Consider the following 57,671-nt stretch of genomic DNA (forward strand, 5'->3'; position numbering starts at 1 on the left):
TGGAGCACTTTGATTTCGCATCGATCTTCAAATCTTAAGTGTTGTCCTCTTTCGCGAGGTAGGGTATTAATGGTATTATTTAGGTAGTCCATAGTGATTGCCTCCGGTTAATTTTGTGTCGTGACTTAATTTTACCATTGATGCAATCCTATGGATCTTTTTATTTAGTTTTAGTGTTCAATTTCATTCTACAATTTACGGACACACTCCCACTGCGAATTTGTGCAGAGCACAAAGAGCCACGTCTGTGTCCATAGCTCTAACACACGAATACCCTGAGAGCCGCAGTAACCTCCCATTCCTAGCATCTATCTTTAATTGCACGTTCACAACCGTAGTCCATAGAGCAGTATGAGCGAGCCCACCTCCACACATCCCGTAGAACGTGCCCATTCCGGCCCGCTCTACCCACGTTGCGGAAATCTCATCAACCAACCTACAGAGTACCCCAAGCGGTACAATACACCCGCGTTTCCCCGCCAGTGCCACAAAATTCCTCAAAACCTATGCATACAAAAATTTCCTCTGTATCTTATTTCAATGCGACATTACGCCGAAGGCGTTTAGGAGCGAGAAAAAGATATAGAGAAAATTTTGCCATTGCATTAAATTTGAGAATTTACTATAAATGACCTTTTGCAGTCAATTGATCCACATTAATTTTGATGACAGCCGTTGATTTGTGCGCACTATTAATGTATTTCATGCCTGGCTCCATAAAGTCAGCAGAATATTTATCTAAAAATAGTTTTAGTGCATAGCCCCATTCCTCAGCATCACTAGGAATGATTTCGGCAGTACCTGTGATTATAACACTTTTATATTTCGTACTAAATTTATCTGGCAATGTTTCCACATCAGTGACCACGCTAAATGATACATTTGGATTTGCCATGATGTTATCGATTTTTTGACCCGTTGTGGTGCCATGTACATACACAGCTTTGCCATCATATACATAGCTAATTGGCAAAGAATACGGAACGCCGTCCTTATTTACAGTAGCTAATGTGCCAAATAACGCTTGTTCCATCACCTCTGGGATTAATTCAACAGGTAATTCTCTATCTTTTCTACGCATCATTTCACCTAATAATTTATTACTACTCAAATTTTCTACAGCTAGTACATCCAATTACTAATTGTCATCCTCTATTTATTTTCTAAGAACCCAAATAATTCCATGCGATTCACCAATGCTTTGTAATACTCCTCAGCCATAGCCTCATAGTTTTTCGGATTACCACTGCCATCACCGAATGCAGTTGCAATGATCTCCTTCTTCAACTCCGTCTTGGTTTTTGATTCTTTCAACAATGTCATAAAACTAAGGTCCTCCTCGGTTACATCACCGATGGCCTCGTTGTATGGCGTGCCCGGATACATAAACCCTTTAGCCGCTCCGTTCACCACGGATTTCACGAACGTAACAAAACGCTCAGGCACATAGGATTTGTTATCCACGTATTTCGGTTTTTCCACCTTGGTGAAAGCAAATCGAATGCCCCCACGAATCATATGGTCTAGCACCATTTGATACAAATTCTCCTCATGCATAGCCTCTACCGTTTGGCTTTTGGATTTCATGTCAGCTTTCAAAAGGGCCATAGCCTCCGCCATGGTGAAAGTTTGGTGCCCTTGCATCAACGCATGGAATACAGATTTCACAACTTGATCCTCGAAGGAACCAAGGAATTCTTCCTCAAAGAGGATGTCGTAATAGAACTCATCCATGACAGCTTTCACAAGGTCATTATCCGTTGGAGTAACAGTACTACTAGTCTCATCATCAATGGATATACCATTAAATGTATCGCTAATCGCATAATTAACGCTTTCTACAGCGCTATTTTTACAAATAATGGATTTTCTAAATTGCGTATCCAGAACGAAGTCCACATATTGCTCTAATACCACTTGATTGGCCACACCATCCGCACCGATTTGGCAGACTGAGCCGTTCATCAATTCGCCCGCAACAGGATTCAAGGATACTAATTTTTCAGCTAGCACAATGTCCAAGCGTTTTACCATGGACAATGTTAAATCCGCATCGCACACATAGCTCAAGCCGTGTTCCGCTAAATGGTCAACAAATTGATGGAAATACACAGGGTCATTATTGGGTTCCAAATGATCATGACCTACATAGTAATCATGTTTCTGCACAGTTTGGCGAAGGGCATTTAAGAATTTAGCATTTTTCTTTTGCAAATCATCATAATTGAGAATTTGAGCACCTACCACACTGGCCACGTATTTGCCACGTTTCACCTTATCACCATGGCTGAGCTCAGGGCGAGATTTATTGGCGAACAACATGAGCTGACGCACTTCCTCCATCGTATGCCACCCAGGATACGTATTATAGGATACATAGGCGATGCCATTATCTACTAGATTTTCTGAAATCACGCGGAGCATGGCATCTTTCACATCGTCGTTTACCCAGGAATACGTACCATGAGCGATGATGTAATCAAATTGTCCAAAATCTGCGTCAATATCAAGAATATCCTTTTGCACGAGTTGTACATTATTTAGTCCCATTTCAGCAATGATAGCTTGCCCTTGTTCCACTTGACTCGTAGACAATTCCACGCCTGTGAAAGTCGCCTCAGGATGATACACCGCTTGAGAGATAATATTCCCACCAAAGGTAGACCCTAGCTCCAATACGCGAGCCGTTTTAGCAGGTGGTGGTGTTAATCCCAACAAACGAGCATGGGCTTCTAAATAAGTTGGCGTAGTATAGGGAAACGGTTGGGAGGTGTATCCCAATTCACGGTAAATCTCTTGTTGTTGATCATCTTTGCTCATTATGTCCTCAATTTCTATATTATATCAGGGGTATATCATTCTACTTACTTCAAGTAGTGTCAGGAATATTGCAGAGTTAATTCAAATAGCTTTGCAAGGTCTGTTCAGTTATTTCAAATAGGCTTGGAAATCTCGTTCCAATCGTTCCAAACTAGATTTGATCTGTTCCGTACGTTTTGCAGTTGTTTGTTCTTGTTTCGCCACTTGTGCTTTGCTTTCACGAATCATGCGATCCACCTCAGCTGGTTGTGGACCACCTTTGGTAGCACGGCGTTCTACAATGCGGCGTGGGTTGAGGACCTCTCTAAATTGGCTTTCACTAAGAGGGAAAGTACGAGGAGCCTCAGAAATATCTGCATGGGCAATATCCTCAGCGTAAATTCGTTGAATTTCAGCATATGGGAAATCTGTTGGATGGTAATCGTTGGCACGCGCCACCGTTACCATATCGGAGGCCACGTGATGACCAACGCGGAATGGAATATCGTAATCACGCATCAATGTATCTGCTAATTCTTGAGAGGCTGTCCAATCTAGGTTCAGTTCTTGTTCTGCCCGAACTGGATCGATTTGTAAAGCCTGTAGTACATCATCAAATTGATCTAGCAATTTTGCTGTATCGCGGACCATTTCCACGGTTAATGGACTGCGGGAGTCAATAAGTCCAGGAGTCGTATTATGGGTACAAATAATAGCACCTTGTGCATCACCTACAATAGTAGATGCATCCATACGCGTATTATTCAAAATACCAGGATTACGTTTTTGTGGCATCGCACTGGATACATAGGTATTCTTGCCCCCTTCTTGTAAGAGAATCCGTGGATGTGGTTGCGCATATTGAGTCATCAAATCCTCAATAAAATTGCCCACACGAATAGCAATCGGTGTTACCACACCAGCCGCCTCTACAGGGTATTCTAATGTATACAGTTGCGTTGCATCATAGGAGTTGTCAAAAACACTATCAAATCCTAAGTAACTCGCCATGCGTTCACGATTGAGTGACCAACCTGTACCATTTAATACCATGGATCCCATAGGGCTGCGATTAATATGGTCATACATATGATCAATGCGTTCATAATCACGTTCAAATCCTGTCGCAAAGGCCTGTAAATAAATTACCATTATGAATAACTGTTTGCAACGCCTTCGCAAAATCAGCACTATATTTCTTGTCTAATAAACCTTCATCAGTGTTGATAATGATAGATGCCTTATTGATTTGTCCTAACCAATAGAAATTATCGTGCTTCTTGGAGAGATCTTTCTTTGTGTCTTCACTCATTCTTTGTACCCCCTGTTGGATCGTTGATTTAGTAACTTGAGATGTTGTTGCTACCACTGCATCAGCTGCGAAACTCCGTGGCGCCCCTGCAAATGAAGTTGTTACGAGTAATGTTATAAGACCTAACAAATATTTACGTTTCATAAACCTCTCCTACTCTATATACACATCCTAAATCATACATTCTAAGCATTATACGTTTATTATACCAAAAAAGGTGCCCTCTTTCGAGGACACCTTTTCTATTAGAACGTATCTAATTCGTAGATATCACTAGAGAGTTGTTGCCAACTCACCTAGCCTATATTTAGTTGAATTATTTTACGTCTTCAAAACCTTTTTGTAAGCGTACATAGCTTAAGCGACGTTCTTTAGCATCTTGTTCTGTTTTAGCGAACAATTCTTCAGCAACATCTGGAGCTGCTTTAGTTAAGGATGCGTAACGTACTTCGCCTTTCAAGAAGTCTTGGAAGGATTCAGTTGGTTCTTTGGAATCCAAGGAGAATGGATTTTTACCTTGTTCTTTAAGAGCAGGGTTGTATCTGTAAAGATCCCAGTAACCAGCTGCAACTGCTTTGCGTTGTTCTTCTTGAGCTTTACCCATACCAGCTTTAATACCATGGTTGATACATGGGCTGTAAGCGATGATCAAGGAAGGACCTGGATAAGCTTCTGCTTCTGTGATAGCTTTCATCATTTGGTTTTTATCTGCACCCATAGCGATTTGAGCTACGTATACATAACCATAGGACATTGCCATCATGCCAAGGTCTTTTTTCTTAGTACGTTTACCAGAAGCTGCGAATTGAGCAACTGCTGCTACGTTTGTAGATTTAGACGCTTGACCACCAGTGTTGGAGTATACTTCAGTATCGAATACGAAAATGTTAACGTCTTCGCCAGAAGCTAATACATGGTCAACACCGCCGAAGCCGATATCGTATGCCCAACCGTCACCACCGAAGATCCAGTGGGAACGTTTAACCAAGTATTGTTTTTTAGCAACGATTTCTTGAAGTTCAGGAGTTGTAGCACCTTCAGCTTCGATTGCTGCTAACAAACGATTTACACGGTCACGAGAACCAGCACCTTGTTGAGCTTTTTCTGCCCAATCTTCAAGAGCTGCTTTCAATTCGCCAGTTGCAGTAGCTGCAGCTGCTACAGCAGTTGCCACTAATTGCTCACGAACTTTTTTAGTACCGATGTACATACCATAGCCGTATTCAGCATTATCTTCGAACAAGGAGTTTGCCCAAGAAGGACCTTGACCTTGTTGGTTAGTTGTGTATGGAGAAGCTGGCATGGAAGCACCCCAGATAGAGGAACAACCAGTAGCATTCGCAATCATCATACGATCGCCGAACAATTGAGTAATCAATTTAGCGTAAGGAGTTTCACCACAACCTGCGCAAGCGCCGGAGAATTCGAATAATGGTTTTTCAAATTGGGAACCTTTAACTGTGTCTTTTTTCATTGGGTTAGCTTTTGTAGGAAGAGCTACACCATATGCCCATGCTTCTGCTTGTTCGATTTCGCTGTCGATGGAAGTCATTACGATAGCTTTACCTTTAGGGGATGGACAAATGTCAACACAGTTACCGCAACCTAAGCAGTCCAATGGGGATACTGCGATGCGGAATTTAAGATCTTTAGCACCAAGTGCATCGATAGTGTCGAAGTGTGCAGGAGCTGCTGCTACTTCTTCTTCTGTCGCTAAGATAGGACGAATTGTAGCATGTGGACACACGATGGAACATTGGTTACATTGGATACAGTTTTCAGGCAACCATTTTGGAACGAATAATGCAGCACCGCGTTTTTCGTAAGCTGCAGTACCTGCAGGTAATGTACCATCTTCGTAACCTTCAAATGTGGATACAGGTAAATCATAACCAGCTTGTGCATTGATTGGTTGTGCAATATTTTGTACGAAAGATGGGCAAGTTTCGCAACCAGGTTTAGTTGCTTTAGTACCTTCTTCTACAGCATTTTTCCAGTCTGCAGGAACGTCAACTTTTACAAGTGCATCAACACCAGCGTCGATAGCAGCATTGTTCATGTCAACGATATTTTGACCTTTTTTACCATAAGAAGTTACTACGGAATCTTTCAAGTATTTGATTGCTTCATCAACAGGGATGATTTCAGTCAATTTGAAGAATGCAGCTTGAGTTACCATGTTGATACGACCGCCCAAACCGATTTCGGAAGCGATTTTCGCAGCATTGATGATGTAGAAATTCAATTCTTTTTCAGCAATTTCGCGACGTAATTTAGCAGGTAAATGTTCTGTCAATTCTTCTGGAGTCCAAGTACAGTTCAATAAGAATGTACCACCTTTTCTGATACCACGAATCAAATCGTAGTCATGTACATAGGATTGACGATGACATGCAACGAATTGAGGTTCAGTAATCAAGTAAGGTAAGTTGATTGGGTTTTTACCAAAACGAAGGTGAGACATTGTTACGCCACCAGATTTTTTGGAGTCATAATCGAAGTATGCTTGTGCATACAAATCAGTGTGGTCACCGATGATTTTGATAGCAGATTTGTTCGCACCAACAGTACCGTCAGAACCGAAGCCCCAGAATTTACATTCGGATAGGCCTTCAGTATTAACGTCTACACCTTGAGCGCGTTCCAAGGATAAGAATGTAACATCATCATTGATACCCAATGTGAAGAATTTTTTACCGCTTTCAGAAGCCAAGTTATCAAATACTGCAACAACATCTGCAGGGATGATATCTTTGGAGGACAAGCCATAACGACCAGCGATAACTTTTACATTCAAACCACCGTCAACAACTGCTGCTTGAACGTCTAAGAACAATGGTTCAGCTAATGCGCCTGGTTCTTTTGTACGGTCAAGAACTGCAATGCGTTCAACAGTTTTAGGAAGTGCTTTTAACAAACGATCAGTAGCAAATGGGCGGAACAAATGAACGTTGATGAAACCAACTTTGCGACCCAATTTGTTTAAGTAATCAACAGTAGATTCTACTACTTGTGCGGAAGAACCCATAGTTACGATTACGTCAGTAGCATCAGGAGCACCGATGTAATTGAACAATTGGTAGTTAGTACCAGCCAATTTGTTAACTTCGCCCATGTAATGTTCTACAACGTCTGGAAGAGCTAAGTAGAATTTGTTGGATGCTTCACGATGTTGGAAGTAAACGTCAGGGTTTTCTGCAGTACCACGAGTTACAGGAGCATCTGGATTCAATGCACGTTCACGGAACGCTTGAACTGCTTCCATATCTACTAATGGTTTTAAATCTTCATAATCCCAAATTTGAATTTTTTGAATTTCGTGGGAAGTACGGAAACCGTCGAAGAAGTTGATGAAAGGTACACGAGTTTTGATAGCTGTTAAATGTGCTACTGCGCTCAAGTCCATAACTTCTTGTACGGAAGATTCAGCTAACATAGCACAGCCAGTTGCACGAGCAGCCATAACGTCTTGGTGGTCACCGAAGATCGCCAAAGCATGTGCAGCTAATGCACGAGCAGCAACTTGGAATACACCTGGAAGTAATTCACCAGCTACTTTGTACAAGTTAGGAATCATCAATAACAGACCTTGGGAAGATGTGAAAGTAGTTGTTAAAGCGCCTGCTTGTAAGGAACCGTGAACTGCGGCAGCAGCAGCAGCTTCAGATTGCATTTCTACAACTTGAACTGTGTTACCGAAGATGTTTTTACGACCAGATGCAGACCATTCGTCAACGTGTTCTGGCATTGGAGAAGATGGAGTGATTGGGTAAATCGCTGCCACTTCTGTAAAACCATAAGATACGTGAGCAGCCGCTTGGTTGCCGTCCATAGTTTTAAATTTACGACTCATGTGATTATTGCCTCCTTAAACATAAAGCAAAATAAAGTACACTTGCTTAACCTATTATAATGTATAGGAATAATAACCATTACAAACTTGCGCACATCGCAAAATAATGCAATAATATATATGTTATATATTATTAGCATTATATTGTTTTGTGCTAGTTTAATGGAGCACAACCTATAATTCCTAATATCATAACTTGATACAGCCTTGTACCTTAATTATAAACTTTCAAGGCCTGTAGTTGCAATACAAACAAGGGTCGAAGCCTTGCCAATTCCGCGACTTATGATTTACATTTAATCATGGTTAATTGCAATTAAGTAATGCTAAGTAATATTGGTTCTCATTTATGCGTTCAGATTACTTATAACCCGTAGTTATGTTTCAGGGGGTGTCCTATGGATTTTCACCATTTAAAATATTTTGTTGAAGTTGCTGACCAAAAGAGTTTCAGTAAAGCCGCTCGCAACTTACACATTTCACAATCAGCCATCAGCCGTACTATTAAAGCCTTAGAAGACGAACTAGGGGTAGTGCTCTTTATGCGTAATGCTAAATCTGTGGAATTGACTGATGGTGGTACCATTTTCCTTACTCATGCTAAACGTGTAGTATTCATGTTCGAACACTTAAAAACTGATTTTGAAAATGAATTTAGATTAGAGCAAGGTTCTATCAGAATTGGTATTCCTCCAATCACTGATGCACCAATTTTTGCGCAGCTATTAGGTGAGTTCAAAAAGGTATATCCTCAAATTGAATTAGAATTATACGAGCAAGGCTCCAAGAAGGTTGAAATTAGTGTCCAAGAAGGTTTGATTGATATTGGTATCATTTGTACAAGACCAAATCCAAAAGAATTCGAATTTTTCTATCTTACTAGCGATCCTTTAGCTGTAATCTTGCCAAAGAGTAGTTCTCTAGCAAAAGAAAAAGAATTAAGACTAGAACAACTTTCAGAAGAAGCCTTTGTATTACACAAGGATGATTTCAATTTACATGATGAAATCATTAAGGCTTGCAAACATGCTGGGTTCCAACCTCATATCGTATTTGAGACGAGCCAACGCGATTTGATGTTACAAACTGTATCTGCTGATTTGGCTATCGCTATGTTACCAAGTCGTCTCTGTCCTACTGAAGGAGAGAATACTGAAGTAGGTTCCAAAGTTGTAGTACGTCCACTCGTTCCAGAAATTACACATACATTGTATGTTATCTGGAAAAAAGGTCACTACCTCTCCCACGCTTCTCGTTTATGGCTTGATTTTGTTAATTCTAAATTACCATTACCTGGTTTCCATCCTGAGGAACAAAACTAATGATTCAAAACAACGGGCTCGCATCAAAATTGCGGGCCCTTTTGAAAGCAAAAATGACACCGCTCTGGATTGCTATATTAATCCTTGCCGGCGTCGTCATATATCAACAAGTGATGATAGTGGCTTTGCTAGATCAACATGCGCTAGACCATGACACGAGTGATGTATACAGTTATGAAAGTCGCATTACCAATCTCGAAGGTCGTAGCAACATGCACGGTAGCATGATTGATGATATTAATAAACAAATCTTCTATCTTCGCTCGGACAGTGCCAAATTCGACTGGGAAATTAAACAACTGCAATGGCAATTCCCAGACCTTCAAGTCAAACCACCAGCCGCCAAGGTTAATCATGAGTTAGACTTTGATGCTAATCCGGGCAAAGTACCGGATGTAAAAAAACTCTAAAACTATAAAAGGGTATTAGCTTACGATGACATACATCTAAGGCTAACACCCTTTTTCTATTTTAATTTAAACGCTACCCAGATAGCAGCCACAATGAACAACAGACCTGATGCCCAGAACAATGTGGTAAACCCTAAAAGAGCCATCAGATTCGATCCACAAACAGCACCGATAAAATAGCCAAAGAATTGACATGACTGATTGTAGGCAAATACCTGGCCTGACAATGCTTTATCAATTTTTGATGCCAAAAACGTATTCAACGCCGGCAACATGCCGCCAAGGCCTAAACCTTGCAAGAATCGAACGGCTGCCAATTGATACACATCGGTTACATAAGCTTGAGGAATATTTAATACCCCCACATAAATCAAACTCGTGATTAAAACCTTTCGAGCCCCAATACGATCAACTAATCCGCCTATGGGAGAACTACTTACTAATTGCGCTAGGCCCATCATAGAAAAAACAGCCCCGGCAATAAATCCAAGGTTTTCCGTTTCTGGTGGTACAATGCCCTTAATATATACCGCAATAATTGGTTGCAGGGACATAATACAAATGGCATAAATAAAAGACGTAATACACAATGCCACTATGGCATCAAACTCTGGTAAGGCCACTTTCAACTGTTTAAAAGTTAATGTCACCTTATCCTTATTAGGAACATAGTTTTCATGTATAAATAAATATGACAAAATAAATGCAATGAGCATCAAACAGCCTACAAGAATAAAATCATTACGGATACCAATTTCATCCGCAATATAGCCCCCTATTAATGGACCTACCAAACTACCACTTAATTGGGCTGAAGCAAGCAATCCCAATGCCCATCCCGTATGATCCAATGGCGTTTCCGCAGCAATTAACGTAATACATGCTGTATAAAAGCCACTTACTAACCCTTGAATCAAACGCATAAATACAACACCTTCTGGGGTATGTTGAAAAGCAATGATAAAATTACATATAGCCATACCAAAGCTTGATCGAATCAACGTAATCTTTCGGCCATGCTTATCAGCCATCCGCCCCCAAAATGGAGCCGACAAACAAACCACCAAATAAGTAACACCCGTGGCCAAGCCAGCCCAACGAGCTAACTCCTCTGCAGACTCTACACCCATCTCATGAAAATATAATGGTAAGATTGGTGATAATTGACTCACCCCAAAGGATGTACAAAACGTACACAAGAAGGATATGTATACCGTACGTTTCCAATCCTCCAAAACAAGCCCTCCTCTTGCCTCATACTACTAACTACTTAAGCCCAGCAATTCCATCATTTTACATTCTATAAGTATAATTATACACGAAATAAATAAACACCGCTATTGTAGAACTGAGTCAATGACCCGTTTAGGGCCGAGGCACACTAACCTATCAGCACTATAGCAGAAGCTAACCCAATGGCTAGCTTCGCTAGCCGAGGGCACCGTACCAAAATAGCGCTATCGTCGAACTGAGCCTATGACCCGTCTAGGGTCGAGGCATGCACGATAGATAATGCGACCGCAGGGAGCGAAGTACACCTACAATCCTTTGCCGTAAATATCGTCAGTGTCCCGTTCAATACGAAATGGTTCACGGTGGGGCCCATGTCCCCTTTGGGGACGAGGCCCCGCCTAGAACCATTTCACCCACCTAGAGTGCGACTCGTAGAATACCGCGCGCTACCGTTCATGGCGTCGTGCGTAAACCGTGAACCCCCTATCAGCGCGTCACCGCAAAACACCTCGGAGATAACCCAGAATTGCCTTAACTCCCCCTAGCCGTACATTACATCCAATACCAAAACACCCCGTGTTCCGGGGCTTGGCGAACTTTACACTTCAGTGTAGAGAGCCAAATCCGGAGCACGGGGTGTTTGTATCAGCACTCACCCAACGGGGAGTTAAGCAATTCTAGCGTTATCGCAGATACCGTATTGCCGTTACACCTTATAAAGGTTTACGAACAACGTCCAAAATAGTACCATCGCGGTATTCAACGATAGCCACGATATCTTCGTCTTTGTCGGACACAGGAATATCTTGTGGTGTACCTACAAGATCATATGCCATTTGTTGCAATTCTTGAATTGTGTAAATTGGCAAGTTGCTGTCTGCAAATTTTTCAACCAAGTCTTGACGAGCTGGATTGATAGCGATACCGTATTCAGTTACCAATACGTCAACGGAAGTACCAGGAGTGATTACTGTGGATACTTTGTCACGAATCATTGGCAAACGACCACGAATCAATGGGCAAGTGATAACTGTGCATTTTGCACCAGCTGCTGTATCGGAGTGACCGCCAGAAGCGCCCATCAATACACCATTGGAGTCAGTCATAACGTTTACGTTGAAGTCAACGTCGATTTCAGTAGCGCCCAAGAAAACTACGTCTAAGTAGTTAGTTGTGCAATCTGTCCAAGGGTTCGCGTACATAGAAGCGCTCATTTCGATATGTGCAGGGTTAGCATGCAAGGATGCTGCTGCAGTAGTGTCGAATGTTTGAGTGTCATAGATAGCTTTAATCAAGCCTTCTTCAAGCATACCGCTAAGAACACCTGTAGCACCACCAATAGCAAAACCAGCAGTTTCACCACGTTTGCGAAGTTTTTCAGCGATGAATTTAGCCACAGTCAATGGAGCACCACCAGCACCTAATTGGAATACAAAGCCTTCACGAATGATATCCGCTTGATCCAAAAATTCGCCAGCTAATTCAGCGATTTTAATTTGAATAGGGTTTTTAGTGAAACCAACAGCACCGGATGCAATACCAGCTGGATCACCAATTTCATCAACTACAACTACGTAGTCTACATCAGTTTGAGGAACGGAGTATGGATATACATAGTCAACCAAGTTATCAGTGATAACTACAGTTTTATCAGCATATTTTGCATCAACCATAGCATAACCCATAGCACCACATGCAGATTTACCCATCATACCTGTGCAGTTACCACGAGGATCTGCAGTAGAAGCACCCATGAATGCTACATCGATATGAACTTCGCCACATTCAATAGCACGAGCACGACCACCATGAGAACGAATCACTACAGGGCGTTTTAACACGCCAGGATTTTGTGTCAAGAATTTACCCAAACGATCACGAAGACCAGATGTTTCAATAGCTGTTACAGTACCATCTTGGATCATTTCAACCAAAAATTCATGACATGGGGACAAGGAACTGGAAGCGATTGTGATATCTTTGATACCTTTTGCTTGGATACGTTCCATAACCATTTTCATAACATAATCGCCATTGCGGAAATGATGGTGGAAAGATAATGTCATACCATCTTTTACGCCTGCTTTTTCGATTGCTTCATCGATGGAAGCCAAGATTTTATTGTCACCAACACGAGTTGTGTGAACTGGTTTACCTGCACGGGATGCTTTTGCTTCAATAGCAAATTCACCTTGGTATACTTCACGACCTTCTAATGCTGGAATATTTGTTGGAATATCGCACCCTACTTTATTTAACATCGTATTCTGCTCCTTCCTCTAATTCAACTTTAATACCTGCTGCACGAGCTTTATCAACAACACGTTGTGCACGAACTACGATAGGACCGTCAATCATTTTACCGTCTACACTAATAACGCCTTTGTTGTTGCGCAATGCGTCAGCATAGCTGTTCAATACTTTCACAGAGTGAGCAATTTCTTTTTCATCTGGTGTGAAGATTTCATGTACCATTTTAATTTGGCTAGGGTGAATACAAGACTTACCATCGAAACCAAGGGATTTTATGAAAGCTACTTCTTCCTTGAATCCTTCTGGATCTTTTACGTCGGAGAATACTGTATCTACGCAACGGATACCAGCTTCACGAGCTGCATGAAGAATAGTTTGACGAGCAAACAACAGTTCTACAGCTGGTTTGGATTTACCCGTACGGATGTCTGCACGATAGTCTTCGGCACCAAGAGCGATACCAACTACGCGAGGGCCAGCACAAATTTCACGAACGTTGTACAAACCTTTAACGGATTCGATAGCAACGATAATATTGATTGTACCTTCTTCCCAACCATTAGCTTTTTCTACTTCTTCAATTTTTTTTGCTACGATTTCAACTTCGGATACGTCTTCAGTTTTAGGTAAACGAATCAAATCAGGTTTTGCAGGAATAATAACATCCATATCATCATAACCAAATGGTGTTTGAGTTGGATGGTTAATACGAACTACTGTCTCTGCTCTGAAAGTGCGGGATTTCAAAGCTTCTGCTGTCAATAGACGAGCTGTATCTTTTTCAGTGATAGCTACGGAGTCTTCGATATCGAACATGATACTATCAGAACCGTGGATATCAGCACTGTTGATCATTTTAGGAGTATTGCCTGGTACGAACATCATAGAACGAGACAAACGTTTTTTAGCTGCTTCAGTTAATGCACTCATTATGCTTTACTCCCCCTTTCCAAGGCACCCAATACGCGGGCTTTAATTGTGTAGTCCCAAGCATTTTTGTCGGCTACAGTTAATTTAACACCATCGAACCCAGATTCTTTTACTGTGTTCAAAATCAATTCTCTGATTTGTTCGCCGTATTGACGCATAACTTTGGAAGTCAATTCAAGTTCGATGCCGCTAGCAATCGGTTCAACCGTTACTAATGCATCATTTTTTTCGTCGAAGCCAGCTTGCGCAGCTTTCACTAATTTAGCCATGTTGCATCCTTTCATACATACTAAAATAATAATGATTCAACTAATTATAAATGCAATAGGTAGTAAATGAATCAGCCAACAGATATCAGCAATTATTTACTACCTATTATAAGTAATTTGATCCTATGAAAGTCATTAAATGACACTCAGAAAACCAATTTCTTAACTCACAAAATTTGGCTCTGCATCTATATTTCTATTATACTGTGTTTCCCTATTCAAGAAAAATAGAACGCATTTATAGGTGGTCATAAAAACTTTTATTACCACAAGCCAAAGAATTCGGGTCATTTCATCCCCATCCATCTCAACTAATGGTGTTGTCATTTTAATTTTACTCATACGAAACCTCACTCTTTCTCTTAGGTATCCAAATTCACAAAAATAATATGATACCTTATCAAATAAGCTCCATTACATTCACATATATCATATTTAATATGATTTTAGTTTATCACCGTAACAAAACTTTCACCAATACAAATAAACTGAATAATCCATAAGCAAGATTTATAGCTCATCTGAAAGCCACCCAATAAACCTAAAAAGTACATAATTGCTCTATGATATAGAGAATAAATGGTTCAAAAAAACTGCCCTTAGAAAATTCTAAGAGCAGTTTTTGTATGTTACTATATAATCTTAGTCTTCATCATATAACAATATATACTATGAAGTCTAATCAGCTATGCTATCCTAACATTCACTGATGTAGTTTTAATTAGATTGTGAATAAACCTAACATTGCACCAGTTGCTAAGGAAATTAAGGACAAGATGAATAATCTTGGAGCACAGAATTTCAACATATCTTTGATTTCTACGCCAGCCAAACCACAAGCCAAGAATGTAGTTGCAGCATGAGGAGTTACCAATACGCCGTAGTTTTTAGAAATCAACATTGCCATAGCCATGTTATGACCATCAACACCGAAGTTTTCACCTACGCTAATAGCCAATGGTAATAAACCAAAGAAGTAGGAGTCAGTACCTAACAACATACCGATTGGCACACCAAGGATACCAAATACAGTTTGTAAATGACCACCGATAGCTTCTGGTACTAAACCAATTAGCAAAGTAGCCATGGATTCCATCATTTTTGTACCACTCAATACGCCCAAGAATACACCAGATGCCAACAAGATCATAGGCATTGTTAACGCTGTATCAGCATGCATTTTGATAGCTTTGGATTGCGCTTTTGCACCAGGGAAGTTGATGATCAACGCCAATGCCAAACCTAACATGAACGCACCGTACAAAGGAATTTTAGTGAAGCAAAGAAGACCAATTACACCAAGAGTGATGATCAAGTTAACCCAGATCAATTTAGGCCGTTTCATTTCATCGAAATCAGCTTGGGATGGACCAATGTTGTCACCTTCATCAATAGTACTATCAAGAAGAGCTGCTTCGCCTGTTGGATTAAGACCCGCGCCACGGCGTTTTTCTACCATACCCATGTAACCAGCAAATACTACTAGAATTACTAAACCTATACCTTGTAATGGAATTAATTCTTGCCATAAAGCATTAACGTCAGCGTTCAATACAACGCCTGTACGCGCTACTGGGCCACCCCATGGTACCAAGTTCATAATACTCATAGCCGCGCCGATGATTACCAATAATGTAACTGGACGGATATGCAATTTTTTATAAACAGGTAACATAGCAGGGATAGTAATAAGCAAGGTAGAAGCCAACGCACCATCCATGTGAGCGATAACGGCGATCAAGGAAGTAGCTATTGTAACAGCCATAATGTTATTACCAGCTTTTTTAGCCAACCAGTTTACCATAGGATCGAACAACCCTACATCGCCCATCAAGGAGAAGAATACGATAGAGAAAATGAACAATACTGCTGTGGACCAAGTTTTAGAAACACCTACTTTGATGAATTCAAAAATATCTTGAGGCCCGAAGCCAACAATAACTGCTGCAATAATAGGAACAATAACGAAAATAGGAACTGGGTTAGTTTTTGATTGAATCAACGCCCATACGATGGTTGCAATCATCAAAATCCCCATTACGCCGAGAAGAACTTCACCATGCATAAAAAAACCTCCAAAATTAAAAAATACCTAAAAAATAAAACAAGTAATAACTAATATTGCCATAAAGGCATACCATTTACAATTAATTAAAAATCATATTTGGTATGTTTTTATTATATATACTTTACAGATTTAATCCCAATGAAGCTTTTTTATAGGGGGGGATAAATAAAATATTTAAAAGGGTGCTTTTATAGTATCACTGTATCTATAAGACAAAGTGATGACGTCACTATATTAAAATATAATATAATGCTTACAACAGAATATATAGTTCTATCCCGTATATTCTATTCCGAGTATTCTTCAAAAATACTAGGATCCACTATATTATGCTCTGCATAGTAATCCAACACATAATCAACAAAGGTTTTTACTACAACCAGATTAATAGCTTCTTCATTGTAAATCAAATTAGTTTCTCTTGTTACCAGATTCCCAGCTTTATCACGAATTGGACTTACAAAAATATCCTTATCTTTACATGAACCAAGCCCCATATAGGTTAAAATAGACCAACCAAGGCCTTCACGAACAAAGTGGCGACAAGTAACCATAGAGTTCACATCCATAGCTACGGCCGGTTCTTTTTCAAGATGCTCTGTACACCACGTTTCAATGACGCCAGACACAGTTCCATCCGTATCATATCGAATAAATGGTACTTTTAGTAATTCTTTATGCGGTACCAAATCCTTATATACTAAGCAATACGGTTCATCCAACAAGCGAATTGTTTTACCTGTAGACATATGCCCACCACGAGCGAAAGCAATCACACATTCTCCCGTGTTAAACATCTTTACAACTTGCTGGCTAAAGGCAGTTTTCACTTGAATATTAATGTCTGGGTATAGCTCTCTAAATCGGCTCAACAGCTTTGGCAGCTCATAGTCAGCAAAATTAATAGAAGATGCAATTTTTAACGTTCCTTGTATCTTACCAGATATAGCATTTAACGCTTCACTTAGTTTTTCTTGCTCTTGTACCATGCGTTTACAGTAGTCATGATATATTTCACCTTGTGGAGTTAAAATAATCCCCTCTGCTGTACGTAATAACAATGCGTTTCCTAGTGCAGCCTCCATTTGGCGTATACGATAGCTCAATGCAGGTTGGGAGATAAATAATTTTTCTGCCGCCTTAGTCATATTGCCTTCTTCAACAACAGTAATAAAGGTTTCCCATTCTCTGTTATCCATACGGTCTCCTTTCTGTTCGATGATACATATCTAACAAGCTATCTATCAGCAAACCATGTATAAAATCATCATATTAGATCAATAAGAATAATACATAAACTAAGCTCTTACGAGCTAAATGATAAAAGAGGGAGCCTCAGCCCCCTCTACATTCTCATTAAATATTAAGTTCCTTTAGGGTCAAATTATTTTCTACCGAAAATACGCATGAACGATAAGAACAAGTTAATGAAATCTAGATACAAACTTAAAGCCCCAATTAACTCAACACGTTCCAATACGCTTTCATCCTCAGTCAAGGCCACTGCCGTAATATTTTGCTTGATACGATTTACGTCAACAGCAGTAAAGATGGAAAATACTAAAACCCCTAAATAGCCAAGAACCAAATTCCAAGTGCTACTAATATTAAAGAACATCATTGCCAAGGATACCAATACCATAGCCACCACAGCAGCTAATAAATATGGATAAAAACCAGACAAATTACATTTTACAGCCTTGCCCACAATAGCAAAGGCCACAAAAAATGCAAGCGTTCCTATGAAAGCAGGCAGTGCTGCATTCAGCCCATAGGCTAACACAATAACCATCATGGTCAAACCATTCAACATGCTATACAAGAAGAACATCGCTTTCAATGCTGTTGTACTTGCAGTCATGGCTCTCATACTGAATAAGAAAACCACACCGATTTCAACAAAAGCAATAATCTTATAATTATTTACTGCCAATCGCATCCAGTCGGAGTTAAACAATAACGCCACACCCGTTAGCATTGTGGTAACAAGGCCCCATACCATCCACAACATAGAGTTGCGCAATTTCTGGGAAACAATCCCCTCCACCAAAGCAACATCAGCTTCGCTATACACATGATTTGGATTCATACATCCTCCTATATTTAACTGAGATATACTTTTATATTTAATAGATATATTATACTAAAAATCAAGAAAAATAGCTATACCCCACTAATATATATGGGAATTCCTCACAATTTAGAACTTTTTTGGGGTGGGATTAATTTAGCACTTCTGCGCTCGTCAGGGGCATATAGAAAATTTCAGCTTCAGCTCTAAGAAGCAAAGCTGAAGCTGAAATTTTCCATATGTCCCGTACGAGCCCCCAAGGCTCTAAATTACCGAGCGTTTGCTATACCTTCGAATACTTTACCGCGCTCCCCGTCAATGGTAATTTCGCAACCATCAACAAGCACCGTTTGCGCATCCTTCGCCCCCAAAATAACAGGAATACCATACGTAATCCCCGCAATAGCACCATCACTAGTAAAGCCATCCTCTACGGAGATAATACCGCTCGCACGTTTTGCCAATTCCATTAATTCAGGTTCCATAGTACCTACTACCAAGATATCGCCATCTTGGAACCCTTCGTGGCTTTCACCATGTTTGGATACAATATAGGCACGACCAGTAGCAGATTTACGAAGTACACCATTACCAGAAAGCAATACCTTGCCAGCAATGTGTACACGAATCATATTCGTAGTCCCTGTGGAACCAGATGGCACACCAGCTGTTACGACAACTAAGTCGCCAGATTGGATGGCACCTTCCCCCAAGGATACGTTAATGGCTTGTTTTACCATGTCATCGGAGTTCTCGAAGGAACGACCTTTGATGGCTTGTACACCCCAGAACAACTGCATGCGTCGAATGGTAGCATCATGTGGAGTGATAGCTACTACATTACAACTTGGACGATGACGAGCCACGCTGATTGCTGTATGACCAGATTCTGTACAGGTCAAGATAGCAGATGCCTCTAAATTATCGGCTACATGAACACCCGCCAAGCATACGGAGTCCGTTGTGGAGAGTTCAGTATTATCAATAGCACGGCTACGATTATCATAAATTGCTGCTTTTTCCGTTACCTCTGCAATGCGAGTCATAGTGGTAACCGCCTCAACTGGATATTTACCGTTTGCCGTTTCACCGCTCAACATGATAGCATCTGTACCATCAAGGATAGCATTAGCCACGTCACTAGCCTCAGCGCGTGTAGGACGAAGATTTTGAATCATGGACTCTAGCATTTGTGTAGCTGTAATAACGGGTTTGCCCGCACGATTACATTTTTCAATCATCAATTTTTGGAGCACTGGCACTTCTTCGGCAGGAATTTCTACACCAAGATCACCACGAGCTACCATCAAACCGTCAGACATTTTCAAAATTTCATCGAGATTTTTAATACCTTCTGCATTTTCAATTTTGGAAATGATTTTAATATCTTTGCCTTCGGACTCCAAAATACGGCGGATAGCCACTACGTCTTCACCACGTTGCATAAAGGATGCGGCTACGAAATCTACACCTTGAGCACAACCAAAACGAAGATCATCTTCATCTTTGTCGGATACTGGTGGTAAGCTCAACGCTACACCAGGTACAGCTACACGTTTACGGTCTCCGATTTCGCCAGTATTCACAACGGTAGTTACAATTTCGTCACCATTCACTTGTTTAATATCCAGTGTCACAAGACCGTCAGCAAGTAAAATTTTATCGCCTACAGACACATCTTTTGGCAACCCTGCGTGGTTAACAGAACTGATTTCCTTTGTACCTTTGATATTCTTCGTAGTCAACGTAAATGTTTGACCCGCTTCGAGCACGACTTTACCAGCTTCAAACAAGCCTAAACGCACTTCTGGCCCTTTTGTATCAAGCATCAAGGCAATTGGTTTATTAACAATCATCGCCGCATCACGAACCATTTGCATACGTTCCGCTTGCTCCTCATGAGAACCATGAGAAAAATTGAAACGAGCCACGTTCATGCCAGCGTTCATCATAGATTCTAAAATACCTGGTTTATCCGTCCCAGGACCAACGGTACACACGATTTTTGTACGTTTCATTATGTATCCTCTTATCTCTATTACTTATGAACTTTATTATATTCTCATTTTATCATTTATAGGCAATTTTTACTTCTCTTAGTGAAAGTTTTTTACTTAATGCACACGAGAATTTTACATGGTCATGATGCTGGTGCCATAAATTTACTGAAAGCATCAAGCTGGCATTCATCATGATATAAATATACTGCTAATTTAATGCAGTTCTACGGCCCCATCACCCAATATTTTCTCCACAGCCTGAATATTTTCATCCGTCACCGCCATATACATATTTGGTGGCAAGTTAATGCGTTTCCGTTGTTTATGAAGTAGCAATACAGTTTGTGTATTGCCTTCCGTACTGAGTAATAATTGTTTCAAGGCCTCGCTATTTTGTGGTGTATCAAATTCTGGACGAATATGAATGCCTATTTGTCTAACCATGGCATAGTTGACCTTCAATGGACCAACGGAATCGGCAATAATTTGTACGCCTTTTTCATCCGCATCAATACGGCCTTTTACTTTTACAATCAGGTCCACAGCCATATATTGCTGTGCTTTTTGATAGGCTTTAGGGAATACTACAACGCTAGCCGCACCGGAGAAATCCTCCAAACGGATGATACTCATCACTTCATTACGGCGTGTCATACGATCACCTTTTGTACTAATGAGCCCTCCAATAGTCACTGTTTGGCCATCGTATTGTTCAGGATTTTCCATGAGTTTACCCAGTTCAAAAAGACCTTCTAACTCCTTAGCATAGCCATTTAATGGATGTCCAGTGATATAGAAACCAGTGTATTCCTTTTCGTCCTTTAATTTGTCCTCCATAGCGAGGTCCTCTAATTTTGGTACTGGAATCATATGCACCGATTCCTCCACCTCGCCAAAGAGACTCATGGTACCCATGGCTTCATCTTTTTGCTGTTTCGCCCCCACTGCTTGAGCGGCCTCATACATATGGAGTAATTGGTTGCGATTTTCCTCAAAGGAATCCATAGCTCCGCAGCGAATGAGACTTTCAAGAAGACGTTTATTAACCACCTTGCTATTCACGCGACGGCAGAAGTCTACGAGACTTTCATAAGTGCCATGCATATTGCGTTCCTGAATCAATGTATCGATGGCGTTATCGCCGACATTTTTGATGCCCCCAAGACCAAAGCGAATGGCATCGCCCTGTACGGCAAAGCTACGTTCCGAATAGTTAATATCTGGTCCAAGCACTTGAACATTGTGTTTTTTGCACGCATTGATATAATATGTAAGCTTGTCCATGTTTTGCATAAAGCTCGTCATGGTAGCCGCCATAAATTCAGGGAAATAGTGCGCCTTGAGGTACGCTGTTTGGTACGCAATGTATGCATAAGCCGCACTATGTGATTTATTAAAGCCATAGCCTGCGAAGTATACGAGCAAGTCAAATACTTCGTTGGCAATTTTTTCATCAATATTGTTATTTTTAGCGCCCTCTACGAAGGATTCACGTTGAGCTTTCAAAACAGATTCCTTTTTCTTGCCCATGGCACGACGCATTAAATCCGCTTGTCCGAGGGAGAAACCGCCCATGGCAGAGGCAATTTGCATTACCTGTTCTTGATAGAGAATAACGCCAAAGGTATCCTTCAAAATCGGTTCCAAAATTGGATGGAGGTACGTTACCTCTTGTTGACCGTGACGGCTCTTGATAAAGTCTGTTACCATGCCAGATCCCAATGGGCCTGGACGATATAACGCCACGAGAGGAATCAAGTCCTCGAAATGGGTCGGTTTCAAATCCATCACAAGGCGCGTAATCCCTTCCGACTCGAGCTGGAACACGCCAGATGTATCACCTTGACATAAAATTTCACAAGCCTTAGCATCATCCAATGGAATCGCATCTAAATCAATGTCGATACCGCGGTTGGCCTTGATAAGTTTAAGGGCATCCCCCATTACCGTCAATGTACGGAGTCCCAAAAAGTCCATCTTCAGAAGGCCTAATTCCTCGATATTATCCTTGTCGTACTGGGTAACAAAACCTTCTTCATTGGAGTTCTGTACTGGTACATGATCATCCAGAGGGTCTGCGGAAATTACCACACCCGCCGCATGAGTGGACGAGTTACGAGCGATGCCCTCTAATTTCAAACCGAAATCAAAGAGTTCCTTTGCCGACGGATCTGTTTCGTATAATGTTTTTAGTTCTTTACCTTGCAAGGCCTTCGTTAAGGTAATCCCCAATTCATTAGGAATCATCTTAGCAATGCGATTGACCTCGGCTAGTGGCAAATCTAGCACCCGGCCTACGTCTCGAATGACGGCACGAGCCGCCTCAGTACCAAAGGTAATAATCTGGGATACTCGTTCTTGGCCATATTTACGCGTTACGTATTCGATGGCCTTGCCTCGTTTTTCGTAACAGAAGTCAATATCAATATCAGGCATGCTGATACGTTCAGGATTCAAGAATCGTTCAAAGAGCAAATTATATTTTAATGGATCAAGTCCTGTAATCCCTAAGAGGTACGCTACTACAGAGCCGGCCGCACTACCACGGCCAGGTCCTACGAGAATATCGTGCTCACGAGCATATTTTACATAGTCCCATACGATGAGGAAGTAATCCTCAAAGCCCATTTTTCCAATAACGCCTAATTCATAATCAAGGCGATCCGACAATTCCTGAGTAGTTTCACCATAGAGGCGTGGAATTTCCGCCTCGCAGACCTTGCGTAAATAGGATTCTGCCGTTTCCCCTTCAGGCACGTCAAAATGAGGCAAATGATGTTCATCAAAATTGAACTGCACATCACAACGGTCCGCAATAGCCAAGCTATTTTCGATAGCCCCTGGAATATGACCAAAGAGCTCCGCCATTTCATCCCCACTCTTGAGGTAGAATTCATCATTGGGGAATTTCAAACGGTCTATATCAGCGCGACGGCGACCCGTAGAAATACAAACCTTAATATCCTGTGCATCGGCGTCTTCTTTGTGAACATAGTGGAAATCATTAGATGCGACAATACCAAGACCATATTCATCAGCTAATTTCACCAATGCCTCTTGGGCACGTAATTCCTCTGGCAATCCATGATTTTGAATTTCCAAGAAAAAATTGTCCTTCCCATAGGTTTCAATATACCATTCGATGGACCGGCGTGCCCCCTCCATATTGTCTTGCAAGACAAATTGTGGTACTTCCCCTTGAATGCAGGCACTGAGGGCAATAATTCCTTGACTATATTCACGCAATAAATCATGATCTGCGCGAGGTCTAAAATGATAACCTTCTGTAGATGACTTGGATACAATTTTAACGAGATTACGATAGCCCTCCATCGTTTCAGCGAGCAAAATTAAATGCTTTAATTTCTCTCGAGAACGACCTTCTGGCTTCTCAAATCGACTCCCCGCTGTCACATAGACTTCGCACCCAATGATTGGTTTAATTCCCTGTGATACACATTCCTTATAGAAATAAATAGCCGCATACATATTGCCGTGATCTGTAATCGCTAGGGCCGGCTGATTCAATTCCTTCGCTCGTGCCACCATATCTGGCAATCGACTAATCCCGTCAAGGAGGCTAAGCTCCGTATGACTATGTAAATGAACAAATGGACGCATAGGCTCCTCCTTACTTGTATCTAAAATACTCATTTAAATCGTGTTTTCGCTGCTTCCAATCCGGCAAAAATGATTCTACCAAGTTATGAAAGTTCGGCGAATGGTCCAAATGAATAAAATGGCAATACTCATGAACCATAATATATTCAATATAACTTTGAGGGGCTTCCAATAAACGTTGATTCATTTTGATGATACGCTTGCTCAACGTACAGGAACCCCAACGGCTCTTCATGATTTGTTGTTTAATAATTGGCACCGGCACATCGATATCTCTTTGATGAAAGCGCTCATACACCACTTGAGACCAATGAGAAAATACGCGGCTGCCCAAATGTTTCCAAAATGTATTGAGCAATTTTTGCTTGTCATCTCGCGACGCCTCTGGCTTCACATAGAGGTACAAGGTCTCCTTACCATCATACACGGCATATTGTCGTTTACGGCCTTGCAATGGTTCCAATTGAATCTGTACGGGTGTTCCGAGGATAGTCATCTCCTCCCCCGTTACATATTGTAGTGGCTCAGGTCGATTCTCTGCGGCCTTGGCATAGCCTAATCTTGCTCTCGTAATAAAGGGTACCTGTTCAATGACAAAGGCATCCACCTGGGATACTGGTGTACGCCATGACGCCGACACTTGGACGGAACCATCCCGTTTTACCCGAAGGTTAATGTTTTTTACGGCTTTCACCGTGAGCTCGTATTCAATTTTGTCCCCATTGTAAGTAATCGTTCGTTTCATAGCCACCATTATATTAATTCTTAATAGTTCTATTTTACCACATTCGTCTATATTTTGATGTTCTATAAATGCCCTATAAAAACAATAAAACACCAAGTGTATAGTGAAGCAATCATCGCTTTACATTTGGTGTTTAGTACTATATATTAATTTACTAAAGTTTATTTTTTTCAAAACGCTCAAACAATACAGTGAGTTCACGAACAATCTGTTTTTTTTGAGATTCTTTTAATTTATAGGTTTCACCATTAAATCCAATCAGTTTATTCTTGGCAATGGCTCCCATATCATAGATAATACTCGATGCATCCACTCTATAATTTACGAGTTCATCCAAGGTAATACCATAATAAGTAGCTAATACACAGAGTGTATCTAAATCGGGCTCACGATAGCCAGTTTCATAATTAGACAAGGCGGCATTGCTAATCCCTATAGCCTCCGATACCTCTATTTGACTTTTTCCCATCCGTAATCGAGCTTCTTTTAAATTCTTGTATAATTGCATCTAATACCCCTCTTCTCATTCTATGATCACAGACATCACTTTGAATTACAATCGAGATGTTACTTACGTAGATTTACATTTGGACTAGTCTTTCCTAACTATATTATAACTACCCATAGTTAGTTTGACAATACGAGTTATAGAACCATGTTAGAACAATATAGATTTCTTATGTTACATGAAAAACAATCTATTCTTACAGAAAAAAAGAGCTCCTCTTGCACAATAGTATACAAAAGGAACTCATTATATTACATATTTTTTGCAATTTCTCTGAAAGCTTCGCCAGCAATTTCCAAGGTTGTATCAATATCCGCTGCCTTATGAGCAAAGGACATGAAATTACTTTCATAAGAACTTGGCGCGTAATAAATACCCCGTTCCAAATTATAATGGAAGAAGGTTTGGAAATGATCATTGTTGCAAGCGCAAGCATCATCAAAATTGAGTACTGGTTTATCCGTGAAGAATATAGTAAACATGGAGCCTACACGTTGGACCTGCACAGGTACACCATGTTCAGCAGCGAGTTTACGATACCCTTCGCATAGACGTTCTGTAGTATCCTCAACAGATTTAAAGATGGTTGGGTCTCGTTGCAAAATGGATAGTGTAGCGAGGCCTGCTGTTACTGCGATGGGATTGCCACTCAATGTACCAGCTTGGTAAATAGGGCCACTTGGTGCTACTTGACTCATGATTTTAGCAGAACCACCAAATACAGCCATTGGCATACCACCACCGACGATTTTACCAAGACATGTCAAATCAGGTTTAATTTTGTAAAGCTTTTGAGCCCCACCGCTACTTGCACGGAAGCCACACATCACTTCATCAAAGATTAACACCGCATCATGTTCCTTCGTCACTTCCCGAAGCGTTTCAAGGAATCCTGGTACTGGAGGTACACAGCCCATGTTACCAGCTACTGGTTCTACGATAATAGCTGCGATTTCATCGCCTTTTTCAGCAAATAAAGATTTTACTGCTTCTATATCATTGTAAGGGATGGTAATCGTATTCTCAGCCACACCTTTTGGTACACCAGGGCTATCTGGTACACCGAAGGTAGCAAGGCCAGAGCCGGCTTTTACCAAGAGGGAGTCGGAATGACCATGGTAGTTACCGATAAATTTCACGATACTATCACGGCCTGTATAACCACGTGCTACGCGAAGGGCACTCATTGTTGCCTCTGTACCAGAGCTGACCATGCGAAGCATTTCCATGTTTGGCATAAAGGCTTGGATTTTTTTCGCTAATTCTGTTTCGAGCAGCGTTGGCGCACCAAAGCTAGTGCCACGAGGAATAGCCTCTTGAAGGCTTGCAATAACCTCTGGATTGGCATGACCTAGAATCATTGGGCCCCAGCTCAATACAAAGTCAATGTATTCATTGTTATCGATATCATAAATGCGACTACCACTAGCACTACTAATGAAAGGAGGAGTAGAGCCTACACTGCGATAGGAACGAACAGGGCTGTTAACCCCGCCGGGTAAATAGCGTTTCGCATCATCAAAGGCTTTTTGAGATTTTCCTAATTGTAACATATTATCTCCTCAGGCTTTCAACCAACGAGCAATATCCATCGCATGGTAAGTGATAATAATTTTAGCACCCGCCCGTTTAAAAGACATCATCGTTTCTAATACAAGGCGTTGTTCATCAATGAGGCCTTGAGCTGCTGCTGTTTTCACCATCGCATATTCGCCGGATACATTATAAACAGCCAATGGCATATTATATTGATATCGAGCTTCACGAACGATATCCAAATAACATAATGCTGGCTTAATCATAATGATATCAGCACCTTCTACGATATCAAGTTCAATTTCACGCATAGCCTCTAAACGGTTGCCTGGATCCATTTGATAAGATTTACGATCCCCAAATTTTGGTGCCGAATGCACCGCATCACGGAATGGACCATAATAAGCAGATGCATATTTTGCTGCATAGCTCATGATGGAAACATTTTTAAATCCTACCGCATCTAATGCTTCACGAATAGCACCTACTCGACCATCCATCATATCCGATGGTGCTACCATGTGTGCACCAGCTTGAGCGTGACTCACTGCCACTTGGCAAAGCAAAGGCAATGTTTCATCATTCAAAATTTCATGTTCATCAATCATTCCACAATGACCTGTGGATGTAAATTGACATAAACAAACGTCAGATACAACCAATAAATCTGGTACTGCTTGACGGATAGCTTTAATAGCTTGTTGTACTGGCTCGGCCAAATCCCATGCAGAAGAACCTCGTTCATCTTTATAAGTAGGAATACCAAAGATTTCTACACCGCGAATACCTAAATCATAGGCCTCTTGCGCTACCTTTACGGCCTCATCCACAGATAGATGATATTGACCTGGTAGGGATGAGATTTCCTCACGTACGCCAGTACCTGGAACGATAAATAAAGGATATATTAAATCAGATACATCTAAACTAGTTTCACGCACTAAATCGCGCATACCTTGAGATGTACGCAAACGTCTTGGACGATACGTTAAATCAAACATACTGTGCCTCCTTAGAATTTCTGGGCTCTTACGGTTCACAAGGGTCCACGTAATTATTTTACATCAGCTAGAATAGCATCTGTTAAACCTTCTGTTGTATATACCTCACTTACAATGTCAGGCTGCAATCCATTTTCCACAACCGTTGCTGCTGTAATAGGTCCGATACAGGCAATGCGGGCATTAGCTAACAATTCCTTCGCATTAGCACCTAATAACTCTAACGCATTTGTTACCGTAGATGAGCTAGTAAATGTAATATAGTCTACCTCACCATTTTCCAATGCAGCTTCTAAAATATCTTGTTGGGAATCATCTTGTACAGTTTCATACAAACGCAAAATATCCACATGAATGTCTAAATGACGAAGTTCACGAGGAATAACACCGCGTGCTACCTTAGGCTGAATCAATAGCACTTTATCATTGGCAATCACCAATGGTTCTAAGGCCTCTACAACAGATTCGCCACGGTAATTGGCTGGTACTACATCAGGTATAATCCCATAGTCAGTAACGGCCTTAGCCGTAGCACTACCAATAGCACATACCTTATTAGAGCCTAAAGATCGTACATCTTTTCCGTGAGCTTTCAATGTATCAAAGAAATAGCGCACACCTTCAGCAGAGGTAAATATGATGTATTTATAATCTTCCAAGTGTTCTACAACGCGAATATCTGCTTCAGATAATTCCAATGCCTCTGTTTTAATGGTAGCCGCTTCAATCACATTAGCACCTAATGCCATCAATTGTTCTGTTAATACACTAGCTTGAGCTCGAGCGCGAGTCACTAAAATCGTCTTGCCAAATAATGGTTTATTGTCAAACCAACGCAATTGTTCGCGGAGATTGACTACATCACCTACCACGATAATGGCAGGGGCCTTGATTCCCGCCTTATGTACGTCGTCTACAACGTGTTCAAGGGTAGATACAAGGACCTCTTGCACTGGTTTTGTCCCCCAACGAACGAGGGCTACCGGTGTTTTAGGAGAGCGACCATGTTCGATTAAACGAGAGGAAATTAATGGCAAGTTTGTTACGCCCATTACGAAACAAACTGTATCTACAGCAGTTGCTAATCCATCCCAATGAATACCAGATTCTGGTTTTGTTGGATCTTCATGACCAGTCACAACAGCAAATGATGTCGCCATGGCGCGTTGTGTCACAGGAATTCCTGCATAAGCTGGTGCCGCAATAGCAGATGTCACACCTGGCACAAATTCAAAAGGCACATTGCCTTCACGAAGAGCCATTGCTTCTTCACCACCACGTCCAAACACAAGGGGGTCTCCACCTTTTAGACGGGCTACAATTTTACCTTGTTGACCACGTTCCACTAATAAAGCATTGATATCCTCTTGCTTCATAGTGTGATTACGACAACGCTTTCCTACATATACGAGCTCGGCCTCAAGCTTTGCCCATTTTAATAAATGGCTATCTGCCAAATAGTCATACACAATTACATCAGCTTGCTCGATGCATTCACGACCTTTCACAGTGATCAATTTAGGATCCCCAGGGCCAGCACCGATTAAATACACAATGCCTGTCATTTTATAATTCCTTCCTGAACGAGGGCGTCTACAATGCGTTTACCGCCTTCTTCATATAACGCTTTTGCTAAATTTTTACCAAGAATTCCCCCCTTGCTAGCAGGTCCTGTGATTTCACCTTCGTACACAGTTCTCCCATCAAGCGAAGAAATAATAGCCTTTAATGTTAATTGACCTTTATGAATCGTACCATGTACGCCCATAGGAACTTGACAGCCTCCATTTAATTGACGAAGGAAACTACGTTCCCCTTCCACGGCCTGTCTTGTGCTTTCATCATTAATGCGCGCTAGCATTTCTAACATTTCTGTATCATCCTCGCGACATTCGATAGCCAAGGCCCCTTGACCAACAGCAGGAATCATTTCGTCTGCTGTGAAAGTCTGCGTAATACGTTCTCCTAATTCAAGGCGTTTTAACCCAGCTTGGGCGAGCACAATAGCATCGAGATTTTCATCCTCTAATTTACGAAGGCGCGTTTGTACATTACCACGAAGCACAGAAATCTGTAAATCTGGACGTACATGAAGAAGTTGTGCTTGACGGCGCAAACTGCTAGTCCCTACACGAGCACCCTCAGGTAATTGATCAAGTGTTTTATATTTAGGAGATACCAAAGCATCATAAGGCTCCTCACGTTTTGAGATAGCCCCTAATACCAATCCCGCTGGTAAATCGGTAGGCATATCCTTGAGGCTATGAACGGCTAAATCGATATCTCCATTATGCATAGCCGCCTCTAACTCAGCAGTAAATAGACCTTTACCACCAATTTCAGCGAGCGGTTTTTCTAAAATTTGATCACCCTTTGTATCAAAGTGAACTAGCTCTACTGTAATATGAGGATATAATCGTTTCAATTCAGAACCTACATATTCCGCTTGCCATAATGCGAGGGCACTTTTTCGTGTGCCAATTTTTATGATAGTTCTCATAATGCTTACCATTCCTTCTCGAGGTTAAACATATCTCGGAATAAATCCCAATATAAACCTTCTTCTTCCTTACCGGCGATTTCACCAAAACGAATCATCGGATCCCGAAGCATTTTACGTACAATCATACGACTCATAGCGTCGATGATGCGGCGTTCATGTTCTGATGCATCTGGTAATTTTACCAGTGCTCTATGCAACTCGCGACGTCTGATGTGGTCTGCCTTTTCTGTGAGCAATGCCATCATAGGACGAACGGATAAATAACTTAATTTATCCAGTAACTCTTCAATCGCATCGTGAATAATTGGTTCTGCTCGTTTTGCCTCTTCTTCACGCTGATGTTTATTTTCTTCCACAACGCTTTCTAGCGCATCGATATTGAATAGATAAATACCATCAATTTGTGCTACCTCTGGATCTATATCACGAGGTACGGCAATATCAATCATTACAATAGGTTTTCCCTTACGCAATGCTGCAATTTCTTTCGCTTCTTTTTCATTAATGATGTAATGTGGTGCCCCCGTAGAGGTAATTAAAATATCTGCATCCTTAGCCTGCATAATATATTGATCTAATCGTACGGCATGGCCACCAAATTTTTCGGCTAATACCTCTGCCTTAGCATACGTTCTATTGGATACAAAAATAGTTTTAACACCTTTAGATTGTAAATGTGTAGCCGTGAGCTCACTCATAGTACCAGCCCCTAAAATAAGGACCGTCGCTTCACTCATTGGTTTATCCAAGCAATCCTCTGCCAAATTCACCGCCGTATAACTTACGGATACAGGTGTATTCGCAATGCCCGTGTTAGTGCGAACTTTCTTACCAACACCAATGGCCTTTTGGAACAAAATATTAAATACAGTGCCCGTAAATCCTGCACTGTACGCTTCGATATAAGCAACCTTTAATTGACTAAGAATTTGGCCTTCACCAAGCACCAAGGAATCGAGACTAGCAGAGACTCTAAATAAATGTTCTATGCAATCTCGTTCTTCGTGAAAGTAAAACCACTCTTCATCAATGATATCGGCGCCTTTTAAATCTCTTACAGCCTCTAGCATAAATGCCTTAGGCTCTTCAACGCCTTCCAAGACTGCGTAAATTTCTGTACGATTGCATGTAGACAGAATTACACACTCGGAAATTTCTTCATATCCATAGAGGCGGTTCAGTGCGCCAGGTACCTCGTTTTTATCAAACGCGAAACGTTCACGCACCTCAACAGCAGCGCTTCTATGGTTTAATCCTAAGACCACTAATTGCATGGTGTAGTTTCTCCTCTATCATTGGCCATTCTCCCTTGAGAATTGCAGCTAATGTATGTTCTGTTAGATGGGTACGCCAAAACATTTGACGTTCCTCTATATCGGGAATCAGTAATTTAACGTCTTCTCTCATAATTTTAAGACTTGGCAAGGCAATTTGCAACTCACTATAGCGATTTGTCATATCCATTCTCAACAGTTTGTTAATCCGTGGCCCCACAGAATTAGCACTGATGGCCAGATGTATATCCCCAATAGTGAGCGTTGATGGTACGGTAAAATCACAATCATCCATACGATCACTACGATTTACGAGAAAATGATGCTTCCTCGCCCATCCTGCAACCTCTTCATTGACCTCACTGGAATCAGTACAAGCAAATACAAGCTGACAAGATTCATGAAAATTAATAATATCTCGTCCTACCTCACTAGTAAACGCCACATCTCGCCACTCCAGTTTGCCTTGTTCAGCCCATTCACGTATAGCATTCGTTACAATAGGGCTAATGACAAGAATCTGACAAGGTTCATCTAAAAATGGACGTAGACGGCGTTCTGCCACTGCACCACCACCGATAAAAAGTATTGTTTGCTGTTGTCTTGTTACAAGAGAAATCGATACCATTCTTATCACCTTAATACTATAAAAAAATCGGCTTGAATGCTTCAAGCCGATTTGCGATTGTCTTTATTTAGCCGCTGTTGTTTCCACAGCTGCATCTGTAGTAGTATTGTCTTCCGTTACCACTGGGGTAGCAGTCTCTTTGCTTTCGTGGGCTGCTTCTGCATTACCACGGATTGTTTCTTCTAACTTACGGTCATCCAACACTACATCTTCAAGCATTTTCAATTGAGAATGTAAAATGGATTCCATTTTTGTACGGAATACCGCGATATCATTGCGAATGATAGCATAACGATCACGTGCTTCGCGAAGAGAACTTTCTGCACTATCCAAAATGGATTGACGTTGTGCTTGCGCATCTTGAATAATCAATTCTGCTTCTTTACGAGAGGCGGCTTTTACATTTTCGCCGGTTTCTTGAGCCAACACTAATGTGTTATTCATCGTCTCTTCCATTTGTTCGTATTGAGCAATACGTTTTTCCAAATGTTCGATTTTTTCTTTTAATTCACGATTTTCACGATACAATACTTCGTAGTCCTTATTGATTTCAGCCATGAAAGTATCAACAGCTTCTTTGCTATAGCCACGAAAGCCTGTTTCAAATTCTTTATTATGAATATCCATTGGTGTAATCATAGTTGTATATCCTCCTAAATCACATAAAGCGCTTGAGATAAACCCCAATTCGACCCTTACGAGATGTACCCGTAATTTGCTCAACTTTCATTCGGCCACGACCACGCATAGAAATAACGTCGCCTTCTTTAACCTCTTGAGCTGGACCTTTTGCTGGTTGCCAGTTTACTTGTAATAGGCCTGCATTCACAGCACTCACAAGCTTTGTGCGAGACACACTGAAACCAGAAGATGCTACCGCATCTAACCGTAACGAGGCTACGGTTGTTCGTATCTCTTTAACTTTTTCTTCCTTTGGTGCTATCTCGGTGAGATCTAATGGAGTTACAGACACCGTCACCATAGCAATTTTCACAAAGTTTTGAATGACAAACTCGGCTACACTTTCATCCACTAAGAGTTGTGCTCCACCTTGTTGCATAATAACATCACCGAATTTAGAACGGTCAATGCCTAGCCCCATCAAAGAACCTAATACATCACGATGTGTGAGCAAACGGAATCGTGGGTCCCAAGAAACCTGTAATGCACAGATACCCATGTCTACAGTACCTTGGAACTCGGAGTCAACAAAGGCGATGCGGAGGCGTTCCGCCCCCTCATAACCACCATAAGATTCTACGCGTAGCTGAGGATAATTAGCACGCACTGCATCGGCTATAACCAGACCGGCAGGACTCGTAAAATCAGTTACCCGGAAGGGCTTACCTTTTACGACTTGCTCAGCCAGATCAAGCATACGGCGCGCTTCTTCACCATTGCCACTAGCTTCAAAATAACGAATTAATTTATTTGTATCACTCAAATTTATTTCCCCAATTCATTGGATCGTGCTAAGCAAGCGAGAACACCATCGTGTAATGCAGATCGAAGACCACCTTTTTCCATCGCTGCAATACCTGCAATAGTTGTTCCTCCTGGGCTTGTCACTTGATCACGCAAGACAGCTGGGTGTTCACCAGATTCCACAGCCATTTTACCTGCACCATACATGGTCTGAGCTGCTGCTTTAATCGCTAAATCACGAGGTAACCCCATGCGAACACCTGCATCAGCTAGAGCATCCATAATGACAAACATGTATCCTGGGCCAGCGCCAGATAGAGCACTTAAACAATCTAAATGAGATTCCTCTACGATAGAAACAACCCCAACAACTTCAAATAATTTAACTACTTGTTTTGTATATGGTTTTGCTTGTTCTCCATAGGCCGTTAATGCTGTCATACCTGCACCAACTGCAGCTGGAGTATTTGGCATAGCACGGAACCAAATAGCTTGTGGTACCGCTGCAGATAATGTACTAAGAGTAATACCTGCCGCCAAAGAGATAATAATTGTACCTTCAGGTACATCCTTTAGCTGATCTAACACACATTTCATAACCTGTGGTTTCACAGCTAATATAATTGTTGTAATGGTGGATAAATCCGGTAGCTGAGTGCTTGCGTTAACGCCAAAGTCTTCTAATAATGTATACGCATGTTCTTCTGATTTTACAGTCACATATGTATTCTCAGGCAATAGTTTTTTAGCCTGTAGTGAACGACTTAGAATAGCGCCGCCCATAGCACCAGCCCCAATGAATAATGTTTGCATGGCACTTTCTCCTATGTATTAATACAGTTACTACTCAGTAACCTTAGAATTTAGTGATAATCAATCTATCAGTACTAACTAATAAACGATGAATCACTGCTCTCATCCATCAGGTAAAATCTATAACAAAATTACGCTTTTGGTTGTTCCCATGTAAATTGAGAATTCAAATCTGCCATATTAGCTTTCTCGTTATGGTCGATAGAAATATTAACTGGTACGCACATGAAAATGTCTTTACCAACTTTTTCCAATTTACCATCTAATGCAAATGTAGCACCAGATACGAAGTCAACAATACGAGCTGCTTCATGAGGATCTGTATTTTCAAAATTAATCAATACAGGACGCATATCGCGTAATTGATTAGTAATATTTTCAGAATCTTCAAATACTTTAGGTTCAATAACAATAACTTTCATCGCTGTAGGTCTTTGAGTCATAGCGGATTGGCCTCCTACTTTACGTGGACGGAATGAAGAATCAGTAGCAGCATTTGCTACTGGTGCTGCTTTTGGTTGTTCAGCTTGATAGTCATCTTCGTATTCATCATACTCGTCTTCGTATTCATACTCATCATCATAGCTATCATTATTTAAACCAACAAAATTCTTGAATTTTTGAATTTGATCGCCGAAACCCATTGTTATTCCTCCTAAATGATATTTTGTGTCCTTCACAATGGTGAAAGTACAAAACGTTACTAGTTATATACGCGCTCACCAAAAATAGCAGTTCCTACGCGTACAATATTGGCACCCTCTTCAAGGGCTACTTCAAAATCATGTGTCATGCCCATAGACAAATACTTAATTTGCCCGTTTGGGTAAAAGCGCTTCATATCTTCATACAAAGCATTGGCTACTTTAAAAATTGGTCGTGCATCCTCTGGATTATCATAAAATGGGGCCATGCACATTAATCCTCTCACTCTTACATGGGGTAATGTACTAGCAAAGTCCCGTACTTCAGGAAACTCTTCAACAGATAATCCTGATTTACTTTCCTCTCGCGCCACATTAACCTGGAGCAAAACATCTTGCACCTTGTCATGTTTCACAGCCACTTTTTCGATTTCCTCTAACAATTTTCGACTATCCACGGAATGTATTAAGTCAAACATAGGAACAGCTTGACGTACCTTATTGACCTGTAAATGACCAATCAAATGCCACACGAGCTGTGGACCATTATATGTTAATTGTTTTTCTTTCGCTTCTTGCACGCGATTTTCGCCTACATGTGTTACGCCTAATCGAGCTACCTCTTCGACAGCCGATACAGGATGATTCTTAGTAACTGCCACGAGCAGAGCACTATCTACACGTCCTGCGCGTCTCATAGCATCCGCCATTCGTTGCTGTACTAAATGCAGGGATTCTTCAATCATAATGTAACCTCCTCACAATAGTTAAGGATGTTCCTATTCATTTTGCTACTCCTCAGACATGAAGTCAAAAGAATGTATAGCTAAAATATTCTATAGGCTAGTATATTATATAATATTTATTCTCGAATGTATACAAAAACACTCTAAAAATGCCGAATTTTCGCCATTTTTTGCGATATTTTTTTGCATTTTTTCTGAAAGTCCTAAAAAACGTATTTATGTTCTATTTTATCATTCCGAACATAGCCATTCGACCTGTTTTCCCGGCCTCGCGGCGATAGGAAAAACAATGTTCATCTACCATACTATCAGTGCCACCAATCGTAATGTTATCATTAGGCACACCCAATTGTACTAAATCTGCTCGAATAAATTCCCACAGATTTACATGTGGTGTCTCTACCTCTGCACCAGGGCGTTTGATATACCGAACAATAGGTGCCGATGAGCCCCTCGTCAATAATACGTCCATTGACGATTCCGTAGATTCCGTAAATTCTGTAGATTCTGTAGGTTCCGTAGATTTTGTAGATTTTGTATTATCAGCGTGTTCATCTTCATTCAAGGGCTTAACAATCACTTCATAGGATTTTACAAATCGGTCCGCTAATTCCTGATTCACCTCAAAGGATTCAGGTCCAATGCTAGGGCCTAAAAATACAATACAATCCTCTGGTTTTGTACCATAAGCCTTTGTCATTGCCTGTATGGTAATGACTGGCAAATGACCAATAGCACCTTTCCATCCCGCATGTACTACAGCAACTGCTTGTTGTGCGGTATCATAAATTCCAACTGCCACACAGTCTGCGGTAAACAATAATAACGGAACGTTCGGGATATTTGTAAATATGGCATCACAATCGTTAATAGCGGTGCTTTCACCGAAGGCGCCAGCACCAATAAAGTCTTCTGTAATTTGGACAGCATTAAGACCATGCACTTGATTGCCACAGGTCATGCGCGCGGGATTCACATGTAAATAGCTGGCCAATAGCGCGCGATTTTTCACCACATCATCCGGATTATCTCCTACATGAAAGGCCAAATTTAATGATGCGCACGGCTCCTTAGACACGCCGCCCTCGCGATAAGTTGAACCCATCACAACTGGATATCGATCAAACTGTGTAGGTGACTCGAATTGCCAAGGTTCTGACAACTGGGATGTCACCGAAATGATTGTTTTATATTCTGTGCTCATATTGTCACCTTTCTAATGTACCGCTACTATTACTGTAGCAATTATCTACATTTATTTACATACTCCACAGCGTTTACATCCGGCCATACAAGGACTCGTATAGGCCTCGTCTACCGAACGATACCATTCTTGTTCCAAATAATTTTCGGACAAGCCCATATCGAGTATGCTCCATGGCAATACCTCTTTGAAATCATGTTCGCGATAATTAAATTCGTCCATATCAAGGCCCGCAGCCTTCATTTCTGCTTTGAAAGATTTACTACCACGATCAAGAGCACACGCTGCAAGAACGGCCCCAAGGCGACGATCGCCACGAGCGAGAACACCTTGAATATACGCCTCTTTAGGGGACTCGATGAGCACCTCGATACGTCGATTTTTCTGCAATGATTTCTTGATATATTGGAGTTTACGATCTACTTCCTTTTGATGGTTCATACCCATCCATTGGAATGGCGTAAATGGTTTTGGAATGAAAGGATTGATGCTCAATGTCAAACGACCTTTACAGCCTACCTCTGCCATATAAGCTTGCGTACGTTCCGCCATCCCCACAATTGCTTCGATATCCTCATCCGTTTCCGTCGGTAACCCAATCATAATGTACAAACGCATATGTTGAATACCTGATTTGGCAGACAAGGTAGCTGCGGTCTGTAAATTTTCCTCGCTAATCCCCTTGTTGATAACACGACGCAAACGTTCACTACCCGTTTCAGGGGCAATGGTAATTGTTTTTTGTCCGCTGTCGGCTAAGCCATCCACCACCTCTTGGGTGAGCGAATCGGCGCGTAGAGATGCACAGGAATAGCGCATATCTTTGGATCGAATATATTTAACCAGCTCATCGATTTCAGGATAATCAGAAATAGCTGCCCCCATGAGGCCCACCTTTTTGCCGAGCGCCTCTGCACGGTCTACACCGGCTTTCAAAATATCAAGATCACGCACACGAGGCACGCGATAACAATATCCGGCCATGCAGAATCGACAATGACGCCCACAACCGCGCGCCACCTCAACGATATACATAGCACCGAACTCGGTAAAATCAGTGGCTACTACCGTTTCACCAGCCTTGGTGAGAGCGCCAAAATGACGTTTAACCGTCGCTGGTACGCCCGCTGCAATGTCATAGCCTGTGAAAGTACCATTTTCATCAAACAATGGCGTATACAGGGATGGCACATAAACACCAGCTAATTGGCTCAAGTTAAAGAGGATTTCATGACGTTCTAGTCCCTCAAATTTTCCATCACGAATCACCGCAAGGAGATCTGTAATAATCCCTTCCCCTTCACCGACAATGCAAGCATCCACAAAATCAGCAAACGGTTCTGGATTAAACGTCGCACAAGGGCCCCCAGCGATAACGATAGGGTCAAACTCTGTGCGATCGCAACTCATCACAGGCACACGGCCATGGCGAAGCATTAATGGCATATTAAAATAGTCCATCTCAAAGGTCATATCGAAGGCTACGACGTCGAATTGATCCATCGACCGTTGCGTTTCCACACTCATCAAATGAGTCTTCGTTTTCTCGTATGCTTCGAGTTCCTTTTTCTCAGGCAGGAAAATACGCTCGCACACGCAAGACGGATGCGCATTAATTTCCTCATAAATAATGTGCAAACCCAAATTACTCATGCCCACAAAATACGTATTTGGATATACGATAGCCACACGTTGCTGCGCATGAGGGTTGATGGTAATGCGACTGGATTCATTAGTATGTAGTTGTTGTAAGCGGTCGATTAAATCTTGCCTATTCACGCCTTCACCTCTTCTCTAAAAGATAATTATACCACAAATTTTTGATAAATTTCGATATAGTGTGGATGGACTGTTGCACAATAGAGCTTCTGCTTCTTTATCTCGTTCATTTTATTCCCCATCCATCACTCGTCGTGATGGATGGATATAAAATGAATGGACCAAAGAAGCAGAACCTCCATGCCACAAGATAGTGCATCAAACGCAAAAATACCCTGAACCGCCAAGGACGATTCAGGGTACCTATGTGTGATGTTAATTCTCTAAAGAATTATTTCAACCAGCTCATTAAGCCGCGCAATTCAGAACCAACTTTTTCAATGCCGTGTTCTGCTGCTGCTTCGCGGTTCTTTTTCAAGAATGGTTGGCCAGCTTTGGAGTCAGCCAAGAATTCATCAGCGAATTCACCAGATTGAATACGACGAAGAATTTCTTCCATTGCTTTTTTAGTATCCGCAGTGATTACGCGAGGACCAGCATAGTAGTCACCGTATTCAGCTGTGTTGGAGATGGAATGACGCATTTTACCGAAACCACCTTCGTAGATCAAGTCTACGATCAATTTCATTTCATGCAAGCATTCGAAGTAAGCGTTAACTGGTTCATAACCAGCTTCTGTTAATACTTCAAAACCAGTTTTGATCAACTCAGTTACACCGCCACAAAGAACAGCTTGTTCACCGAACAAATCAGTTTCTGTTTCGGATTTGAAGTTAGTTTCCAAAATACCGGAACGGCCACCGCCTACACCAGATGCCCATGCCAATGCTACTTCTTCAGTATCACCAGATGGATCTTTTTCTACTGCGTACAAGCAAGGAACGCCAGAACCTTCTTGGTATGTACGACGAACTAAATGGCCAGGACCTTTTGGCGCTACCATGAATACGTTAACGTCTTCACGAGGTACGATTTTGCCAAAGTGGATGTTAAAACCATGAGCAAATGCAAGGTATGCACCTTGTTTCAAGTTTGGTGCAATGTCAGCTGCATACACATCAGCTTGTAATTCGTCTGGAATCAATACCATAACGATGTCAGCATCTTTAACAGCTTCTGCAGTTTCTTTTACTGGAAGACCTTGTTCTTCAGCTTTAGCCCAACGATTGGAACCTTTACGAAGACCAATTGTAACATCAAAACCATTTTCTTTTAAATTCAATGCATGAGCATGACCTTGAGAGCCAAAACCCAATACAGTAATTTTTTTGCCTTCCAATTTGCTCAAATTACAATCCGCATCATAATAAACTGTAGTGCCTAAAATTTTACCTGCCATAATAGATAAACCTCCAAATTTCTCTCATATTCCATTCGAATACATAATATATTTACTTTACACAATCTTACTCATAAAAGCAAGCTGTAAAATACAATTGTATCGTTACAATATACATTGTAACTTCATAAGTTCCTAGTGTATATGCACTCTAATCACAGACTACTTATACCTAGTATTCATAGGGTATATGCACAAATTCAATGCATAGAGTTCGAACTACCGAACAATCACCCAAGGCCGATCACGTTCCCATACAACGTGAACAGGCATATCAAATAAATCACTAAGAATCTCATCGGTGAGTATATCTTCTTTTTTACCTTGGTATGCCATCTCACCATCTCGTAGTAACGCTACATGCGTAATAGATGGCATAATTTCTTCAATTTGATGAGATACATAAATATATGGAGTATTATGCTCTACACCAAGAGATTCCACTGTATGTAAAAAACTTTCACGAGCTGGCAAATCGAGACCAGAACATGGTTCATCAAGGATGAGCAAATCTGGTTCACTCATAATAGCTCGGGCCAACAATGTACGTCGTTGTTCCCCTTGTGAAAGTGTACGAAAATGATGATTTCCTAAATGGGTTATCTGGAATTTTCCCATCAAATCCTGTGCTTTTCTTCGAACTTCTGGTTCTACTACTTGATAAATACCTATAGTATTATAGCGACCAGAAATAACCACGTCCTCTACCGTTTGTTTATTCAATGTAGATTGAAATTGACTCAATGTAGAGCTTACAAAGCCAAGACGATTTTTAATTTTAACCCACGCGTATTTACCAAATTCGTGGCCAAATACACGTAATATACCCGTTGTTGGGATTTGATAGGCTGGAATCATACTGAGCATAGTCGATTTTCCAGCCCCATTTAGGCCTAATAAAGCCCAATTTTCACCACGTTTCACATGCCAGTTGACACCCTTTAAAATAGGGCGACCATCACGGCGAAACGTAATCTTCTCATAGTGAAGAATCTCATTATCTACATCAATAGTATTACTAGCAATACCCGTTGCGGTAGCGCTACTAGTAATGCCTATTTCGGTATCACTACTAGTAATGCCCGTTGCGGTAGCGCTACTATTAATGCCTGTTTCGCTAGCATTAGCAGTGTTTTCTGCTGTCATAATATCACCAGACTTTTCTGTATTGTACGGCACTTAAATTTTTTCACCCCGGCTCATTGCGGTAATACCAGTTTTTGCCATTTCCAAAATACCATACGTTTCCATAATGTCTGCGAATCCTCGAAGTTTTTCTACGCTTCCGATTACTTCAATAATCATGGAATTAGGCGAAATATCTAGTACATTACCACGGAAAACATCTGCAATTTGTACGATCTGAGATCGTGTAGTTGCCGTAGCTTTCACCTTGATAAGCATTAATTCGCGACACACCACATCTGATTCTGGGAGTACCTTTACTTTCACTACATCGATGATTTTGTAAATTTGTTTTTGAATTTGATCTAACGATGTATCATCGGCATCAACAGTCAATGTCAACCGAGCATAACCTGGTTTATTAGTTACCCCTGATGTCATTTTAGACACATTAAAGCCACGACGGTTAAAGAGTGCCAAAATACGAGTACCAATACCGCTTGTATTTTTCGCTATAATTAGCACTTGATGTTCCTTATTCATTCTCAAGCACCCCTTTCAAGCCCATCATATTTTTCACTGGTTCACCAGCTGGAATCATTGGGAATACATTTGTTTCTCGGCTAACTCGACAATCAATAACCACACCTGTATCAGATTGAATCAAGTCCTTGAATTGTGCATCAAATTCAGCTTGTGTATCTAGACGTACAGCTGGTAGATCATAAGCCTCTGCAATTTTGATGAAATTAGGGCTCACCTCTAAATCAACGAAGGAGTAACGTCGGTCATTAAAAATTTCTTGCCACTGACGAACCATGCCAAGGAACGCATTATTCACAATGAGGATTTTCACAGGCAAATTATATTGTTTCATCATCATCAATTCTTCCATGGTCATTTGGAAACCACCGTCGCCTACTACGAGTATAACTTGGCGTTTCGCTTGGCCCACCTGCGCGCCCATTGCTGCAGGCACACCATACCCCATGGTACCAGCACCACCAGAGGATAAAATTGTATTTGGATGATTATATGTTAAATATTGCGCGGCCCACATTTGATGTTGTCCCACGTCAGTTACAATGATGGCATCTTCGTTAGCATACTCGTTCAATTTTGAAAGTACGTATTGTGGCATCATAGTAGTGCCATCGCCTTCAGGAACCACCGTTGGATATTCGGATTTCCATTCAGCGATTTGGGCCAACCATTTATCGTGATCTGCTGGCTCAATAAAAGCATTAATTTCCGTCAATACTTGTTTCAAATCGCCTACGATAGGAATATTTATAGTTACATTTTTATCAATTTCTGCAGGATCGATATCAATATGAATAATTTTTGCTTTTGGGCAGAAATGATCTACATCACCAGTGATACGATCATCAAAACGAATACCTGCAGCGATTACCAAGTCAGCCTCTTCGGTAGCAAAGTTAGCAGCTACTGTGCCATGCATCCCCAGCATCCCCAAAGATAATTCGTGGTCCCCTGGGAATGAACTCAAACCAAGCAATGTATTAGTAACAGGAATATTCACTGTTTCTGCCAATGTTTTGAGCTCCGCCATAGCATTGGATTTCAACACACCTGCGCCAGCAATAATCAAAGGTTTCTTTGCAGATTTAATCATGGATACTGCTTTTTTAATTTGACCTTGATGACCTTTGTAGGTTGGATCATAGCCTTCCAAAGAGACAGGAGCCTCAAACAACTTGTTAAACTCACTCATCGTAAGCGATTGACATTGTATATTTTTAGGAATATCTACCAATACAGGACCTGGGCGGCCAGAACCAGCAATATAATAAGCCTCTTTCAATACATGTGGCAAGTCACGAATATCTTGTACAAGATAGTTGTGTTTTGTAATCGGCATAGTAATACCAGAAATGTCTGCTTCTTGGAATGAATCTTTACCGATTAATCCAGTGCCCACCTGGCCAGTGATAGCTAGCATTGGTACAGAATCCATATGAGCTGTATAAATACCAGTCACAAGATTGGTAGCACCAGGACCAGATGTGGCCAAGCAGACGCCCACTTTGCCAGTAGCACGAGCATACCCATCAGCTGCATGTGCGGCGCCTTGTTCGTGACGAACAAAATAGTGTTTGATTTCAGGAAAACTGTAAATTTCATCAAAAATTGGTATTACTGCACCACCTGGATAACCGAACATATCGGTTACCCCAAGGCGATGCAAGGTTTCAAGAACAATACGTGCGCCCTTAATCATTTCCCCACTCATATATGTCCTTTCTCTTTTCTAAATTAATATGCTACTTTCGCATGTTATATGTATTTATGTGTACTGTTTACGATATGTACTGTGTATTCAACACTTAACCTAAACTACTAGAATTTAAGCGTGTAATTTTATACCCACATTTTTCAAATTCTTCCGTGATTTTACGGATATGATCTTCCCCATTTGTTTCAACCGTTACTTGCAATTCTACTTCATGGAAACGGTCGAGGTTTTTGAATTGATTATGGTCTAGCTTGATTACATTTGCATCTTCTCGCGCTAATAACTCAGATACAGCCACCAATTGCCCTGGTTTATCTGGCAAATTAACAGAGAATGTGAATATACGTCCACGTACGATGAGACCTTTATTAATCATAGATGAAATCGTAAGTACATCAATATTACCGCCACTTAAAATAGATACTACCTTTTTACCACGGCATTTCAATTTTTTGAGTCCTGCTAGTGAAAGTATTCCGGCATTTTCCGCCACTAATTTATGTTTTTCCACAAGAAGTAAGAAGGATTCCATCAATTCATAGTCAGACACGGTAACTACTTCATCAACATATTCTTTAATATAGTCCAATGTAAGACTACCGATGGTACGGACGGCTGTACCGTCTGCAATAGTAGCCACCTCAGCCAATGGTACTGGATGATCCGCCTTGAGTCCCGCCAAGGCACTAGCTGCGCCTTCTGGCTCTACACCAATGACTTTAATTTGTGGATTTTTCAATTTCGCAGCTGCAGCGATACCAGCTACAAGACCACCACCACCGACTGGTACTAATAATACATCCGCATCAGGTAATTCTTCTAACACTTCAAGAGCAATGGTACCTTGGCCTTCAATGACATCTTCATCATCGAAAGGATGTACAAGGACATAGCCTTTTTCTTTTTGTAAATCTACAGCTTTTTGATATGCTTCGTCATAGATTTCACCATGCAATACAACCTCTGCACCATATTGTTTTGTTGCTTTTACCTTGATGAGCGGTGTATGTTTTGGCATCGCAATGACAGCTTTAATACCAAGGCGTTTTGCTGCGAGGGCTACCCCTTGCGCATGATTGCCCGCAGAGGCTGCAATTACACCACGTTCTTTTTCTTCATTAGATAATTTAGAAATCTTATTATACGCACCGCGTACTTTGAAAGAACCAGTAATTTGCAAATTTTCTGGTTTAATATAGACGTCATTGCCACATTCTTGGGAAAACACATCACTATGGATTAATTTTGTTTTCACCGTTACAGTAGATAAACGTTCACGGGCTTCCATAAAATCATATAACTTATGCATACGACACCTTCCCATTAGTCTTCTAAAATTTCGATGGCACCTTGTGCTGCGGAGGATACATGTAATGCATATTTCTTCAAATATCCTGTTATAGTGCTCTTGAATGGAGGCAATGCAGCTTTACGTTTTGCAATCTCTTCATCAGACAACGCCACTTCTAATTTGCCCTTAGGAATATCGATATTGATGATATCGCCATCTTGAACCACTGCAATAGTACCACCTTGAGCGGCTTCTGGAGATACGTGACCAATGGAAGCACCACGTGTAGCACCAGAGAAACGTCCATCAGTAATCAACGCTACGTCTTTACCAAGACCCATGCCAGTGATAACGGATGTTGGTGTTAACATTTCGCGCATACCAGGACCACCTTTAGGACCTTCGTAGCGGATAACCACAACGTCACCTTTTACAATTTTACCAGCCATGATAGCATCAACTGCATCTTCTTCATTGTTGAATACTTTGGCAGGACCAGAGTGAACTTGCATTTCTGGATCAACGGCGCCAGCTTTTACAACAGAGCCGTCCTCTGCTAGGTTACCTTTCAATACGGCAATACCACCAGTTTCATGAACTGGATTGTCCCAAGGATGGATAACATCTTCGTCAACGACCACAGCTGCCGCAGTGATTTCACCTTGTGTTTTCAATGCCACTGTTTGTGCATCTGTGTGTAGGCGACCATTTTCAGCCAAACGTTTCATTACTGCAGATACACCACCTGCTGCATACAAGTCTTCAATGAAGTATATGCCAGATGGAGACAATTTAGATAGTTGAGGTGTCTTAGCTGCGATAGCATCAAAATCATCTAATGTTAAGGACACGCCTGCCTCATGAGCAATGGCTGGTAAATGAAGCGCTGTATTAGAAGAACCACCCAACGCCATATCTACTGCCACTGCATTTTCGAAGGCTTCGCGAGTCATTACATCTTTTGGTTTCAATCCCGCTTTCAATACCGCTACAGCTTGCATACCAGCGAGCTTAGCCAAACGTAAACGTTCGGAATATACAGCTGGGATAGTGCCATTACCTGGAAGCCCCATGCCCAATGCCTCTGTTAAGCAGTTCATTGTGTTGGCTGTGTACATACCAGAGCAAGAACCACATGTTGGACACGCATTATTTTCAATGACGTTCAATTCAGCGTCGTCCATTTCGCCAGTTTGGTGTTTACCAACTGCTTCGAATACGTCTGATAGGCCGATTTTTTTGCCTTTATGCACGCCTGCTAGCATGGCACCACCACTAACGAATACGGATGGAATGTTCAAACGAGCAGCAGCAATTAACATACCAGGTACAACTTTATCACAGTTAGGGATGAACACCATTGCGTCGAATGGTGTTGCCATAGCTGTGGCTTCGATGGAATCAGCAATGATATTACGAGTTACCAAAGAGTATTTCATGCCGATATGATTCATTGCTAGGCCATCACAAATACCGATTGTGTTAAACTCGATTGGCACGCCACCAGCATTACGAATACCGTCTTTTACGGCTTGTACGACATTTTTTAAATGTACGTGACCAGGAATGATTTCATTAAAGGAATTCGCAATACCAATAATAGGTCTACCCATTTCCTCATCAACAAAACCAAGTGCTTTCAATAATGATCTGTGTGGTGCTCGAGTGACCCCTTGAGTCAAATTTTCACTACGTGTACTCATGATAATCTCCTTATCTCATAGTGCTTTCACTACATCACCTAATGTAATGAGGCACTTACTAACAAAAAAAAGACGACTCCATAGAATCGTCTTAAAAGTTTGCAATAGTATAATTGTTCTTTACAGGTTCCTTTGTAAAAGCAAGCTAATACACCCTTGGGTTTATATATAAAACAAAGAACTAATAAAATATAAGAACTTGTTGATTGTATATTAAGCCATTCGCGGAACTTCTAAGACAGCATGTGTTAAGTTGTTGTTCATAATTCGAATGTTTTTAATAATCACGACCAGCGCGATAACCAACAAGCTAATAAGTAACATGCGTCCTCCTAAAAAAATCTGTAAATGATGTTCTTATCTTAACACGTTATAGAAGACTATGCAAGAGAAACATTCGTCCATTCTACAGAGATTTTTAGTTTTCTAAAAATTCCTTTATTTTTGGATTTTCCTGTAATTGTTGTAATTCTTCGTCAGTGAGCAATTTTACCTTATCTCTGTCTTGGTTTACAAGACATAAAAATCCGATATAATCACCTTTATTGGCTCGGAATTGGTGGATAGTATTACTAGGGATTTCAACAAAATCCCCTACTTTCACATCATGAATGGCATCGCCTAAGAGCATCTGCCCCTTACCGCGGAATATCATTACCATATGAGTATGTTCATGGTATTCCAGTGTAGAGTATCCACCAGGTTTACATTCAAAATAGCGAAATTGACAGGGAATGTCAAAGGCACCATCAAATAATACTTGTCTCGTTACATCTTTAAAGGGACTGCCATCTTGTTTATAGACTAGCGTATTTACGCCCTCCCAAGTAAAATTCTCTTCATCGAACTTACGAATCATTGCCTATACTTCCTATTTGAATAAACGTTTCAAACCGCCAAGTAAACCACCAGATGTATGGCTATGTTCAGCATCACGAACGCCTTCTACTTCAAAACCAGTTGCTTCAATAGCCTTTGTAATTGTACCCACATCTACTTTAGCAGGGTCAAAACTAATAACTGCATCTTTTTCAGGCAAATCTACTTCGCTGCTCATTACACCAGGTAAACCAATTGTGGCACCTTCTACAGAGGCCTTACAATTACCGCACATCATAGCTGGCACACGGAATACTTTTGTTACATTGCCGTTATTTTCTCCACATCCGCAATCTTTACACATAAAAATACCTCCTATTATTTGTCTGCCTCTTTGTGTTTGTCATCATTTTTAGAGCCTACTTCTACATCAATAGTAGTCGCTTCTTTTACGACTTCTTTTGCTTCGTCAACAGCTTGCTTGCCCCCGCCGACAGCACCTTTGAATTCGTTAATACCCTTACCAAGCGCTTTACCAATATCAGGTAATTTACCAGGGCCAAACACAACAAGGGCGATGATCAAGATTAAAATTAATTCAGGTGTACCAAAATTAAACATAAGGGTCTCCTTGTGTATACATCATAGTCACTACCACTCGTAGTGAGGTTTCCTAATTCTAGTGTACATCATGTAATTGAAACTTACTAACATTTTTTACATAACTACACAATTCCAAACTAAAGAATACAAATACTAATCTTACTTTTTATAGGCTGCATCATCTACATACCAGGTGATGGTAGCTTGTGAAAGTACCGCCCCAGGAAGCACTCGGCCGATTCTTTCATCCCAAGGTGTATCTTCATAATCCCACCGTTGATTAATCACCTTAGATAAAGCAGACCGTTTTGCATCACCTACCACTGTAAACCAAACAGTTTCTGTTTTTGCCAAAAATTGGAACGTCATAGTAATACGTTCCCACACCTTGCCATCCTCAACCGGCACCACCTCATGATTGAGTTCACGAAGAGCATGAGAACCTGCGAACAAGCCCGCTGTATGTCCATCACTACCTAAATCAAGAATAACTAAATCCATGGCTGTTTTTTGGCAACGTTTCAATACGGTACGGACTTCTTTTTCGTAATTTTCTGCCGCCTCTAATACAGTTTTTCCATTTGTATCAATAGGCAGGAAATGAGCTGCACCACGAACCTTACATAATAAGGTCGGTTTCAAGCTGGAAAAATAATTATCCGGGTTGGATTGTGGCACAAACCGTTCATCAGTCCACAAAAAGAAAATATGTTCCCAATCAACAGAATCTATATTATCGTTGTTATTCAAAACCTCTAATAATGCATTAATGGCAGTACCACCAGTAATCCCTACAATACAATGTCCCGTATCGTGAATATACTTATTCGTTACTGCTATAAAATCCTTGGCCATTTCCTCTGTCACTGTTTCGATAGTAGGGAAATGTTTTATAATATCTTGAGCCATTACGCAGCCCCTCCTCTTATGTGACCTACCGTCACCATATCATGTATTATATACGTTTTACACACAATAGAAAAGAGGGGGAGTATAGCAAAAAAAGATACTGGCTATAGCGTATTGTAACACCCGCCGCCACCACCAGTATCCATTATCGTATTATTGTATGAGTAAATTTTCCAAAAGGATTAACCGAATTTAGGGCGTCTACGTTCTGCATAAGCACGTACGCCTTCTTTAAAGTCCTCAGAGAATCCTAAGGAGGCTTGCAATTGAACCTCTAATTCTGCATATTCTTCCCAACCAGCAAAGAAACTAGCCCACATCATTTCCTTCATTGCCTTGTAAGATAACTCTGGCCCTTTTGCCAAACGTGTAACCAAACGGTCTGTTTGCTTTTCTAAAGCTTCTGGTTCTACCACCTTGTAAACAAAGCCATATTCTTTTGCTTTATCAGCAGGTACAGCTTCACCAGTCATGGCTAATTGCATAGCCCGGTTAATCCCTACAGAACGAGTCAATAGGAACATCCCTCCTGCATCAGGTGCCAACCCTACATTAACGAAGGCTTGAATGAATCGACTATTCGTAGATGCAATGCACAAATCTGCAGCAAGAACCATATTAAATGCAGCCCCTGCTACCGCACCATTAGTGCTGATAACAACTGGTTTTGACATGCGCTTCATGGCAAAAGAAATCTTCATCACCAATTCAGCAATTTCAACTAAAGATTGTTGATCATTTTCTTCAACAGCACGTTTCATCTCTTGTAGGTCACCGCCTACAGAGAACACTTTGCCTACTGCATTAATCAATAGTACACGTACATTTGAATCGGCTTCTGCTGCTTCAATGACACTAAGGATTTCATTACACATAGTAACATTAAAACCATTCGACACATCCGGACGGTTAAAAGTTAATGTGCCTATACCATTAGCGACATTGTATAAAATTGTTGTTAAATTCATATATATCTCCATATTCTTTCTAATGCTTGCATTCGATAGTATCAGCCTAGATAATTTAGAAACGTTACCTAGTATACATTTAGCAAAACTCGTATCGATATTTTTCGATTGCACTTCTATTATAGAGAATTTTAGATGTAATGTAAAATACTTTCTACCATATATTTCGCTCTTTGTACTCTCCATCTAGCGCCAATAATGCATCATACCGTTCCCAACGGAATCGCTCATTTAAGCTTTCACAATAAGGACCATGATTCCATTCATAGCTAGAACATACCGTATACACCGCATCAATGAGGTCCCAATCAAACCGAATATGATCCACATAAGATAAATTAGGATACATATTAGGTACCGTCATAGGCATAAATGCCAGCGCCTCTTGAAATAGATCAACAATCCAATACGGTCCATAATGAACGGACCGGGACCACACTACATCAGCTAATACATCTGTATGACGTTCCATATAAAATAAATCACGTCGCAATAAATCTACGGCTACATCGTAATATTCTTTCTTAATAAATCCATGCTGTAATCGGAAAAACAAGTCCTTGTATTGATGTGCATAAGTGCGCCATACATCATCAAATGCCAAACTACCAATACATTCTGTGCCTAAGCAATGCCCCATATTACGTGTAATCATGCGCGCCTCATCAGATAACGTAACACCATTCTCATCGGACAGCGTGACACTATTCTCACCAGATATCGAAACACTAGTATCCTTTAAATACTGAATAAATCGCTCCACCGTTCCCGCTCGACTAGAAAACTGATAGCATCCATAGGATTTCCCTCCCCAATCGAGTTCATTGTCAGAAATAGCACCTACATCACCATTACTTTCATATCTTGCCGATAAATCACCTAACATAATGACCTCCTTATAGAAAAAACAACACTGTATCTATTAAGGTATATTCATAGTTGGTGAAAGCGACAAAAAAATCTCATCTATTATAAGCATAGACTAATTTAGATAAGTATCTAACATTAGAGTTCAAATAATAGATGAGATTCTTAATTTATTAATAATATGGCTCCGCATCTGTAATTTCTTTATTAGCCAGAAAACTACGTATAGCGCCACTCGGCCCATTAGTTAAGGAAGAAATTTATTTTGGTATTGGTACTGCATCGGGTTTAAAGGATGGTGCATCACCAGCTGGTGCCCCTGGCGTAAATTGCCGGACGGAGAATGTGTTTCCCTCCTTATCCACTTCAATAGTTTCCATTTCTTCTCGGTATTTATTAGACCGATTGCCACCTCCACCGGGAGGTGGTGTCACTTTACTAGGTGCAACGGATTTGGTAAATACACTCCCGCCTCCACCACCTCGTTTTTTAGGTTTCACGGCCCCTTGACCTGGGGTAAATGTACGCACACCATTAACCTCCACTGGTTGTGATGTAGGCGTTGGCCCCCACAAGGAAAACACAATCAACCCCATAGCGATACCTAGCATGACTATGGCTAATCCAAAGAAAAATTTCATCCCCGATGTCATATAGGTATCCCCCTTCCCAATGGTTCCATTATAGTCCACATTAATACATCCCCAACTATTACACAAAACTCAACACTTATACACACTTTACTTAGTCATATTATTATACATCATTTAACACTTTAATTCATATTAATATTTTTGGATATAAAAGACTTCTACTATATTAAAACTCATTATTTTTTACTAATACACACTCACTTAAATTAAGTGGCTACTAAATAACAGATACACTGTCAGTTTTAGACGTACCTTTCGAGTCTTTGGGCGGTATCGTTACAGGAACAACGATACTATGCCACAAGCGTTGTATTGAGTTTTTACCATCAATGCGAAGAGATTTTACCATAGAGAGGAATTTTTCATAATCAAGAATACCATCAACTGGCTGTTCTACATTTATCATAAGAAGATAATACCCTATCTGATCATTCCCTGCATTTCCTCTATAATACATCCCAATATATCTTTTTCCCCGACATCAGTTGTTTTAGTAGTATACGTATATCCAGTGGCGTCATCTTGAATTAGCCAATTATAATTCTCTAACTTTCGCTTATAATGTGGCCTGCGATCCCTATGAGTAGTGCCGATATCATAAAAAAGTTCTTGCTCTGATTTAATCTTTTCCTCTTCACTGATTTCCATCGTTTTGTAACTTGGTTTTTGTGGGCCATAGGCAGAAATTATCAGGGAACTTTGATCATTCGTAAATTTCCCCTCCCTATTGAGTGTACGCGCGTTATAATAGCCTTTGTTGTTTGACCCCCAATGGATTAATATCCATATAAGCCGTTGGCACATCCATATAAATATGGTCTTGTAACACTATTCGAGTAGAAGGATATGGTACCACAAACTCCTCATTCATAAAGGAGAGTGATGGTAATACACTATTAAATAATAACTTTTGATTCTCAACTGACTCAGCTGTATTACCTAATAAAGAAACAACCATTACCATATCCGATTTGTTAGCTGGAACCCCTATAACCTCAGTTACTTCATCATTCGTTACATGCCCTGCAAACAGATTCTTTGGTAACTTACTTGGATCGGGTTGATGTACACTTCGAGTCCAATAACTAGCTTTAAAATTAGGCATAAAAAATATATCCCCTTCAGTAATAGGACTCTCTTTTTTCAAACTGGTTTCTAACTTTTTTTTGAAATCTTCTGTATCTTCTTATTATCAAAATAAATTTCACCATTATGATTTGATAAATGTTGATTTTTTTCCAACACCCCATAGTCAAGAACTAGCTGTCGCTCCTTACCATGATTTGTATCCACTAACCGTAAATTATAATAATCTCCAAAATGTACAATTTTATGGGCCTGCTTTCCATCTGGCTTAGTCACTGAAAAATCAGTTTTATTGGCATGTAGACAGCCTCTTTGATATCACCAGCATATGTCATAGAAATACCATTTTCACGATTAAAAATATATACATGTTCTAGTGGCCCTGTCATTCCTTCTGGAAATTTAACTCGAAGTAATGGCAACGAGTAGGTAACTTGTAGGCAACTTGTAGGCAACCTCAAAAATTTTGTACTAAATTCAGCCTCACTAAACAAAAAGAAACCCCATGAACACTGAGTCCACGGGGTTTGTATTTTTGTTGTTCTTAACGTTTGGAGAACTGGGAAGCTTTACGAGCTTTTTTAAGACCGTATTTTTTACGTTCTTTCATACGTGGGTCACGAGTCAAGAAGCCAGCTTTTTTCAAAGATTGACGAAGTTCGCCATCTACGTCCAATAACGCACGGGAGATACCGTGACGAATTGCACCAGCTTGACCGGATGGGCCACCACCAGCTACAGTTGCGATTACATCGTATTGTTCAACTGTGTTAGTTAAGTTTAAAGGTTGTTTTACGATCAATTCCAAAGTTTGGCGACCGAAATATTCACCTAGTTCGCGTTTGTTTACAGTGATTTTACCTGTACCCGGTACCAGACGAACTCTGGCAACGGAAGATTTTCTACGACCTGTACCGTAGTATTGTGCTACTGCCATTTATATGTTCCTCCTCCCGGAATTAACGAATATCCAATTCCAAAACTTCTGGTTTTTGAGCTGCATGTGGATGTTCAGGACCAACATATACGTTCAATTTACGGTATTGTTGTGCGCCCAATTTATTTTTTGGAAGCATGCCTTTAACAGCCATTTCCACAACGCGTTCAGGGTGTTTTTCTAACATAACCCCCAATTTAACGAATGTGGATCCACCTGGATAACCAGAATGACGGAAATAAATTTTTTGATCCAATTTTTTGCCAGTAACGCGGATTTTTTCTGCGTTTACAACAATCACATGGTCACCAGTATCAACGTGTGGTGTGAAAGTTGGTTTATTTTTGCCCCGAAGAACTTTAGCAACTTCGGCAGCAAGGCGTCCTAAAGTTTTACCTTCAGCGTCAACAACATACCATTTCCGTTCGATTGTGTTCGGATTGGCCATAAATGTAGTTTTCATGCTGCATTTCCTCCTAATAACGACTTATATCTACCAAAATCAGCTTTACCCGTCTGCTTCCGGGGCTAATGGAAACATGACAAAAGCCTACTCAAAATAGTATACAGATTTGAGCAGGCTATGTCAAGAAAATTTACAGATTCTTTTCACGTTTCATGTATGATAGATTCACTCTACTACATATTGTAATATTTATGTTATTTTACCACAAATATCCTCTATTGTCCCGAAAATTGTTACTCTTCACCTTCTACAATCTCGTCATCCGTTACTGCTTTTGTGCCTGTTGTACCAGTACGAATACGCATCGCATCTTCTACATCATAAACAAAAATTTTACCATCACCGAGCTTACCAGTGGACAAAACTTCTCGTGCTTTTTCCATTACCAATTGTACCGGTACGTCACACACAACAGTTTCTACTTTCACCATCGGTTTCAAATTAATTGTGACCTCACGGCCGCGATAAAATTCTACGTGTCCTTTTTGCAATCCACAACCATATACTTGTGTTACTGTCATACCTTGTACGCCAATACTATTCAAGGCTTCTTTTAAATCTTCTAATTTTTCGGATCGAGCAATAATGTCTACCCGTTTCATTCTACTCATAGGAACCTCCAGGTGTTCAACACCAATTATCTATTCTAAGTACTATTCTATTATAATTTATACTTTCACCCCATATACGAATTATGTGAAAGTAATGTAGATGCTATAGTAGTCATCACGACTACTGTATCTACTCCCCATATATTATATATATTATTTTATAAGGAGGATTGATTGTAACCACTTTCACCATGTTCGCTAATATCGATACCCATAGTTTCAGCATTTTTATCAAGGCGCATTTCCATAACAGCACTCAATACCTTATAGATAATGAACGTCCCCACAACAGCCAATGCATAGGCCACTACAATAGAAATCAATTGTGCTACGAACAAATCTGTTTCGCCATAGAGCAAACCATTAGCGCCCGCCTCATTAATTTCAGTTGTAGCCCAGATACCTGTAGCGATAGCGCCCCATGTACCACCAATACCGTGGATACCGAAAGCATCCAAAGAATCATCATAGCCAAGTTTATTTTTCAATACTGCTACAGCAAAGTAACAAATAACGCCACCGATAACACCAATCCAAAAAGATCCAAGTGGAGTTACAAAGCCAGCCGCTGGTGTAATAGCTACTAGGCCAGCGACACACCCAGATGCAGCACCAAACACTGTTGGTTTACCATGATGCATCCATTCCACTACTACCCATGCTACCATAGCCGCTGCAGGCGCCAATAGCGTTGTAATCAATGCATTAGCTGCCAATTGACCTACCCCAAGGGCAGAGCCTGCATTAAAGCCAAACCAGCCAAACCACAAGATGCTAGCACCAAGAATTGTCATAGGCATATGATGTGGCAACATCGGGATGCGACCATAGCCTTGACGTTTGCCCAAAAGTAAGCAAAGTGTTAATGCAGATACACCAGATAAAATATGAATTACAAGACCACCGGCAAAATCAAGAGCACCTAATTCTGCAAGGAATCCACCACCCCATACCCAGTGTGCCATCGGATTGTAAATACAGATAGCCCAAATGAGGGAGAATAGTGCATAGGCACCAAATTTCATACGACCTGGTACAGCACCACTAATCAAAGAAGGGGTAATAATAGCAAACATCGCTTGGAATGCCACAAATGCCATTTCAGGAATGCCCGTGTCTTCCATTACGGCTGTTCCCACACCTTCTAATCCCAATTTATTTAAACCACCAATAAGACCAGATATATCATCGCCAAAAGCCATAGTGTAACCGAGTAAACAAAATTCAACGCCAATAAGCCCCATTAAAAAGAAACTTTGCATGATAGTGCCGAGAACATTTTTACTTCGAGCCATACCACCATAGAAAAACGCTAACCCTGGGGTCATAAAAAATACTAATGTCGCGCATAGTAGAACCCATGCTGTATTACCTGTATCAATTCCCATATCTTTCTCTCCATTCAATAAAAAAGACGCCTTGTTAGTTTCATAACCCGAAGGTTATGAAACTAACAAGACGTCATTGTCTTCAAATAATTTTATATATGAGATCTCTATGGAACTATCATACGCCAGTATTTTTTATCTGTCAATAAAATTCTATAGATTTTTTTATTTTAACTTTACTCATCCTAACACATGTTACTGACACAACAGTAATCAGCATATCTACACCAAAATAAGCGCAAAATTGGCGCCCCCTATCGGTGCGCCAATAATGCTTAATAGTAAGTTCTATTCAATGGTTAAAAATGGGTAAGCTAAGCACACATTAATAATGTGCTTCTTGTACTACATAATCCATAAAGGTTTGCATAGTTTCCCACTTAGTACTGTTCTTTTTAAAAGCAAAACAAACTTGCAACCGAAGTGGTTTTTCTAATTCTAAATATCCATGATTGACTTCCATAGATTCCAAGAATGGTTTTGCCACAACACAACCCGCTTCATTTTTATTACAGTAATCTACCATAGTATATGGATTAGATAAACGACTGCCTTGGAATGCCGCATTTTGAGATCCTTCACCTAAATAGGATTTCAAAGTACGATTCATGAAATACTTAGGTGGATACATAACAAGTGGATTTGCTAACATCGCTTCTACAGAGATAGGTTCTTTAGAATCCCCAATCAATTTAGGCGCATAGTAAACAAAACTATCTTCACGGATGCCGATAGATTCATACATACTCATATCTTTATTATTTGGCAAATAAAGAATACTCATATCAATACGATTTTCACGCAAATCCAAAAGAACTTCTTCTTCTTCCATGTCAAAAATGCTCACAGAAAACTCTGGGTGATTTTTGTAAAAGTGTGCAACATAACCATTAACACGGACGTCACCAAAACTACGTAACACGCCAATATTCAATACCGGGCGTTCCACTTTACTAGTTAGACGAATGGATTGTACTGCACGTTCTAAGGTTTCAAGAACATGTTCCGCTTCTGGTAAAAACAATTCGCCTTCTCTTGTTAGACGACTGCCACGAGTAGATCGAGCAATCAATTTCACACCCACCAAGCGTTCTAATTTTTTCATTTGCGCACTGAACGCGGACTGCGTAATGTTCATGGATTGTGCTGCCAAAGTAAAACTACCCATTTTGTTATAGGTAATAAAACTTTGCAACTCCTGCATTGTAGGTAATTCTTTCATAGCATCATTCCCCATTTCTAAAAGTCTCAAAACTATAGCCTCTAAAACACTCACAAACTACTGAAAGCACACGTATATCGACACTATAGTTATAGGTAATCCTATTATATATCCACAGACATTCATTTCAATATATTATCTATAGAAACACTTGTACTATCAGAATTATTTATATGCTTATTGTATCATATGAAGTGCTACATTTAAATATAATTCACTATACTTATTCCTATGAAATTTAGACATTAAATAAATCTAATAAAATAAATCTAATAAAATAAATCTAATAAAATTTGACAGTTTCTACGCTTCCATGATAAGATATTTCAGTACCATTTTACGGTACAGTCTTATATTTTATACGAGGTGATATAACACATGGCAACGAGAAGAGAAGCTCGATTCAAATTATGTCGTCGCTTTGGTGTGAACGTATTCGGTCACGCAAAAGCCTTGAATCGCGTTAAAAAAGACCAACGTCAGAAAAAAATGTCTGAGTATGGCACACAATTATTAGAAAAACAAAAAGTTAAAGCATAC

Annotated in this window: 54 protein-coding genes (1 of these 54 running past the window's edge); 3 read left to right on the forward strand and 51 right to left on the reverse strand. The window is 40.6% G+C overall.

Annotated elements, in window-relative coordinates; translation table 11 throughout:
• Positions 1 to 622: 622 nt before the first annotated feature.
• The 5 genes from RVY80_RS07885 to nifJ form a co-directional block, all read right to left on the reverse strand.
• Positions 623 to 1,111: a pyridoxamine 5'-phosphate oxidase family protein gene (locus RVY80_RS07885; protein WP_295190868.1), complete on the reverse strand. Its 489-nt coding sequence runs from the start codon at positions 1,109 to 1,111 to the stop codon at positions 623 to 625.
• A gap of 41 nt (positions 1,112 to 1,152) precedes the next feature.
• Positions 1,153 to 2,820 carry a class I SAM-dependent methyltransferase gene (locus tag RVY80_RS07890; protein WP_317330167.1) on the reverse strand — a complete coding sequence of 556 codons (1,668 nt, stop codon included), beginning with the start codon at positions 2,818 to 2,820 and terminating at the stop codon, positions 1,153 to 1,155.
• 108 nt (positions 2,821 to 2,928) lie between these two features.
• Positions 2,929 to 3,951 (reverse strand): lyase family protein, encoded by a 1,023-nt coding sequence (locus RVY80_RS07895; RefSeq protein WP_317330168.1) that lies wholly within the window; start codon positions 3,949 to 3,951, stop codon positions 2,929 to 2,931.
• A complete protein-coding gene (locus RVY80_RS07900; RefSeq protein ID WP_317330169.1) occupies positions 3,914 to 4,255 on the reverse strand; it encodes a hypothetical protein in 342 nt (113 codons plus the stop codon). The genes RVY80_RS07895 and RVY80_RS07900 overlap by 38 nt, the downstream gene beginning before the upstream one ends.
• Positions 4,256 to 4,427: 172 nt before the next feature.
• Positions 4,428 to 7,964 (reverse strand): pyruvate:ferredoxin (flavodoxin) oxidoreductase, encoded by a 3,537-nt coding sequence (gene nifJ, locus RVY80_RS07905; protein ID WP_317330170.1) that lies wholly within the window; start codon positions 7,962 to 7,964, stop codon positions 4,428 to 4,430.
• A gap of 398 nt (positions 7,965 to 8,362) precedes the next feature.
• Here nifJ and RVY80_RS07910 point away from each other — a divergent pair, with 398 nt between their 5' ends.
• Positions 8,363 to 9,286 carry a LysR family transcriptional regulator gene (locus RVY80_RS07910; protein WP_295193453.1) on the forward strand — a complete coding sequence of 308 codons (924 nt, stop codon included), beginning with the start codon at positions 8,363 to 8,365 and terminating at the stop codon, positions 9,284 to 9,286.
• Positions 9,286 to 9,696, forward strand: a complete 411-nt coding sequence (locus RVY80_RS07915; RefSeq protein WP_317330171.1) for a hypothetical protein — start codon at positions 9,286 to 9,288, stop codon at positions 9,694 to 9,696. Before RVY80_RS07910 ends, RVY80_RS07915 begins: the two co-directional genes overlap by 1 nt.
• Positions 9,697 to 9,752: 56 nt before the next feature.
• On the opposite strand, the gene RVY80_RS07920 is transcribed toward RVY80_RS07915, so the two are convergent.
• The 46 genes from RVY80_RS07920 to RVY80_RS08145 all read right to left on the reverse strand — a co-directional run bounded on the left by RVY80_RS07920 (position 9,753) and on the right by RVY80_RS08145 (position 57,161).
• A complete protein-coding gene (locus tag RVY80_RS07920) occupies positions 9,753 to 10,931 on the reverse strand; it encodes an MFS transporter (RefSeq protein WP_317330172.1) in 1,179 nt (392 codons plus the stop codon).
• Between the two features lie 711 nt (positions 10,932 to 11,642).
• Positions 11,643 to 13,190 carry a citrate lyase subunit alpha gene (citF, locus tag RVY80_RS07925; protein WP_317330173.1) on the reverse strand — a complete coding sequence of 516 codons (1,548 nt, stop codon included), beginning with the start codon at positions 13,188 to 13,190 and terminating at the stop codon, positions 11,643 to 11,645.
• Positions 13,180 to 14,112, reverse strand: a complete 933-nt coding sequence (locus RVY80_RS07930) for an aldolase/citrate lyase family protein (RefSeq protein ID WP_295190894.1) — start codon at positions 14,110 to 14,112, stop codon at positions 13,180 to 13,182. Before RVY80_RS07930 ends, citF begins: the two co-directional genes overlap by 11 nt.
• Complete coding sequence (gene citD, locus RVY80_RS07935; protein WP_295190897.1) at positions 14,112 to 14,381, reverse strand: citrate lyase acyl carrier protein; 270 nt, start codon at positions 14,379 to 14,381, stop codon at positions 14,112 to 14,114. The genes RVY80_RS07930 and citD overlap by 1 nt, the downstream gene beginning before the upstream one ends.
• Positions 14,382 to 14,543: 162 nt before the next feature.
• Positions 14,544 to 14,723, reverse strand: a complete 180-nt coding sequence (locus RVY80_RS07940) for a hypothetical protein (protein ID WP_295190900.1) — start codon at positions 14,721 to 14,723, stop codon at positions 14,544 to 14,546.
• 379 nt (positions 14,724 to 15,102) lie between these two features.
• Positions 15,103 to 16,446: a CitMHS family transporter gene (locus tag RVY80_RS07945; RefSeq protein ID WP_317330174.1), complete on the reverse strand. Its 1,344-nt coding sequence runs from the start codon at positions 16,444 to 16,446 to the stop codon at positions 15,103 to 15,105.
• 290 nt (positions 16,447 to 16,736) lie between these two features.
• On the reverse strand, positions 16,737 to 17,648 hold the full coding sequence (locus RVY80_RS07950; protein ID WP_317330175.1) for a LysR family transcriptional regulator: 912 nt from the start codon (positions 17,646 to 17,648) through the stop codon (positions 16,737 to 16,739).
• Between the two features lie 185 nt (positions 17,649 to 17,833).
• Entirely contained in the window at positions 17,834 to 18,538 is a 705-nt protein-coding gene (locus tag RVY80_RS07955; RefSeq protein ID WP_295189961.1) for a Bax inhibitor-1/YccA family protein, read from the reverse strand.
• Positions 18,539 to 18,789: 251 nt separating this feature from the next.
• Positions 18,790 to 20,538 carry a pyruvate kinase gene (gene pyk / locus RVY80_RS07960; RefSeq protein WP_295189964.1) on the reverse strand — a complete coding sequence of 583 codons (1,749 nt, stop codon included), beginning with the start codon at positions 20,536 to 20,538 and terminating at the stop codon, positions 18,790 to 18,792.
• Between the two features lie 195 nt (positions 20,539 to 20,733).
• A complete protein-coding gene (locus RVY80_RS07965; protein ID WP_317330176.1) occupies positions 20,734 to 24,141 on the reverse strand; it encodes a DNA polymerase III subunit alpha in 3,408 nt (1,135 codons plus the stop codon).
• 10 nt (positions 24,142 to 24,151) lie between these two features.
• Complete coding sequence (locus tag RVY80_RS07970) at positions 24,152 to 24,886, reverse strand: M48 family metallopeptidase (RefSeq protein ID WP_317330177.1); 735 nt, start codon at positions 24,884 to 24,886, stop codon at positions 24,152 to 24,154.
• Positions 24,887 to 25,040: 154 nt separating this feature from the next.
• On the reverse strand, positions 25,041 to 25,394 hold the full coding sequence (locus RVY80_RS07975; protein WP_295189971.1) for a helix-turn-helix domain-containing protein: 354 nt from the start codon (positions 25,392 to 25,394) through the stop codon (positions 25,041 to 25,043).
• 251 nt (positions 25,395 to 25,645) lie between these two features.
• On the reverse strand, positions 25,646 to 26,947 hold the full coding sequence (gene hemL / locus RVY80_RS07980; protein WP_317330178.1) for a glutamate-1-semialdehyde 2,1-aminomutase: 1,302 nt from the start codon (positions 26,945 to 26,947) through the stop codon (positions 25,646 to 25,648).
• A 9-nt stretch (positions 26,948 to 26,956) separates the two neighbouring features.
• Positions 26,957 to 27,931 (reverse strand): porphobilinogen synthase, encoded by a 975-nt coding sequence (hemB, locus tag RVY80_RS07985; protein ID WP_317330179.1) that lies wholly within the window; start codon positions 27,929 to 27,931, stop codon positions 26,957 to 26,959.
• 53 nt (positions 27,932 to 27,984) lie between these two features.
• Positions 27,985 to 29,496, reverse strand: coding sequence for a uroporphyrinogen-III C-methyltransferase (gene cobA, locus RVY80_RS07990; protein WP_317330180.1), 1,512 nt, complete (start codon positions 29,494 to 29,496; stop codon positions 27,985 to 27,987).
• Positions 29,493 to 30,431 (reverse strand): hydroxymethylbilane synthase, encoded by a 939-nt coding sequence (hemC, locus tag RVY80_RS07995; RefSeq protein ID WP_317330181.1) that lies wholly within the window; start codon positions 30,429 to 30,431, stop codon positions 29,493 to 29,495. Before hemC ends, cobA begins: the two co-directional genes overlap by 4 nt.
• A 5-nt stretch (positions 30,432 to 30,436) precedes the next feature.
• Positions 30,437 to 31,708 carry a glutamyl-tRNA reductase gene (gene hemA, locus RVY80_RS08000; protein ID WP_310745999.1) on the reverse strand — a complete coding sequence of 424 codons (1,272 nt, stop codon included), beginning with the start codon at positions 31,706 to 31,708 and terminating at the stop codon, positions 30,437 to 30,439.
• Positions 31,677 to 32,336: a precorrin-2 dehydrogenase/sirohydrochlorin ferrochelatase family protein gene (locus RVY80_RS08005; RefSeq protein WP_295193700.1), complete on the reverse strand. Its 660-nt coding sequence runs from the start codon at positions 32,334 to 32,336 to the stop codon at positions 31,677 to 31,679. Before RVY80_RS08005 ends, hemA begins: the two co-directional genes overlap by 32 nt.
• Positions 32,337 to 32,399: 63 nt before the next feature.
• The gene (locus RVY80_RS08010; protein ID WP_317330182.1) at positions 32,400 to 32,975 is read right to left on the reverse strand and encodes a DivIVA domain-containing protein; all 576 of its coding nucleotides are present in this window, start codon (positions 32,973 to 32,975) and stop codon (positions 32,400 to 32,402) included.
• Between the two features lie 19 nt (positions 32,976 to 32,994).
• Complete coding sequence (locus RVY80_RS08015) at positions 32,995 to 33,780, reverse strand: YlmH family RNA-binding protein (protein WP_295189995.1); 786 nt, start codon at positions 33,778 to 33,780, stop codon at positions 32,995 to 32,997.
• A gap of 2 nt (positions 33,781 to 33,782) precedes the next feature.
• Positions 33,783 to 34,574 carry a pyrroline-5-carboxylate reductase gene (gene proC, locus RVY80_RS08020; RefSeq protein ID WP_295189999.1) on the reverse strand — a complete coding sequence of 264 codons (792 nt, stop codon included), beginning with the start codon at positions 34,572 to 34,574 and terminating at the stop codon, positions 33,783 to 33,785.
• Positions 34,575 to 34,705: 131 nt separating this feature from the next.
• Positions 34,706 to 35,218: a cell division protein SepF gene (locus RVY80_RS08025; RefSeq protein ID WP_295190002.1), complete on the reverse strand. Its 513-nt coding sequence runs from the start codon at positions 35,216 to 35,218 to the stop codon at positions 34,706 to 34,708.
• 59 nt (positions 35,219 to 35,277) lie between these two features.
• Entirely contained in the window at positions 35,278 to 35,964 is a 687-nt protein-coding gene (locus tag RVY80_RS08030) for a YggS family pyridoxal phosphate-dependent enzyme (protein ID WP_317330183.1), read from the reverse strand.
• Positions 35,965 to 36,187: 223 nt separating this feature from the next.
• Positions 36,188 to 37,168 carry a polyphenol oxidase family protein gene (locus tag RVY80_RS08035; RefSeq protein ID WP_295190009.1) on the reverse strand — a complete coding sequence of 327 codons (981 nt, stop codon included), beginning with the start codon at positions 37,166 to 37,168 and terminating at the stop codon, positions 36,188 to 36,190.
• Positions 37,169 to 37,219: 51 nt separating this feature from the next.
• The gene (locus RVY80_RS08040; RefSeq protein ID WP_295193698.1) at positions 37,220 to 38,947 is read right to left on the reverse strand and encodes a radical SAM protein; all 1,728 of its coding nucleotides are present in this window, start codon (positions 38,945 to 38,947) and stop codon (positions 37,220 to 37,222) included.
• Between the two features lie 271 nt (positions 38,948 to 39,218).
• Positions 39,219 to 40,226, reverse strand: a complete 1,008-nt coding sequence (ilvC, locus tag RVY80_RS08045; protein ID WP_295190014.1) for a ketol-acid reductoisomerase — start codon at positions 40,224 to 40,226, stop codon at positions 39,219 to 39,221.
• A 219-nt stretch (positions 40,227 to 40,445) separates the two neighbouring features.
• Complete coding sequence (locus RVY80_RS08050; RefSeq protein WP_317330184.1) at positions 40,446 to 41,372, reverse strand: ABC transporter ATP-binding protein; 927 nt, start codon at positions 41,370 to 41,372, stop codon at positions 40,446 to 40,448.
• Positions 41,373 to 41,405: 33 nt separating this feature from the next.
• Entirely contained in the window at positions 41,406 to 41,894 is a 489-nt protein-coding gene (ilvN, locus tag RVY80_RS08055) for an acetolactate synthase small subunit (protein ID WP_295193695.1), read from the reverse strand.
• Entirely contained in the window at positions 41,887 to 43,605 is a 1,719-nt protein-coding gene (gene ilvB, locus RVY80_RS08060; protein WP_317330185.1) for a biosynthetic-type acetolactate synthase large subunit, read from the reverse strand. The genes ilvN and ilvB overlap by 8 nt, the downstream gene beginning before the upstream one ends.
• 94 nt (positions 43,606 to 43,699) lie before the next feature.
• Positions 43,700 to 44,917, reverse strand: coding sequence for a threonine ammonia-lyase (ilvA, locus tag RVY80_RS08065; protein ID WP_310746312.1), 1,218 nt, complete (start codon positions 44,915 to 44,917; stop codon positions 43,700 to 43,702).
• Positions 44,918 to 44,931: 14 nt separating this feature from the next.
• Positions 44,932 to 46,602, reverse strand: a complete 1,671-nt coding sequence (gene ilvD / locus RVY80_RS08070; protein ID WP_317330188.1) for a dihydroxy-acid dehydratase — start codon at positions 46,600 to 46,602, stop codon at positions 44,932 to 44,934.
• 418 nt (positions 46,603 to 47,020) lie between these two features.
• The gene (locus RVY80_RS08075; protein ID WP_295190026.1) at positions 47,021 to 47,461 is read right to left on the reverse strand and encodes a cupin domain-containing protein; all 441 of its coding nucleotides are present in this window, start codon (positions 47,459 to 47,461) and stop codon (positions 47,021 to 47,023) included.
• Between the two features lie 12 nt (positions 47,462 to 47,473).
• Complete coding sequence (locus RVY80_RS08080; protein ID WP_317330189.1) at positions 47,474 to 47,785, reverse strand: heavy-metal-associated domain-containing protein; 312 nt, start codon at positions 47,783 to 47,785, stop codon at positions 47,474 to 47,476.
• 14 nt (positions 47,786 to 47,799) lie between these two features.
• Complete coding sequence (tatA, locus tag RVY80_RS08085; protein WP_295190032.1) at positions 47,800 to 48,042, reverse strand: twin-arginine translocase TatA/TatE family subunit; 243 nt, start codon at positions 48,040 to 48,042, stop codon at positions 47,800 to 47,802.
• A gap of 141 nt (positions 48,043 to 48,183) precedes the next feature.
• Positions 48,184 to 48,933, reverse strand: a complete 750-nt coding sequence (gene pgl / locus RVY80_RS08090; protein WP_317330192.1) for a 6-phosphogluconolactonase — start codon at positions 48,931 to 48,933, stop codon at positions 48,184 to 48,186.
• A gap of 182 nt (positions 48,934 to 49,115) precedes the next feature.
• Positions 49,116 to 49,901, reverse strand: coding sequence for a trans-2-decenoyl-ACP isomerase (gene fabM, locus RVY80_RS08095; protein ID WP_317330193.1), 786 nt, complete (start codon positions 49,899 to 49,901; stop codon positions 49,116 to 49,118).
• Positions 49,902 to 50,055: 154 nt separating this feature from the next.
• Positions 50,056 to 50,787: a VgrG-related protein gene (locus RVY80_RS08100; RefSeq protein WP_295190041.1), complete on the reverse strand. Its 732-nt coding sequence runs from the start codon at positions 50,785 to 50,787 to the stop codon at positions 50,056 to 50,058.
• 241 nt (positions 50,788 to 51,028) lie between these two features.
• On the reverse strand, positions 51,029 to 51,460 hold the full coding sequence (locus RVY80_RS08105) for a hypothetical protein (protein ID WP_317330194.1): 432 nt from the start codon (positions 51,458 to 51,460) through the stop codon (positions 51,029 to 51,031).
• Between the two features lie 178 nt (positions 51,461 to 51,638).
• Positions 51,639 to 51,827, reverse strand: a complete 189-nt coding sequence (locus tag RVY80_RS08110; RefSeq protein WP_295187724.1) for a hypothetical protein — start codon at positions 51,825 to 51,827, stop codon at positions 51,639 to 51,641.
• Positions 51,828 to 51,841: 14 nt separating this feature from the next.
• Positions 51,842 to 52,069, reverse strand: coding sequence for a hypothetical protein (locus RVY80_RS08115; protein WP_317330195.1), 228 nt, complete (start codon positions 52,067 to 52,069; stop codon positions 51,842 to 51,844).
• Positions 52,070 to 52,163: 94 nt separating this feature from the next.
• The gene (locus RVY80_RS08120; RefSeq protein WP_317330196.1) at positions 52,164 to 52,568 is read right to left on the reverse strand and encodes a hypothetical protein; all 405 of its coding nucleotides are present in this window, start codon (positions 52,566 to 52,568) and stop codon (positions 52,164 to 52,166) included.
• A 483-nt stretch (positions 52,569 to 53,051) separates the two neighbouring features.
• Positions 53,052 to 53,444 carry a 30S ribosomal protein S9 gene (gene rpsI / locus RVY80_RS08125; RefSeq protein ID WP_295187718.1) on the reverse strand — a complete coding sequence of 131 codons (393 nt, stop codon included), beginning with the start codon at positions 53,442 to 53,444 and terminating at the stop codon, positions 53,052 to 53,054.
• 22 nt (positions 53,445 to 53,466) lie between these two features.
• Positions 53,467 to 53,907 carry a 50S ribosomal protein L13 gene (gene rplM / locus RVY80_RS08130; RefSeq protein WP_295187715.1) on the reverse strand — a complete coding sequence of 147 codons (441 nt, stop codon included), beginning with the start codon at positions 53,905 to 53,907 and terminating at the stop codon, positions 53,467 to 53,469.
• Positions 53,908 to 54,143: 236 nt separating this feature from the next.
• The gene (locus tag RVY80_RS08135) at positions 54,144 to 54,521 is read right to left on the reverse strand and encodes a P-II family nitrogen regulator (RefSeq protein WP_295187713.1); all 378 of its coding nucleotides are present in this window, start codon (positions 54,519 to 54,521) and stop codon (positions 54,144 to 54,146) included.
• Positions 54,522 to 54,679: 158 nt separating this feature from the next.
• The gene (locus RVY80_RS08140) at positions 54,680 to 55,909 is read right to left on the reverse strand and encodes an ammonium transporter (protein WP_295193764.1); all 1,230 of its coding nucleotides are present in this window, start codon (positions 55,907 to 55,909) and stop codon (positions 54,680 to 54,682) included.
• A gap of 325 nt (positions 55,910 to 56,234) precedes the next feature.
• Positions 56,235 to 57,161: a LysR family transcriptional regulator gene (locus tag RVY80_RS08145; RefSeq protein WP_295187707.1), complete on the reverse strand. Its 927-nt coding sequence runs from the start codon at positions 57,159 to 57,161 to the stop codon at positions 56,235 to 56,237.
• A 348-nt stretch (positions 57,162 to 57,509) separates the two neighbouring features.
• Here RVY80_RS08145 and rpsD point away from each other — a divergent pair, with 348 nt between their 5' ends.
• A protein-coding gene (rpsD, locus tag RVY80_RS08150; RefSeq protein WP_295193762.1) for a 30S ribosomal protein S4 crosses the window boundary here: on the forward strand, positions 57,510 to 57,671 show its beginning. 426 nt of this gene lie beyond the right edge of the window; the window shows 162 of its 588 coding nt (coding positions 1–162); the start codon lies at positions 57,510 to 57,512; the stop codon falls past the right edge of the window.

This window comes from Veillonella absiana, assembly GCF_032970865.1.
GTDB lineage: Bacteria > Bacillota > Negativicutes > Veillonellales > Veillonellaceae > Veillonella > Veillonella absiana.

Coding starts and splice junctions, on each gene's coding strand:
- RVY80_RS07890 (WP_317330167.1), bottom strand. CDS start 2,820: ATGAGCAAAGATGATCAACAACAAGAGATTTACCGTGAATTGGGATAC.
- RVY80_RS07895 (WP_317330168.1), bottom strand. CDS start 3,951: ATGGTAATTTATTTACAGGCCTTTGCGACAGGATTTGAACGTGATTAT.
- RVY80_RS07900 (WP_317330169.1), bottom strand. CDS start 4,255: ATGAAACGTAAATATTTGTTAGGTCTTATAACATTACTCGTAACAACT.
- nifJ (WP_317330170.1), bottom strand. CDS start 7,964: ATGAGTCGTAAATTTAAAACTATGGACGGCAACCAAGCGGCTGCTCAC.
- RVY80_RS07910 (WP_295193453.1), top strand. CDS start 8,363: ATGGATTTTCACCATTTAAAATATTTTGTTGAAGTTGCTGACCAAAAG.
- RVY80_RS07915 (WP_317330171.1), top strand. CDS start 9,286: ATGATTCAAAACAACGGGCTCGCATCAAAATTGCGGGCCCTTTTGAAA.
- citF (WP_317330173.1), bottom strand. CDS start 13,190: ATGTTAAATAAAGTAGGGTGCGATATTCCAACAAATATTCCAGCATTA.
- RVY80_RS07930 (WP_295190894.1), bottom strand. CDS start 14,112: ATGAGTGCATTAACTGAAGCAGCTAAAAAACGTTTGTCTCGTTCTATG.
- citD (WP_295190897.1), bottom strand. CDS start 14,381: ATGGCTAAATTAGTGAAAGCTGCGCAAGCTGGCTTCGACGAAAAAAAT.
- RVY80_RS07940 (WP_295190900.1), bottom strand. CDS start 14,723: ATGAGTAAAATTAAAATGACAACACCATTAGTTGAGATGGATGGGGAT.
- RVY80_RS07945 (WP_317330174.1), bottom strand. CDS start 16,446: ATGCATGGTGAAGTTCTTCTCGGCGTAATGGGGATTTTGATGATTGCA.
- RVY80_RS07950 (WP_317330175.1), bottom strand. CDS start 17,648: ATGGATAACAGAGAATGGGAAACCTTTATTACTGTTGTTGAAGAAGGC.
- RVY80_RS07955 (WP_295189961.1), bottom strand. CDS start 18,538: ATGAATCCAAATCATGTGTATAGCGAAGCTGATGTTGCTTTGGTGGAG.
- pyk (WP_295189964.1), bottom strand. CDS start 20,538: ATGAAACGTACAAAAATCGTGTGTACCGTTGGTCCTGGGACGGATAAA.
- RVY80_RS07965 (WP_317330176.1), bottom strand. CDS start 24,141: ATGCGTCCATTTGTTCATTTACATAGTCATACGGAGCTTAGCCTCCTT.
- RVY80_RS07970 (WP_317330177.1), bottom strand. CDS start 24,886: ATGAAACGAACGATTACTTACAATGGGGACAAAATTGAATACGAGCTC.
- RVY80_RS07975 (WP_295189971.1), bottom strand. CDS start 25,394: ATGCAATTATACAAGAATTTAAAAGAAGCTCGATTACGGATGGGAAAA.
- hemL (WP_317330178.1), bottom strand. CDS start 26,947: ATGTTACAATTAGGAAAATCTCAAAAAGCCTTTGATGATGCGAAACGC.
- hemB (WP_317330179.1), bottom strand. CDS start 27,931: ATGTTTGATTTAACGTATCGTCCAAGACGTTTGCGTACATCTCAAGGT.
- cobA (WP_317330180.1), bottom strand. CDS start 29,496: ATGACAGGCATTGTGTATTTAATCGGTGCTGGCCCTGGGGATCCTAAA.
- hemC (WP_317330181.1), bottom strand. CDS start 30,431: ATGAGAACTATCATAAAAATTGGCACACGAAAAAGTGCCCTCGCATTA.
- hemA (WP_310745999.1), bottom strand. CDS start 31,708: ATGCAATTAGTGGTCTTAGGATTAAACCATAGAAGCGCTGCTGTTGAG.
- RVY80_RS08005 (WP_295193700.1), bottom strand. CDS start 32,336: ATGGTATCGATTTCTCTTGTAACAAGACAACAGCAAACAATACTTTTT.
- RVY80_RS08010 (WP_317330182.1), bottom strand. CDS start 32,975: ATGATTACACCAATGGATATTCATAATAAAGAATTTGAAACAGGCTTT.
- proC (WP_295189999.1), bottom strand. CDS start 34,574: ATGCAAACATTATTCATTGGGGCTGGTGCTATGGGCGGCGCTATTCTA.
- RVY80_RS08025 (WP_295190002.1), bottom strand. CDS start 35,218: ATGGGTTTCGGCGATCAAATTCAAAAATTCAAGAATTTTGTTGGTTTA.
- RVY80_RS08030 (WP_317330183.1), bottom strand. CDS start 35,964: ATGATTGAAGAATCCCTGCATTTAGTACAGCAACGAATGGCGGATGCT.
- RVY80_RS08035 (WP_295190009.1), bottom strand. CDS start 37,168: ATGAGCACAGAATATAAAACAATCATTTCGGTGACATCCCAGTTGTCA.
- ilvC (WP_295190014.1), bottom strand. CDS start 40,226: ATGGCAGGTAAAATTTTAGGCACTACAGTTTATTATGATGCGGATTGT.
- RVY80_RS08050 (WP_317330184.1), bottom strand. CDS start 41,372: ATGACAGCAGAAAACACTGCTAATGCTAGCGAAACAGGCATTAATAGT.
- ilvN (WP_295193695.1), bottom strand. CDS start 41,894: ATGAATAAGGAACATCAAGTGCTAATTATAGCGAAAAATACAAGCGGT.
- ilvB (WP_317330185.1), bottom strand. CDS start 43,605: ATGAGTGGGGAAATGATTAAGGGCGCACGTATTGTTCTTGAAACCTTG.
- ilvA (WP_310746312.1), bottom strand. CDS start 44,917: ATGCATAAGTTATATGATTTTATGGAAGCCCGTGAACGTTTATCTACT.
- ilvD (WP_317330188.1), bottom strand. CDS start 46,602: ATGAGTACACGTAGTGAAAATTTGACTCAAGGGGTCACTCGAGCACCA.
- RVY80_RS08075 (WP_295190026.1), bottom strand. CDS start 47,461: ATGATTCGTAAGTTCGATGAAGAGAATTTTACTTGGGAGGGCGTAAAT.
- RVY80_RS08080 (WP_317330189.1), bottom strand. CDS start 47,785: ATGTGTAAAGATTGCGGATGTGGAGAAAATAACGGCAATGTAACAAAA.
- tatA (WP_295190032.1), bottom strand. CDS start 48,042: ATGTTTAATTTTGGTACACCTGAATTAATTTTAATCTTGATCATCGCC.
- pgl (WP_317330192.1), bottom strand. CDS start 48,933: ATGGCTCAAGATATTATAAAACATTTCCCTACTATCGAAACAGTGACA.
- fabM (WP_317330193.1), bottom strand. CDS start 49,901: ATGAATTTAACAACAATTTTATACAATGTCGCTAATGGTATAGGCACA.
- RVY80_RS08100 (WP_295190041.1), bottom strand. CDS start 50,787: ATGTTAGGTGATTTATCGGCAAGATATGAAAGTAATGGTGATGTAGGT.
- RVY80_RS08110 (WP_295187724.1), bottom strand. CDS start 51,827: ATGATAAATGTAGAACAGCCAGTTGATGGTATTCTTGATTATGAAAAA.
- RVY80_RS08115 (WP_317330195.1), bottom strand. CDS start 52,069: ATGGAAATCAGTGAAGAGGAAAAGATTAAATCAGAGCAAGAACTTTTT.
- rpsI (WP_295187718.1), bottom strand. CDS start 53,444: ATGGCAGTAGCACAATACTACGGTACAGGTCGTAGAAAATCTTCCGTT.
- rplM (WP_295187715.1), bottom strand. CDS start 53,907: ATGAAAACTACATTTATGGCCAATCCGAACACAATCGAACGGAAATGG.
- RVY80_RS08135 (WP_295187713.1), bottom strand. CDS start 54,521: ATGAGTAGAATGAAACGGGTAGACATTATTGCTCGATCCGAAAAATTA.
- RVY80_RS08140 (WP_295193764.1), bottom strand. CDS start 55,909: ATGGGAATTGATACAGGTAATACAGCATGGGTTCTACTATGCGCGACA.